Below are 57,671 nucleotides of genomic sequence, written 5' to 3' on the forward strand. Positions count from 1 at the left end.
CGCTGATGTCGGAAACTTGAATATAGATGCCGTGGCCCTACAGACGAACAATGAGACCATTTCAGCCTCGGTGTTGGCGAATGTGTCGGTAGAGATTGATTTTGACAAGGATGATGATGAAATCCCTGCTGAAAACAGAGACTCCTATAACAACTTATTTAAGTGCGTGCAAAATTCTTTTGGAAAGCGAATACTCTACAACTGTTGTTGAAAAGGTGAAACGTGAACTTGCCACGACGAAAAAGGATGGTTGGTCTAATGCATTGAATGGCAATACCGAACTTCTGGATATTGTACGAAGGTCTCGAAAATCCGCATGGGAGCCATATTTACATTGGGCTCAAACATCTTTGTGGTATCAAAATAAGTATTGCTAGAAGCCGCAGAACTGGACGATTTTGCGGAAACTAGTTTGTGCGCATTTTGCGATCGTCTTCCCACGTTTGCATTTTCTGAATGAGAAGTTGCTTGAGTGACTCCATTCCTATATTTTCTTTAGCGCTGATTTGGAGTGCTTCGGGATAATGATTTAAAAGTTCCTGTCTGCGTTCGGGGCTAGCGCTTTCAGCTTTGTTGAACGCGATGATACGCGGAATTTTTGGATCGATCAAATCTTCCAAGATTTTGTGTGTAATTTCTAGGTGCTCCTGGTAATCGTTCGCGGTGGCATCGACGACGTTTAAAATGCAGTTTGCCTTGCTTGCTGCGCCAAGCGTACTTTTGAATGTATCGATTAGATGGTGGGGAAGTTTGCGGATAAAGCCGACCGTATCGGAAAGCAGAATGAACTTGCCGTCTCCCACGTAGAGTTTGCGCATAGTGCTGTCGAGAGTGGCAAAGAGCTGGTCTTTTACATAGACGTTGCTAGACGTTAAACGGTTCGTGAGCGTACTTTTGCCTGCATTTGTGTAACCGACGATGCCGACTTGGAAAGTGTCTTCACGGCGTACGGCTTGACGTTCGCGAGCGTCCTCGATTTTGACGAGTTTCTTTTTGAGTTCCTGAATCTTTTTGTGGATAATGCGACGGTCCGTTTCGAGCTGCGTTTCGCCTGGACCGTTCATGCCGATGCCGCGTCCGCCTGCTTGGCGGGAAAGGTGCGTCCAGGCGTGGGTAAGCCTTGGAACCAAATATTGGAGCTGTGCCACTTCGACCATCAGGCGGCTTTCGGCGGTTACTGCATGCTTTGCGAAAATATCAAGAATAATGCCTGTGCGGTCTAAAACCTTGATTCCGGGCAAGCGCTGTTCCAAATTGCGAACCTGAGAACCGGAAAGGTCGTCGTCAAAAATCACAAGGCTCGCTTCGTCTTCTTCGAGGGCTGTTTTGATTTCGGAAACCTTTCCTTCGCCGATGAGCGTCGCCGGATTGAATGCTTGCACGCGTTGCATAAAAGTGCGGGTGACGATTGCGCCTGCGGTTTCGGCAAGACGTTGAAGTTCGGCGAGATGTTCTTCCGCTATCACCTTTCGGATGCGCGGAGTGATAATGCCCACGAGGATCGCTTTCTCAATAGGATGTTGCATACGCTGAATAATATAAAGAAAAAACGGCTCTTCATCAACATGTGTGGGTGGCTTCGCCACCCTTTTTTTGTTGACTTTCGCCTAAATCAAACAAAAAAAATGGGCTATTTTCTAAAATTTAATCGCCAAAAAAAACAGAAGAAAAAGCCCATGTCAAAATTATACAAATCCATCTTCAATGTCAACGGCTGTTCAGTCGTCAAGCAGGAGCAAACCGACACCACGGTCACCATCACGGTAAGACTCACCAAGGGCAACGCCAGCAGGTGCGGCTGTTGTGGGCGAAAAGGGAAGCTCTACGACAACGGCCGGGAACAGAGGGTATGGCGGACGCTCGATCTCGGCACGAAGATGGGCTTCATCAGGATGGACACCTACAGGGTGAAGTGCAGGAAGTGCGGCGTAAAAACGGTGAAGGTGCCGTGGGCAAGCCACAGGTCAGGCTTCACCGACGCCTTCGAGCAGCAGGTCGCATGGGCCGTATGCAGCATGTCGAAAAAGGCTGTCGCAAAGCAGCTACGCATCGCCTGGAATACCGTGGGAGAAATCGCCGACCGCGTATGGGAACGCCTGGACACAAGGCCTATCAAGGCAGGCTGCATCTTCAGGCGCATAGGCATCGACGAGACCAGCTACAAGAAAGGGCACAAGTACATAACGGTGGTAGTGGATCACGACAGGCGCTGCGTGATCTGGGTCCACGAGGGCTACGGGAAGGAGGTGCTGGACCTCTTCATGAGGGAACTCAGCGAAGAGCAGCGCAAGGGCGTGGAGCTTGTGACTTGTGACGGAGCCAAGTGGATAAGGTCAAGCATCGAGGAGTTCCTGCCCAATGCCGAACGGTGCGTGGACAGCTTCCATGTCGTACAGTGGGCGACAGAAGCCCTGGACAAGGTCCGTGTGGAAGCCTGGAAGGAGGCCCGCAAGGAAAACCGCAATCAGAAACGGGGCCGAGGCAGGCCCACGAAGGATAGCGTCCCGAAGGACCGCACCGCGGAGGGGATAAAGAACTCCAGGTACGCTCTGGGCAAGGCTCCAGAGAACCTTAACGAAAGCCAGCAGAGAAAAATAGAACTCATAGCAAGCCGCTATCCGCGTCTCTACAGGGCATACCAGCTCAAGGAGGAACTGCGCATCATCCTGAAGATGGGCTATGACGATGCCAGGGAAAATCTGGACAGGTGGCTGTGGCGTGCAAGCCACTCACGCATCGGCTCAGTCAAGGATCTGTACGCAAAGATCAAGCGTAACTACGACGGAATCCTCAACACAATCAGGCTGGGCGTGTCAAACGCAAGGATCGAGGCGACGAACAACAAGATAAAGCTACTGATACGGACTGCCTATGGCTTCAGGAACATGAACAACATGCTGTCGCTGATAATGTTGAGCTGTTCCTATGTCGATGTAAAGATAGCCTACGAATGGGAATCGGAATCGAGAGAATCATCTAGCAAGGCAGCCTAAATGCTACCACACATGTTGATGATGCCTCGAAAAAACACGCAACCCAATGTTGCGTGTTTCGAGATTGAACAGAAATGTGCGAGTTGGACTCAGAACTTATTTGTGAATGTTGATGGGCTTTGCTTCGAGGAAGGATCCACAAGAAACCTTGACGATGTAAGTGGTGCTCGGAAGTCCCATCTTATTCAAGTCAAAATTGTACTGATGGTCACCAGCCTTCTTGTATCCAACGATTTCGCTTGCGACCAGTGCACCGTAGGCGGTGAAGAGACTGACCTTGACATTGTCGTTTCGGTCGAGAGTGTAATTCACATGGAGAATTCCCTTGTTATGCGAAAGTTCCAGGTGACTTGCGACACCGTTCAAGCCGTACATTAATGCGGTTGTCATTTCTCCTTCGCCGCTTGAACTTTCGTTGGTCACGGTAATTGTGATTGTGTAAGTGACGAGTTTGTTGTTGTAGCTAAAGCCTTGCGTGAGGGTGTATGAGTTTCCGTTCGAAACGCGGTTCGGGTAATGTCCGATTCTTGCGACTTTAGAAGTCATATCGAATTCCGAATAGATTGTCGCATTTTCGTTTGCGTATTCGACGACTTCACCGTTTGCATTGAACCAATGGCCCGGCGCATTTGCGGTCGAACTTGTATTCAAAGTTCCGTTCGGTTCAAGTGCAAAATAGGTGGCTAATGTGGCGACTTCCGATGCGGAAATGCCAAGTGCCGAGGCGACTTCGGAAAGCTTCAGGTCAAAGGTGACGGCCGCGTAATTATCGTCGATCGGGAGCTTTAGATTGACGTTGTAATTCAAAGCGATTGTTGCTGCGGTAGAGGCTTCGCTTGAACTGGATACTTTGGAGCTCGAACTGTAATTTTCAGAAGAGCTCGAACTGATGGATGTAGAAGAACTCGAATAGGACGGTCCCGAAGAGCTCGAAGACAGGTTTGTCCAGTCGTAATCCAGCTCGAAGTTGCGATAGTAAGCGGTGTTTGCGTTTCCGGCTCCGCTGATGCCTGTTTCAGGCTTTAAGCGATAGTCGTAATGGTAGGTGCGAATATTTTCGTTTCCTGTGTAAGCGTATTCTGTGTTCACGATAATGGCGAAGACCATTTGAGAACCATTCGTTGTCGACGGTATTTTGTCGAGATTCAAAATGGCGGTTCCTTCGCCGGTAATCGGTTCGCTGTAAACCGGCGTGCCGTCCGTGGCGCGGTAGGCGAGAAGAAAGTTCATATTCGTGTTGTTCGAATGGCTGCCGGTCGGATAGAAGGTAACGCTGACTTGCGAGGCTCCGCTAGAAACTTTCAGCGGCACCACATTGGCTCCGGACCAACCCGGAGTCGTTTCGGATGTAGGGATTAGATATCCGCTCGAATCGGTCGTCGATTGGTACGGCGTCATCGTCCACGTGTAACTGTAATTTTTGTTATCCCAATAATCTTGTTCCCAGTAGCTAGTCTGACCAAACTGTTGATTCAAAAGATCGCGAATGGATTCGGACCATTCTTTCATATCGAGCATCGCAAGCTTGGCACGGAATTCCGTAATCAAACGGCGAACCCCTGCATCTCCAAGACCAATGTCTAAACCATAGGATTCAAGCAGGTAAGGCGTTTTGCCGTAAGCGTGACCGTATATCCAACGCACGGAACCTGTACCGAGCCAAGTTCCCATGAAGGTCGGGAAAATATTGCTGTACTGCGCACCTCCCAAGAGATACCTCTGGTTTTTACCGGTAACGCCCTGCGCTCCTGGGCCACCAAACGTGCCATCGATCAGCCAACCGGAATAGCATTCGATCGGCATAAACGGGGCGATTACCGTGGCGGCATTCAAAAAGCCCATTCCGCTGTAAACTTGATTGCGACGACTAAACATGTCCTGCTGAATCCAGGTGTTTCCCGCTTCCTGGAACCAGTGAGCCTCTTTTGCGCCAGGATAACCGTTTGTCATTGAATGGATGCCTTCGTGAACCATCGCGTCCATTTGGGCAACGCGGTCGCTATAAGGGCAGCTGGTATTAAAGCTGTAAAGCGGATAAAAAGAAGCGGCAACAGCGGTGTAGCCCGCTACCCAGGTTTGCCATCCTCCAGTGGTGTCCGAGACTGCGCCACCAGCGCATGTGCCCGAACCGTAATAGTAAATGGCACTGTATTTGCCCTCTTGAGCCTGGGCGTCGGGAGCCCAGCCTAATGAATCATAAAGGTAGCCGAAATCGGTGTCGTATTTTTTGAGAATGCTGTCGATGGTGACGTCGGTAATACGGCTGTCTCGATTCGCGCCCCAGTAAAAAGCCCACCATTTCCCCGCTTTTTTGCCGGTAACGCCATTGCAATCTGTGTTGAATTCCGTCGGCGGATTGATGATGCCGATATTTGCCTTGGTATCGTAATCCAAATCGGAACGATAACTTGGCCAAGTGTAGGAATCCCCGTTAGCCGCGAAGCTCAAAGAAAGCGTTCCGGCGAGAAGAGTGGAAAGAATTTTTTTTTGTTTCATGACCCAACGACCCATTTTTGCTGGAGGAAAATTCCTCCGTTTATTTGTGTGCTGTGTAAAAATAAGTCGTATTTTTAAAATGTGAAGTGCTTAAATGCTAATGTTTTCAAAGAATCCGTGTTAGAAATGTGTAAAAATTTTACGGATTGAAGATAGGGGAATCTTTTGCCCGGCAATCGTCAAAATTTTTGTATGGGCGTCGAATTTTTGAAGGGTTCCTTTCGCGGAAGGGTATGTGCCCATCCCTTTTTCAAGGTTTGGATTTTGCACAAAATAGGTCACATAAACGGAAGGATGTTCTCCGTTTTCGAGCCTTTCCAAAAGTGCGTTTAAGGCTTCGTCGAGTTCTGCCCGAGAGTCTTCGAGCAATTCGTCTTTTTGCACATTTAGATTTTCAAAGCGTTTGTTCGCAATTTCGTCCTCGTATCCGCGGAGCGCGGCGAACGGGCTAAAGATTTTCGCTCGGTCGGTCAGGTTCATGCGCGGATGCCTTTCCCATACCTTCTGGAGGACTTCCGGATATGGTAGATATGCCATTTCTGCATAGGGATTATGCACGGTGGCCTCCGATTTGGGAATTCCTTTCTTTGGCCGTTGCGCCTTCTTCTAGATCCATGCCTTTGAGAATCGCGTTTTTGCCAAAACGTTTTTTAATCAAGAGTTCCGCTTGCAAACGCTTTTTTTCTTTTTCTTCTGCATGGGCGTCGGTGAACAGATCGAATTCTTCGTATTTGGCGTCGAGAATGTTATTGGCTGCCAGGTTCAATCTTTTGACAGTCAAATTCGGCGGAACGAGGCGGTCAAATAGTTCAAGGACCGCTTGCGCAATTTGGGACTGCGAAGACGTGTAATGCCCCATGTTCGCTGTTCCGTGGGCGGGCTTTGGAATTTCTCTTCCGTAGCGGTCGATGACAAGGGGTCCTCGGTACATTCCCTTGGAAACGTTTTCTCGGTCATAGCCCACGTCCAAGGTCAAAGCGTTTGTTACGAGATGCTTGTCGATCAGATCGAGCGTAATGGAATCGACCATTTCTCGGACGACAATACGCGCCTTTTCCCAGCTGTAAGCAGAGGATAGAACCTGCCCTGCACCGAGGCTGTTCGATTTGGGCTTGAACTTTTTGATGTCGGCGATGGTGCAAGGCTCATAGCCCCAGGCATGGTCGATCAAGATTTCCGCATTCACGCCAAAGGTCTTGTACAGCTGCTCGGGAAAGTGAAGACTTGCCCGTGCGACATCTCCCATGGTATAAAGTCCCATGGATTCAAGCCTTTGCGAAAGACCTGCACCGACCTGCCAAAAACTGGTCAAAGGTTTGTGTGTCCAGAGCTTTTCACGAAAGATCTGCTCGTCGATTTCGGCAATGCGGACTCCGTCCTTGTCGGCAGGGATGTGCTTTGCCAAAATGTCCATCGCCGCCTTGCAGAGGAATAGGTTCGGTCCTATGCCCGCGGTCGCTGTGATGCCTGTGGTTTTGAGAACATCCTGGATCATGGAGCGGGCGAGGTCGTGGGCGGATTTTTTGTACAGCGAAAGGTACCGGGAAACATCAAAAAAGCATTCGTCGATCGAATAGACGTGGATGTCGTCGGGGCTGATGTACTTGAGATAGACGTTGTAGATTTGGGCGGAAATATCCATGTACTTCGCCATCTGCGGGGTAGCCGTAATGAAATCGATTTTTTTACCGGTCTTTCGGCGGTAATCTTCGAGCTTTTGGAGGACTTCGAAGAGGCGTGGTCTACCGGGAATGCCGAGCGCTTTGAGGCTCGGGGACACGGCGAGGCAGATCGTTTTTTCGGTACGGCTGGCGTCGGCGACGACGAGGTTTGTAGTCAAAGGGTCTAGACCGCGGAAAGCGCATTCTGCAGAAGCGTAAAATGACTTGAGGTCGATTGCGATATAGGTCCGCTTTTCCACTTTCTCAATTTAAAATTTGCCGAAGGAAATGCAAATCCTAGGTGATATGGAATACGACCCTTCCGATTACCGATCGCGGTTGGATCGATTGCGTTTACGGTGCGTTGATTGCATGGTTGTATGAGAAAAAAACGCAGTAACATCTTTCCATTCGCCAGGCTTTAGGCCATCGAGCCCGAGCTTGTCTATTTGGATGCGGACAAGGCGGAGCGTGGGGAAACCCACCGCCGCTGTCATGTGGCGGACCTGGCGGTTTTTGCCTTCGATCAGTGTCAGTTTGACCCAGGAAGTGGGGATGTTTGCCCGGTAACGGATGGGTGGATTGCGGTTCCAGAGATATTGAGGTTCCGGGACGATTTCCGCTTTGCATTTTCTTGTATGATAGCCTTGGATGACAATGCCATTCATTAATTTCTGAATGGCTTCTTCGGTGATTTGACCTTCGACCTGCGCAAGATAGGTGCGCGGATGCGCCTTTTTGGGGTCGAGAAGGGTTTTAATCAGCTGACCATGATCGGTAAGCAGTAAAGCGCCTTCGCTGTCGTGGTCCAAACGGCCTGCCGCATAAACGCCTTTCGGAAAATGGAATTCATTCAATGCCCGGTGATTCCCTTCGGGGGAAAATTGGCTTAAAACGCCGTAGGGTTTGTTGAAAAGAAGGACCGTCATCGGTTATTTAGAAATTTTAGCGTCTGCTTTAGACTGAAAACGGTCGTTTTGCACGATATAGCGTTCGTGCGTGCCGCCACCGATATGGCCTTTTTCGTCATAGGCGTCGACTTCAAAAACGAGTTTTCTTTCGTCCGTCCCCACGAGTTTTGCGATGCATTCGACCTTCATGCCGATGGGCGTCGGGGCTTCGTGGGTCACGTTCATCAGGGTTCCGACAGTCCCGAATCCTTCTTCAAGGTAAGGTTGTACGGTGGTCCAGGCTGCTTTTTCGAGCATCGCGATCATCGCAGGGGTAGCGAGAACTTCTAACGTACCGCTGCCGATTTCCTTTGCGGTATGTTCGTCGTCGACAATGAATTCGATGCTACCTGTGAGACCCTCTTGTAATCGAGACATTTTCGTCAAAATCCTTGGCTGTGATAATTCCTTATAAACCTAATATAGTTATTTCCTTTTTCTAGCAGAAGGCGAGGCGAAATATCTCGCCTGCGAGCAGGATTCGAAATTTTCGGAAGACCATTTTGTCGTGTGCTGGGATGCGCAGAATCTGGTCGGCGCTTTTCTGCGGTGGATTCTTTTGTGGGCATTCCGCTTCTGTATGTGGTTGTAAAGGCCATTGTGGATGAGAATTTGGGAATTCCGGATGATGGAAAATTTATCTTTGTGAAATTGCCGAAGGGCAGACTTTACGATGGTGTGATGCATAATGGTTGCGGTATACGACAGTGGCCGCTGCGATACTTGGAACCTATGCCATTGTTTCGGAAGTTGTCGGCAGAGAACCCTAAACCAGGAGATTCCCTGTGGAATTATTGGCTGTTTTGATCGCCGCTATTTTGATGATTCTCGTGTGCGCATTCCTCTATGTTTCGTTTCGAGCGAAAAAGGATGCGGCGAGCGTCGAAAAAGAAATTCGACTGCAATCGGACAATGAACATTTGACGGCAGAGATTTTAGCATTAAAAGAAAAGAATCATTCCCTGGAAATCGAAAATTCCGGGCTTGTGCAAAAACTCGCCAAGGCAGAAGCGGACTTGAACGCATCTGAAGTGACATCCCAAAAGATGATTGAGGAACAGCAAAAACGCTTTGATGAAATTTCGCAGAAACTCACCGAGCAGATGAAGAACGCGACGGGAGAAATGCTTAAACAGCGTCAGCAGGAATTTTCCAAATCGAGCGAAATGAACCTGGGACAGATTGTGAAACCGCTCCAGGAATCCATCGAAAACATGAAAAAGTCAATGGAGGAAGCCAAGGTTTCCCAGGCAGGACTTGGCGCTTCTCTTAAAGAGCAATTAAAACATGCGATGGACATGAGCTCTTCTGCAAAGGAAAGCGCCGATGAGCTCGCCCGTGTATTCAAGCATCAGAGCAAGCTGCAGGGCGATTGGGGAGAAACGGTTCTCGCGGAACTTTTGGAAAGTCAGGGTTTGGAAGAAGGCATCCATTTTGAAACACAGGGCGTTCTTCGCGATGAAAACGGGAACCGTGTAGTTACGGAAAATGGGAAAACCTTGCGCCCGGACGTGATGCTCCATTTGGATAAGAATCGCGTTGTCGTCATCGATTCCAAGGTTTCCTTGACCGCTTTTATGGAATATGTGAATGCCGAAGACGAAGTCCGTCGAGAAGCCGCTCTTCAGGCGCATCTGGACAGCATTTTACAGCATGTGAAGGAACTTTCCGAAAAAGATTATTCCTCTTATGTGCGACCGCCTCTTGTGAATGTGGATTATGTAATCATGTTCATTCCGCATACGCCCGCATTTTTGACCGCTTGGCAGAAACGTCCAACCCTTTGGCGCGAAGCGATGGACAAGCACGTTTGCATTGCGAGCGAGCAGACTCTTTACGCTGCGTTGCAGATCATTCGAATGACCTGGCGGCAGATTACGCAGGCGGAAAACCATGAAAAGGTTTATGCGCTTGCAAACGAAATGCTCGATCGCGTGGGACAGTTCATGAAGAAGTACTCCGCGGTTGGAACGGCCTTGGCGAGTGCGCAAAAGGCTTATGAAGAAGGCGAAAAGAAACTTTCGGATTCGGGTCAGAGCATTCCGCAGACCTGTGCAAAGCTCTTAAAGCTCGGAGCAAAGCAGAGCCTTAAGAATCCGATTCCGCAGATTGAAAATGGATGTTGATGGGCGCTGTCCTGTAAAGTCTTACTTGAGCTTTTGCAGCTTGGAAAGGTTCTTGTTGCTGCCGATCAGAATCAAGATGTCGCCTTCTTCCAGGGTAAAGCTCGGGGTGAGTTCTACGCAAAGGCTTTCGTTTCTGCGGATCGCGATGATGTTTAGACCGTATTGAGAACGAACGTTCAATTCCAAAATCGTTTTCCCGGTCCAAGATGGCGGGACCTCGATTTCCATGATGCTGTGGCCTTCGGAAAGCTGTGTAAAATCGACGACGTTATCCGCGGTCAGTTTTTTCGAAAGCTTCATCGCTGCCACATGTTCTGGGACAATGCACATGGACGCGCCCAAGGTTTCGAGAACTTCCTTGTCGGTTTCGTCACGGACTTTGCAGATGATCTTCTGCACTTGAAGCGCCTTCAGGTTCATGGTGATGATCACCGAAGTGGCAAGGTCGTTCGACGTACAAACAATCACGCAGTCGTATTTTTGAATGCCGAGCTGAGAAAGGGCTTCGCGATTCTTAGCATCGACTGTCACCGCTTTGGAAACGCGGTCGGCGATTTTTTCGATGATGTTCTCGTCGTTGTCGATGACGAGAACGTTGTGGCCTTCGTTGAACAGGTCCATGGCAAGTTGCGATCCAAAAAGTCCAAGTCCGATGATGGCAAATGATTTCATAAAAACTTCTTAACCGATAATGAGTTTTGCGGACGGATATTTAATGGACAAGTCCTCTCTTGCCTTGAAAAATCCGAGGGTTAAAGTCAAAAGTCCGACACGGCCTGTGTACATCAGAAGGATGACGATGAGGCTTGAAACGGGAGAAAGCGAAGCAGTGACGCCGAGTGAAAGACCCACGGTCGAAATCGCGGAAATGCTTTCAAAAAAGGCGTGAGCAAAAGGAATATCGGAAGAAAAGGCAATCAAAAATCCACCGGTGATGCTCAGCAGAACAAAGCCTCCGGAAATAGCGAACGCATATTGCAGCTGTTCATGACTCACGGTTCTGTGGAATATCGTCACATTCTTCTTTCCCTGCAAATTAGAAAGGATGGTCATGAAAATAATCAAGAAGGTCGCCGTCTTGATTCCGCCCGCCGTTGAACCGGCAGAGCCTCCGACAATCATCAGCAGGGAAGTCAGGGCGATCGAAGAATCCGAAAGGGAACTTTGATCGATGGAAGCAAAACCCGCTGTACGCGGCGTGACCGCCTGGAAAATGGAATTCACAATCTGGTGTCCAAGATTCATGTTACCGATGGTTTCGGGATTGTGAAACTCCATGAAGAAGAAGGAGCCTGCACCAAACAAAATCAAGAATGCACTGACGGAAATCACGATCTGGGTATAGACGGACCATTTACGAGGATGCCCCGAACTTGCGATGTCGTCCCACACAAGAAAGCCGATTCCGCCAATCACGATTAATGCGGAAAGTGTCAGAAGCACGATGGAATGATTTTGAAAACAGATCATCCCTGCCCCCGGTGAAATAGCTCCCATCAAATCGAAACCCGCATTGCAAAAGGCGGAAATCGCATGGAAAATTCCAAACCATGCCGCTTTTAAAAATCCCATCGAAGGCAGAAAACAGAAAAATAAAATCAATGCGCCCACCGATTCAAAACAAAGAGATCCGATGAGAAGACGCATTTGAATGCGCTTTAAGTTTTGAAAGTTATCGGTTCTAAGGGATTCCGCGCTCAAGGAAAGGCTTTGGATACCTTCCCGGCGATTGAACAGGTGAAAGAAAACGGTGATGATGGACATGAATCCAAGACCGCCAATTTGCAACAACAACAGCAGCACGATTTGCCCAAACAGCGTAAAGTGCGTCCAAATATCGACCTTGGAAAGTCCCGTGACGCAGACAGCCGATGTCGACGTAAAAAGGGCGGTCAAAAATCCGCAACTGTTTCCCGTTTGAGATGCGAATGGAAGCGCTAGGAGAATTGCACCAAAAAGGATTACCAAAATAAAGACGGCAATGGTCTTTTGGTAAAGATTCAAAATAATTCGATGTTGTTTAATCACCATTATCAAAAGTATAGCTTTTTTGAAGGAATGTGTAAATTGAACGCTTTAGGGGTGAAAAGGGAGAAATTTTGAACATTTTTGATGAATTTGAAAATGCGGACGACATTTTTGAATGGATAAAATGCTACGTGAGAGTTTAAAAAGTTGAACTTGAAAATGCTCGAAGTTAGCTTTTTTTTGAGGTGACTTCATGAAAGCATTGATCGGTGTAATGCCCCTGTGGGATGACGAAAAGGAAAGCATCTGGATGTTCCCCGGCTACTTGGAAGGGATTCAAAAAGCGGGCGGAATTCCGATTGTTTTACCGCTCTCTTCCGATGAAGGCGACTTGGAGCATTTGGTAAAAATGTGTGATGAATTTCTGTTCACCGGTGGTCATGATGTTTCTCCGGAGCTATACCAGGAAAAGCTTTTGAACAAATCCGTCGTCTGCTGCAGTCGAAGGGATGCGATGGAAAAGATCGTGCTGCAAAAGGTTTTGGAACTCGACAAGCCTTTGCTCGGCATTTGTCGCGGTATCCAGTTTTTGAATGCCGCTCTCGGGGGAACCTTGTATCAGGACCTGCCGACGGAAAGACCTTCGGTGATGGAACATCACCAACAGGCTCCTTATGACGTTCCTGTGCACCGGGTAAAAATTCTCAAGGATTCGCCTTTGTTCCAATGCTTGGGCGTGGAAGAGCTCTTGGTGAACAGTTATCATCATCAAGCGGTCAGAAGGATGTCGCCTATGTTAAAACCAATGGCCGTTTCGGAAGACGGCTTGGTGGAAGCTCTTTATATGCCTGGACATCGCTTTGTTTGGGCGGTACAGTGGCATCCGGAATTTTCGTACAAGACGGATGTGAGCAGTATTCAAATATTGCAAGCATTTGTAAGGATGAGTGGCAAATAAAAAAGCACAGGGTTCGAAAAAGTTTTTTCCATCCTGCACGCAAAATTGTGACTTAGTCACAGCTGCCTAGAACCTCTTTATGTAATATATAGGTGTAAGAACAATCCACATAAAGAGGTAAAACATGTCTGAACTGACGATCACAAAAGAAAACTTTGAAGCAGAAGTTATGCAGTCCAAGGTCCCGGTGCTCATCGATTTTTGGGCAAGCTGGTGCGGACCTTGCCGCATGCTCTCCCCGATTATTTCCGAAATTGCGGAAGAGAGCGAGGGAAAGTTCAAGGTTGGCAAGGTGAACGTGGACGAACAGGAAGAACTCGCCGCCCAGTTCCGCGTATCGAGCATTCCGACTCTTGTCGTGGTCAAGGACGGCAAGGTCACGAACAGCTCTGTCGGCGTGCGGCCTAAGGCTCAGATTCTCGCCATGATCTAATTCTGTAAGCTACCCATTTTTAGGACTGGTTTAAAGTGAACAGTCCTAATTATGGGGAAGCTTACAAAAATGGGTAGCTGACATATATCTTTGTATTGACATACATCAATACATTTCCTAAAATAGACGCATGGCTCCAAAACGTAAATCGCAAAAACGTAAGCATCCCAAAGGCTTCAAGCTGGTAAAGGATATTTATTCCCCAAGCGAAATCGAAGCCCTGGAAAATGATACGCATGTTAGATTTCCCATGACAATCTCGGGCGGTCATGAATCCGAAACTTTGGAAGAATCGCTTTCGCGAATCAAGCGTGCCATTGCGGAATCCAAGGAAGAAAAAAAGATGTACTCAATCCGTCTCAAAGTCAAGACGGTCGATGCGATCAAGCGCAAGGCTTCTGCCGCCGGCATTCCGTACCAAACCTACATCAACGCCCTCCTCGACAACGCCGCGCTTGCGTAGAGATTGCTTCGTCACTTCGTTCCTCGCAATGACATTCTGAACGTTCCTCGCAATGTCAGTTCCTAAAATGCTATCTTTACTAGCATAGCGTAAAAAAAGGTCTTTATTATGAACATAGCTCTTTTGACAGCGGGTGGAACCGGCAACCGAATGGGACAGGACATCCCGAAACAGTTCATGTGCATTGATAATCAGCCTGTGATCATCTATACGATGCAGGCATTTCAATACAGTAAAGATATTGATGCTATCGCGGTGGTCTGCATCCCTGGATGGGAACCGATCATGCAGGCGTACGCGAACCAGTTCAACATCACCAAGTTGAAGTGGATTTTTCCGGGCGGCGATTCGAATCAAGAGTCTATCTTCAACGGCATCAGCGGGTTGAAGTCCAACGGGTGTGACGATGACGATATTATCCTTGTGCATGATGGCGTGCGGCCTCTTGTGTCGAACGAGATCATTGCGAATAATATTGCCACCTGCAAAGAATTTGGGTATGCTGTTACCGGGCTTACTTGCAAGGAAGCGATCATGGAATTGGTGGATGGGAACGTCCATGAAATCGAGATCCCTCGGGAACGCTTGGTTCGCACGCAAACGCCGCATACCTACCGGCTGAAATCCTTGTTGAAGGCGCACGAAGACGCTAAAAAACAGGGGATTGTCAATACGGTCGCCTCCTGTACGCTGATTGCCGCTACGGGCGTCAAGGATCAGCACCTGGTCGAAGGTTCTGAAAAGAACGGGTTAAAGCTGACTCGTCCGCAGGATGTCGAAATTTTCAAGGCGATGATCCATAGCGAACCTGAACCTTGGATGAAGTAGCATGCCTTACGCGGATGACGTAAAAAGGGCTGCGGAAAGCCTGCTCCCCTGGGAAAAGTTGAGCGGCAAGAACATTTTGATTACGGGCGCTACCGGCATGATCGGTTCCACCTTAATCGATGTCTTAATGTCTCATGCGCCTTTAGATTTTCATGTTTATGCGTCTGGGCGTAATGAGTCCAAAGTGGCGGCGGTCTTTTCTAAATACGCGAGGAATCCCCATTTCCATTTTGTCCGTTATGACGTGAGGGAACCTTTGGAAAGCGATGTTTGCTTTCACTATATGATTGCCGGTGCAGGCGTGGCTTCGCCGCAGCTGTATTCCACGGACCCGGTTTCCGTAATCAAGTCGAACCTTTGGGGGGTCGACAACTTGCTGTCGTACGGGGCTAAAAATGGCCTGGAAAAATTTCTCTACATCTCTTCTGGCGAAATATATGGCGAAGGGGATGGACGTGTCTTTTCAGAAGACTATAGCGGCTATGTGAATTGCGCGACCCTTCGTGCCTGTTATCCGTCTGCAAAACGGGCGACAGAATCTCTTTGCATTGCCTACGGCCACCAGTTCTCGATAGATGTGAGTATTGCAAGGCCGTGCCATGTATATGGCCCCCATTTTACCGACTCCGATAAGCGGGTGTATGCCCAGTTCATTCGAAATGTTCTTCGCAAGGAAGACATTGTGATGAAGAGTACGGGCTCGCAATACCGGTCTTGGTGCTATGCGGTGGATTGTGCAACGGCTTTGCTCTTTATTTTGCTGAAAGGCGAAAATGGGGAAGCGTACAACATCGCCGACGAAAGTTCGAATATAACTATTAAGGAACTGGCGGAGATGGTCGCTGGCATTGGAAACCGAAAAGTGGTAATCGATTTGCCGGACGAAGCGGAAAAGCAGGGCTTTAACATTGTGACGAAATCCCTGTATTCCACAGAAAAGCTTCGCTCCCTGGGTTGGACGTGTAACGGAAGCATGCTCGACAAGATGAAGTCGACGATAGAGGCGTTGCAAGGATGAAAAAAATTGTTGTAATGGGACTATTTACAGACCCGAATCAGGGAGATCCGTTAATTCATAGGACGGTAAAAGAACTTTATACGCGTTGTAGCGAAGAAAAAATAGAATGGAAAGATGTGAATTTCCGCTTTTTCTTTGAAGGTCTCCCGAGGAAATTTGCAATTCATGTCGCGAAAAAATTGTTTTATAAGGTTAAACGATTAGCCGTTCGGTTTAACTCAAAATTTTTATATAATGTTCAAATAAAAATCCTCGCATATTGCATGGCGCAACATTTTAAAGGATGCGATGGCGTTCTTCTTGTGGGCGGTGGAGTTATTCATTATAAATTCCATGATTATTGGATAACTATTTCCGCATCACTTTTAGCTTGTAAAAAATTGAACATTCCGATGCTGATTAATGCGATTGGTATTGAAGGCTTTGATGAAAAGAATCCAAAGTGCCAACTGCTCAGTAAATACATGCGGGTTGGCAGCTTGCGCTTTATTTCGACACGGGACGATGTTACGACTCTGAAGGAAAAGTATTTAAAAGGCGACACTTCGGTCTATGTGACTAAAGTGATTGATCCTGTGATATTCTGTTCTAAATTGTTTGATGTGAAGGTCCAAAAAGAAGGCGTTGTGGGAGTCGGTCTGCTTTGGAAAAACTTTATGAAAAAGTATCGTGAAAAAATCACGGTAGCGGATCTTCGCAAGTATTATATCGATGTTGTTGAAGAATTAGAACGCCGGAATATTCGCTGGGAATTTTTCACAAATGGTTTGGAAACAGATACAGATTTAATTCCCGATTTGGAAGAGCATTTTAAGCGAAAATTTGAGGTCCGTATTCCCCATGATACAGACGAATTCATGTCGATGATCGCTTCTTATAGAGGAATCATTACGGCCCGCATGCATGGATGCATTACGGCTTACTCTTTTGATGTTCCGGCTGTGGCTTATAATTGGGTGGAAAAGGTGGGCTTTTGGTTCCAAAACATTCATCATCCGGAGAGGACGATCCTGTTAGACAATCTGGATGGCTCGATGGCTGTACAACGATTCTTGACTGCCGAAAAAGAAGGCTATGAGGCAGACCTGAGAAAGGAACTGGAAGAAAATCATCTCAAGTCCATAAAAAAAGCTTTGGAATTCATTCGCTAAAATGCCAGAAAAAAACTTAACTCAAAAAACAGTCTCGTCGGTTAAATGGTCCGCCATCGAGAAATTTGGATTGCAGGGAATGCGGTTCGTTCTCGGGTTGATTATGGCCCGCTTGCTATTGCCGTCTGACTACGGTACTGTTGGGTTGATTTCGATTTTTATTGCCATCTCGACGACTTTTGTGGACAGCGGTTTTGGTCGAGCTCTAATCCGAAAGCTGGATCGCACGGAAACCGATTTTTCGACAGTCTTTTATTTTAACATCATCGTCGCTTGCGTTTGTTATGGCATTCTTTTCTTGATCGCACCTTGGATTGCGGAATTTTTTAAGGTTCCTATATTAACATCCATTGTCCGGGTACAGAGTATCACTTTGATCATCAGTGCGCTGATGCAAATTCATGTATCCAAGCTGACGATTGAACTCAATTTTAAGGCCCTTGCCATTCGCTCCATTCTGGCGACTCTCTTGTCTGGTATTTGCGGAATTATCATGGCTTATAACGGCTTTGGCGTTTGGGCCTTGGTCTATCAGACAATCTTGCAGCATGTCATCAATCTGGTTTTCATTTATATCTACTGCAGGTGGCGTCCTTCCCTTGTTTTTTCTTGGAAGTCATTTAAGGAACTGGGCTCGTTTGGCAGCAAACTTTTAGCGTCGAGTCTTTTGCATACGATTTACATGCAAATGAATACACTGGTAATCGGCCGCTTTTTTTCGGCAAAGGACATCGGTTTTTACAATCGAGGCGCCCAGTTTGCCCATTTGCCTGTGGACACAATGAACAGCGTTTTGGGTAAAGTGGCTTTCCCAATTTTTGTCAATTTGCAAAATGACGATACTCGCTTGATCAATGCGTATAGGAAGTATGTCCGGGCACTTTCAATTCCTGTTTCATTTGGGTGTATTTTATTGGCAGCGATTGCAAAGCCGCTGATTCTGCTTTTACTCACAAACCGCTGGGCGGATTCGATTCTTTATTTGCAAATTATCGCGCTCGCGGTAGTCTTTGATCCCATCTGTTCTGTGAATCTGGTTCTGCTTCAGGTGAAGGGTCGGTCGGATCTTTATTTGCGCCTTGAAATTATCAAGAAGACTGTTTCCATGGCGATTCTCTTTGCGGCGATCCCGTTTGGGGTTGTCGGCATTTGTGTGTCGAAGATTATTTATACTCAATTTGCGGTCATTGTAAATACGTATTATACGGGCAAGTTCTTTAATCTTGGCTATTTTGCACAAGTGAAGGATTTTTCCAAGTATTTGTTGATCGCGGTTTTCGCGTGCTTGCCTGCATTTGGCCTTGCGAATGTTCCTTTGACGGAATGGTTGTCTATTCCAGAAAACGCCGCGTATTTTGTAAGCCTAGCCGTGGGATGTATTTCTGCGACGGGCTTGTATTATCTATTTTTGCGGAAAGACGAGTCGTTTCAGTACTTTCTTAAAATATTTGAAAATAAGTTTCCCTTTTTAAAAAAGGTGTTCCGGTAAGCTTTCTTATGAGTCAGGTGAAAAGTTTTTTAAAGTCGGTCGCGAACGCGCTTTATACCATGAAGCGGGTTGTCAAGTTTATGTTGTGGTATCCCGCTGTGGCTCTGATGCCCCGAAATCCGAAAAAGATTCTTTTTGGCGCTTGGTGGGGAAATCAATTTTCCGATAACCCCAAATATTTTTTGAAATATATCCTTTCCTTGAATCAGGGATTTGAATGTTATTGGTTTGGGAATGAGTGCATCCGTTCCAAGGTAGAAGCTTTTCCTGGAGTGACCTTTGTAAAAAAAGGCAGCCTGAAAGCGCGTTGGCATTTATTGACTGCAAAATGGATGGTTACCAATTTAGGCGCGGAATGCGATGTGACAAATCGGTTCCCGACTTACGGCCGCATTAAGCAGCTGACTTTTTGGCATGGTACTGCATACAAGGGTGTCTGTAACCGAGACTATCACGCAGAGCTTTCCAAGAATCCTTTCAAGAGATTTGCACAGTATTTTTTATCGAAGGATTTTAGCATTGCCGCTCCGTTGTGGTCGTGGGCTTCGTTCTCGTTTGAAGAAATGCGTTTTTTGATGCCTTATGAAGTTCCTTGGCAGTTCAAGCCCGAAATGTCCATTGCTGCGGGGACTGCGAGAATCGATTACTTGATTCAAAATAAAGACAATCCAGACGAAATCCGTCGTGTCAAGGCAAACATCGCGTCGATGCTGGGGCTTCCCACGGATAAACGCTGGATCCTTTATATGCCGACATGGCGCAAGGGAATTGGGGTGAATTACTCGTTTATGACGTCTAAGAGGACCGGCGAAATCAACGCGATTCTTGAAAAGAAAAATGCCATTTTGATAGAAAAGCAGCATCCGCAGGTTTTGCAAAAGAACAATATTCAGGGCGGATGGAACGGCTCCATTTACATGATGTCGTCGGATAACGCTTTGACGGATATCGATACTCAGGAATTGTTGCTATCCAGTGATTGCCTGATTACGGATTATTCGTCTTGCCTGTGCGATTTTGAAACGATGGATAGACCCGTGATTCACTATGTGTACGATTACAAGGAATACACATCGACAGAACGGACGGATTATCATGATGTCCATGAATATGCGGCCGGCCCAGTTGCTTTTTCGGAAGATGAATTTATTCAGGCTTTGGCCATGGATGATGCGGCGATGTTGGCTGTGAAGGGCCCCAAGGCTGGAGATTTGGTTGCTGCGGAAAAAGGACATGCCTGTGAAACTTTTGCAAAGTGGGTGGGGCTGATTCCGTGATAGTTGGCAACAAATTATTAGACAAAGCGGATACATATCCTCTGCGCGGGATTTGTATGCTGATGATTTTTTTCATCATGCTTTTAATCGTTATACAAACGTGGAATATACCTCTCTAGGGGAAAATCTTTTAGTTAACCCGCTATATTTATTTGCAACTGTTATGTAGAAAACTATTGGTTACTGGTTCTTTCTTCAATTGTTGTTACGTCTGTATTTGTGTTGGCTTATGGCAAGCTAGATTCTAAAGTATTAAATAAATCTTGACTCTGACGAATTACAAAGTTTCTATACTAATCCCCGTCTATAATGTGTCTAGTTTTATTATTAGATGTTTAAAATCAGTGTCGGCGCAAACATATGATGGTGAATTGGAGTGTATTCTTGTAGATGATTGTGGTTGTAAACAAGTGATTAAGACCATTGTAAAGCTATGACACGGCCTATTGTGACCTAGTCACAGCTGCCTAGAACCTCTTTATGTAATATATAGGAGTAAGAACAATCCACATAAAGAGGTAAAACATGTCTGAACTGACGATCACAAAAGAAAACTTTGAAGCAGAAGTTATGCAGTCCAAGGTCCCTGTGCTCATCGATTTTTGGGCAAGCTGGTGCGGGCCTTGCCGCATGCTCTCCCCGATCATTTCCGAAATTGCGGAAGAGAGCGAGGGAAAGTTCAAGGTTGGCAAGGTGAACGTGGACGAGCAGGAAGAACTCGCCGCCCAGTTCCGCGTATCGAGCATTCCGACTCTGGTCGTGGTCAAGGACGGCAAGGTCACGAACAGCTCTGTCGGCGTGCGGCCTAAGGCTCAGATTCTTGCCATGATCTAATTCGAATTCATTCTCCAAAGCAACGCACCTTTTTTGTATATATTGCAAAGAAGGTGTTTGTTTATGAATACAGCTCCAGTCCGTTTAATTGTGGATAGGCTCCCGTTTTGGAGCAAACTTTCGGCTAGTGAAAAGACGGTGGTTTCGGAACGTTCCGTAATCCAGTATTTTGCGTTTCCACGGCGTCTTGCGTGATTCACCAGCTGACCTTTGAAACGGAAGTCTCGGCGGTCAAGGATACGACGGTGCTCGTCGTTCCCGCTTCCATCTGTGGACAGCTGATGGAGTCGAACATCCACGTGAAGGCTCTAGTCTTTGAAAAAGAAACGGAACGTTTTTCGCAAACGCTCTGGGCTTTGCAGATGATGCTTTTCAAAAAGTTCGATCAGCGCCTGGCTTCTTACTTTGTGGCCGCCTATGAAAAGAGCGGAAAGCTTGAAATTCAAAAGACGCAAGAAGAAATCGCTCGCGATGTAAATTCTGCCCGAGAGGTTGTCGCTCGCATGCTCCGAGAATTTTCCGCGAAGGGCCTTGTAAACGTAAAACGAGGTGCGATTCATTTCCTCGATATAGAAGGCCTAAAAAAGATAGGATCGTCTCCTCGCTCCTCGTTATGACGCTGCGGACTGTCAATGCGAGACGCCCAAAATGTCATTGCGAGCGAAGCCATCAGCAGCTAGCCACGATCTGGTTTTCGATAAGGGTGAAACTAAGCGACTCGTTTGCCCAGACGACGCAGTTCTTGATGTTCACGAATCTGAGCGAACAGTTGTCGCCGAGATCCACGTTCGGTCCTATGGTGCAGTTTTCGAGCTTCACGTTTTTGCCGATGTGGCAGGGCGGAATAATCTTGGTGCCGGGGAAGTGGAAGTTCGCGCTGTTGTCGTTCTTGTTCAGCATAATCGAATTCGTATCGATCAGCGTTTCCGGGAGTCCGCAGTCGAGCCAGCGTTCCACTGGAGCAGTTTTGAATTTGCAACCGGCTTCGATCATCATCTGCAGGGCGTCGGTCAGCTGGATTTCGCCGTTCGAGCGAATGTCTTTTGAAATCATTTTGCGAAGTGCCTTGCGGAGTTCGGCGGTATCCTTGATGTAATAGATACCGACGATGGCTTCGTCGCTTACGTAAGTCTGCGGCTTTTCGACGAGTTCGGTGATTTCGCCCTTTTCGTTCGTAACGGCGACGCCAAAGCGGCGAGGATCCGAAACTTTGTACGTGTAAAGGACATTGTCTTCGGCGAATTCAAGCTGGGCAAGGTCCGCTTCAAAGAGCGTGTCTCCGAGAATGATCAGCAACGGTTCTCCGTCGTTCACATAGGGGAGTCCGCGGGCGATCGCTTCGCCAAGGCCCTGCGGGTTCATTTGCAACACGACACGCGTGTTTCCCCATTCCGGTTTCTTTTCCAGATATTCTTGGATCTTTTCCGCCTTGTATCCGGCAATAAAGATGGTTTCTTTGGGGGTAAGACGATCGGCGTCTTCCACAATCCAATCGATAATCGTTTTACCGCCCACAGGTAACAGGCATTTGGGCAATTCGTTGGTGTAAGGGCGCAGTCTAACGCCTTTACCGGCAATGGGTAGAATAATCTTCATGGATTTTTCTTCAAAATTAGGAAAAACTTACAAATCAAAAGATAACTTTTTCGTAACGATTTGTAAATATAAATAAAAGGGATTTGTACACCCATAGTGATCCCCCACACTCGGAATATGGGGCAAATATTCTTATTTGTTAAACAAATAGGGAAAACCGCATGGGAATAAGGGTATCCTGCAAAAAAAGAAGGCTCGCCAATCGGCGAGCCTTCGCTCATTTCAAACTCTAACTTTTGAAATTAGAAGCTGAATACGGTTTCGAGGCCGAAGCGCAGAGCGGTGTCGTCTTCGTTGTCCTGCATTGCGATGTCAACCATACCGAACGCTGTGATTTCGAGGTTTTCGACCGGGCTGATGTAGAAGCGGCCACCGACATCGAGAGTCGCTTCATCTTCTTTGTCGTCGTCGAGGGTATGCGTGTGATATTCAACCGGGATACCGATCTTGATGAATTCAGCAAATTTGAATGCCGGTTCGCCATAGAGGAAAAAATATTCCTGGAAGTCCTTTTCTGCTTCGATGTGGCCGTCTTCAGCTTCGTCGATGAAGGCATAGAAGGCGGTGGTCTTGATATTGAACATGCCAATTTCGAAGGTCGGTTCGGCCAAGATCGTGTGAGCAGTGGAGGTCATGTCCACATTCTTCTTAACGTCGCCGTCGTCGGCGAGGTAGTCGGCATGGAAGCCGTAAACAGCGCGGAAGCCGAAGCCGCCGATGTTCAAGCCGGCGTCAACACCAGCGTGGAGTTCGTTGTGCTGAGTGGACTGGAAGCTCTTATAGTTGACATACGGACGGAGGTGCTGACCGGCGTAGTCGAATTCGTAAGCTGCGTGAACGCTGTAGTTTTTGCCTTCGCCGTTAGCGCAGAGAGGGTTTTCTTTCTCGCCGTCATCGGCGCAGATGGAGTAGGTGTCATTATCGCCTCGACCGAAGCCCAAACCGAGTTGGAGACCAGCAAGGTCAACTTCGAGACCGCGAATGTCACGTTCGGTCATGCCAGCGGCGTCATCAGTCGGATCATCATAACCGTAGTAAGCCTGGAATGCACCTTCCGAGAAGGTGAGGTCTCCAAGCTTCACCGCGAAGAAGTTGGCTGGCTTGTACTGGATGAATGCGCCATTGTAGATGGAAGCCGGAGAGGTGGTTTCACCGTCCGCTTCAAGACCCACAAATGCAGACCACTTTTCGTTGAACTGAACGTCGACGTTCAGATCGAAGGTAGAAGCATAGGAATGTTCGAGGTCGTCGTCATTGATGACGTCGCCCGTGTAAATATCAAATTCAGCCATGCCGGAGAACTTCACTTCCATCTTTGCTTTGGAAGTGCCTTCGTTCATGCTAGCCTTGAGAATGTCGAGAGCGCTGCCGGCAGCGGCAGAAACTTCGCCCTTTTCTTCAGACTTGTTATCGGCTTTCTTGGCTTCTTCGGCCTTCTTGGCTTCTTCAGTCTTCTTGGCTTCTTCGGCCTTCTTGGCTTCTTCGGCCTTCTTGGCTTCTTCGGCCTTCTTGGCTTCTTCGGCCTTCATGGCTTCTTCGGCCTTCTTGGCTTCTTCGGCCTTCTTGGCTTCTTCGGCCTTCTTGGCTTCTTCAGCCTTCATGGCTTCTTCGGCCTTCTTGGCTTCTTCGGCCTTCTTGGCTTCTTCGGCCTTCTTGGCTTCTTCGGCCTTCTTGGCTTCTTCGGCCTTCATGGCTTCTTCAGCCTTCTTGGCTTCTTCGGCGGCCTTCACGGAATCCGCAACCGGAGCGTCAGCTTCTGCCTTCGGGGCTTCTGCGGTCTGTTCTGTTGCAGGGGCAGCAACCGGAGCAGCTTGAGCAAAGGCGCCGGCGGCAACGAGGCCGAGGACCAATGCGGATGTATAAATTTTGTTCATTCTAAACTCCTATGGTAGCTAAGGTTTATGATTTATTGTATGTTGCAATGAAATGTAGTATTTTCACAAAAAGTTTTACGGTCTAAATCAAGTTCCTTCCATTTTACTTGCGTTTTTGTAATTTAAAGCGTATTTAAGATGAGTGTCCGCAATGATAGCCGGGAGTTTATATTTATGGGCATGAATACTTTCCTTGAATTAGCTCAGAAGCGATACAGTTGCCGCATTTTTATTGAAAAAACGGTTGAAGCCGAAAAATTACAGCTGGTTTTGGAAGCAGGCCGCATTGCGCCGACAGCGACCAACGCTCAGCCGGTCCGAGTCTTCGTTCTCAAGTCCGAGTCCGCCCTCTCGAAGATCCGCAAAGCAACCCCAATGGCTTACAATGCTCCGGTCGTCCTCATGGTCTGCTACGACTCGTCGATCAGCTACAGAGCAAGCAAGTACAACGATCCGCACGACAGCGGCTACGAAGATGGCAGCATCGTGACGACACACATGATGCTCGAAGCCAAAGACCTGGGACTTGATACGCTTTGGGCCCGCGGTTTTAACGCTCAAGACATCGAAAAGGCATTCGACCTTCCTCCGCAGATGAAGCTCGTTTGCCTGTTGGATGTCGGATACGCAGATCCGGAACGTGGCAATCCTAGCCCGCGTCACAGCCAGCGCATTCCGATGGAGGAATTCTCGCAGGAACTTTGATGCCGTTGAATCCAAGCCTAATGAAAGACGTCGAAAAACATCCGCTCAAACCTTTTTTGCCGAAGAATGCCAAGCTTTTGATGCTTGGCAGTTTTCCGCCTCCGCAAAAACGTTGGTGCATGCACTTTTACTATCCGAATTTCATCAACGATATGTGGCGCATTTTGGGGAAGGTTTTTTTTGATGACAGGGATTACTTTGTACTTAAAGAAAAGAAGTCGTTTGACAAAGAAAAGATCATCGACTTTTTGAATACGGCAGGGATTGGAATCTATGATACCGCGATAGAAGTCCGACGCTTAAAGGGGAACGCCTCGGACGCTTTTCTCGAAGTGGTGAAGCCGACCGATGTGAAGGGAATGCTGACAAAACTTTCACAGTGTAAGGCCGTGGTGACGACAGGAACGCTCGCGACAAAGACTTTGTGCGAAATGCTTGGTGCAGAAGAACCTGATGTCGGCGGAAGAAGCCCGTTCAGGCTCGGAAATCGCGAGCTTTTTTTGTACCGCACCCCGAGTTCCAGCCGCGCGTATCCGCTTGCCTTTGAGAAGAAAGTGGAAGCCTACAGGAAGATGTTTTCTGAACTTGGAATGGGACTTTCAAATATGAATTAACCATTCTGCAGTAAAGCTTCCTTTCTGATTTTCTGATCATTGTCCATGGTTTATTGTTTAGAATTGGAAATAGATAAACGGTGGGGAGTCTGCGCTCGAGAACTGGTAGATTACAAAGCACGCGACGACGGCAAAGGCGATCATAGCCCAAACCGGCAGGTGGCAAAAGACCATTCTGTACCAACGCTTGAAATGATTCGGTAACCAGTGAATGGCCATGCCGAGCAAGAACACAAGAATTATCGAAAGATGCGCAAAAGCCTGCTGCGGTACAATCGAAAGATCCCACGGGCTTCCGATCTGGTGAATCATATTGCGAGCGGTTTCCCAGGCGACTTCGTTTGCTTCTGCAGGGTCCAAATTGGAGCCGGCGCGGAAGAAAAGACGCGTAGATGTAATGAACACGAACGTGAGCAGTACATTCCATGCATAACGGAGCTTAGGCAAAGATCTGGTCGCGAAAAGATTGTAAATCATGTTCGCATAAATGCCAAAGAAAATCACGCCGCACCAGACAGCCGCAATGCCAAAGGCAGGTTCAAAGTGATATTTGCAAGCGATGATCGCCGCCGCGGTAATCACGAACATCAAAATGGCGCGGACTTCAATCTTTTGCTTGCTCCACTGCGTGTTTGCAATCATGCCAAGACCATTTAAGCCGCCCCAAATAATAAAGTTCCAACTCGCACCGTGCCAAAGACCGCCCATAAGCTGCGTAATCATCGCATTCATGTGCTTCGAAATCGTTTTGCGGGAATCCGGCTTAAAGTAAGCCCAAAGCCCCAAGGACAGGTACAGTACACCGAGTGCCGACGCCACCCAAACACTTCCCGACAGCATAATCGCAATCGCCGAAATTACCGCAGTCCAGAAGAACGTGCCGAATCCCGATCCGCGGTTACCGCCGAGAGGAATGTAAATGTAGTCGCGGAGCCAGCGGGAAAGCGACATGTGCCAACGGTGCCAGAATTCCGCCGGCTTGTCTGCCTTGTATGGGGAATTAAAGTTTTGCGGCAGGTGGAATCCCATAAGCAGCGCCACACCCGTCGCAATGTCCGTGTAACCGGAGAAGTCGGCGTACACCTGCAACGAATAGGCGAAGAGCGCGAGGAAGTTTTCAAAGCCTGTAAAGAGGAGCGGTGTTTCAAAAACGCGGTCCACGAACTGGGTCGCCAAAAAGTCGCTCATGATAATTTTTTTTGCAAGGCCGTTCAAAATCCAGAACATGGCCATGCCGAATTCATGATGCGAAAGGAAGAATTTGCGGTGCAGCTGCGGAATGAATTTGTCGGCACGGATGATTGGGCCGGCCACAAGCTGTGGGAAGAACGTTAAGTAAAAACCAAAATCAAAAAGGTTCGTGATAGCGGGAACGCTTTTTTTGTAAACGTCCACGCAATAGCTGATCGCTTGGAACGTGAAGAACGAAATGCCCACCGGGAGAATAATCTGGTCCACGAGGGATTGCGTTTTGAAAATGGAATTGCTCGCCGCGGCAAAGAAGTTGTAAACCTTTAGGTTAATGCCGAACAGCTGATGCAAAACATCGAGAAAAAAGTAGGCGTACTTAAAGTATCCGAGCGTTAAAAGATCAATGACGACAAGCGAAACGAGAAGAGCTATCTTGCGCTTGCTCTGCTCCATTTTGTACAACAGGCGTCCGCCGAAAAAATTGACGACAACGCAAAATACAAGCAGAACGAGATAGCTTCCGCTGGTTTTATAATAGAAGAAAAGACTTGCAAAGAAAAGGAACGCATTCCGCAGCATCACCTTGCTGTGTAAAAAAGTGAACAGCGCAAAGATGACCGCGAAGAACGCCCAAAAATAGAACTGCGTAAAGATCAGCGGCTTCGACGGGTCAAATAGGAAAATGCTTTGAAGAAGGCTCGTGATATCGGTCATTTTTTTGCCTTCCGTTTAGGGGATTTTTTAGCCGGTTGAGTCGTCAGATTTTTCGCAGGCAAATTCTTCGGTATCACGGTCACCTTGGGTGCTTCCGGGCGAAGAACTTCTTGCAGGGCGTCGTAAAAGAGATCGCCTAATAGTTCATAGCCTGCATTCTTAAAATGGACGTGATCTTTTTTCGCATAATCGGCGATGTACCACTTTTCCATCGATTTGAATCCACCCATTACCCCAAACATGTCCCAGAAGCCGCCCTTGTATTTTTTGGCGAGCTGTTTGCACGCTTCGACGACGAGAAGACCGTTCAAATTCGGCTTGTTCGTCTTTGTGTAAAAGTTGTCGTTGTTTGACATAAAGAGGAATGCCGCTTTGGGAGAAACCTTTCGAATGCGGCTAATCAATGTGTCGTACCGCGCCTTGAAAAGTTCCGGGTCAAAGTTCTCGACATTTGCATCGTTCACGCCGATGGCGAAAATCACAAGGTCCGGGCGTGAAAAGAGCAGGTCGTTTTCAAAATGTTCAAGCGAAAGATACGCTTCGAGGTCTGCGCCGTTCACCCCGATCGAATTGTACGTGAGCCCTGGAACGGTATCCGAAAGCAGAATCCCGGTGAGCGTAAAGGCTGGCTGCGTCTTCAAGAAGCTCGTGTCTGCAAAGAGCGAATCCTGACCGAGGGAATCGAGCGTCGACAGTGTATCGCGCAGCTTTTTTTCGGCGAGGGAATCTTTCCAGGGGAATGTGAGAATTAAAGAATCCGCGCGGCGGGGAAGCGTGAATGCGTAGCTGTTCGACAGCGTATCGTGCTTTCCGAAGTAATGCGTGCCGTTCGAATCGAGCTGTAAAACCGGTTCAATGGAATCGTTCGAAGTTCCAAAGACGCGGACATGGGTAAAGTACCAGAATTTTTGATCCGGTATGCGGCTGTCGAGCACGATGCGCACTTCGGCGTCGGGGTCGATTGTGGTGATTTCAAAGCCCATCGCTCCGAGTTTGACTTTGCGCTCCTTGTAAACGCTGCGGAGCCATTTGAAGTGGCCCTTGCGGCGCGAGGCGTAGCTTACGGGCGTGTTGGTGCGCGCCGCCGTGTACGGAAAAACAAAACCTCTGCTGGCTGCGGGGAGTTTTAGGTCTTGAAGCAAATGGACGCGGACTCGGTTCGAAATCACATCCGCCTGAATGTGGGATCCGCCCAGATGTAAAATATTGATGTTTCCCTTTCCTGTATAAACGAGCGAGTCGAGCTTGCGCAAGAAAGGAACATAGGAAATATTCCCACCCGGGAATTCGATGTGATTCTTGGACGTGTCAATCGGCAGATTCACCGTTGGAATCGTGTCTGCAAAAAGAGACGCGCTCAGAGCGAGAAGGCAGAGAAGCGCGCGGATCATCATTCGGCAGCTCCAAAGTCGTCATCTTCCGGAGCGTCTTCGATCGGCGTCAAAACGAGTGTGTCGTTTTGCTTGACCAGGGTGTCGCTTTTTTTGATGAGCGTGTCGGCTTCATTTTTAGAGCTGTCGGCAAAGGCGTGGATTTCGTTCAGCTTGCTCGAATCGATTCCGTGCTTTTCGCGGAACAGGTAATAGTCGTAGTGCAACTTGAGAGCGTTGTACAAGAGGTTGCCCATGTGAGAGGCACCGTTCCGTGTAAAGTGAATGTAGTCCGGACCGCCGAGCTTTTGCTTGACCCACGAAATCATCGCATTGTGGCTTCCCATGACGCGGTACATGTCCCAATAGGCGCAGCCGTTTCGCAGAGCGATTTCGCGGATCTTATCGATCGTCATCGTGAGAGCGGGGAAGCTCGTCCACTCGCCGTTGATTTTTTTTGACATGTCCGCAGGGCCGATGAAGAGAATGTCGGCATCCGGTGCAACGGCCTGGAGAGCCTTGATCTGCTTTTCGAGAACGCGTTCGACCCAGTCGAGGTTCGACTTGTTGACGCTCGGTACAAGGTTTCCACCGTATTCCATGATGATGAGCTTAGCGTTCATCGCTTCGAGGGACGCGCCTAAAAGTTCACCGTTCATCTTGGTGAAGATGGTGCCCGAGCTGCCGCGCATGGCGACGTTATCAACGGCGACACCGCTTTCACCGTCTAATGAAATCGTGTACAGGTCCGCGTTTCCGCGCACGGTCAGGTTCACCGATTCCGTCACATGCTGAAGGTCCCACGTGTAAACGGAAAGCCCGGGGAACGTTTCCACGGCCGGTTCGAGCGCAAGGAACTTTTGGGAACGTTCTTTGTACTCATCGGGCAAGGAATCTTGGCGGATCGTGTCGATGACGGTTGCACTATAGATGAGTTTGGTTTTGAGGTTTGCCTTGTTCGCGAGCAAGCGGACCTTTTGGAATTTTCCGGCGAGCGGATAACCCTTTTGATGCAAGCTCTTTTTAAAGGTGAACGTGGCAGAGCCCCGCAGTTCCGTGACCTGGGCTAGCGGGCCGTATTTGTTGTGGCGTGCGTGTTCTTCGACAGGCCCAAAAATGCGGTGACGGGAAAGGTTCCCGATGCTGTGACTGTTCAGAACGTAAGAAGGGATGTCCGCGAGGGGAGAAACCATGCCGGGGCCTGAACCGCCCCAAAGAGCCTGCAAAGGTTCGCGGACAGCCGCCGTGATGCGGTCACCTTCGAGTTGCGAATCTCCGTAGTGCACAATGTGAATGACCTTGCCCGAATCCTTCGCTTCTTGGAGACGCTTAAAGAAACGGTCAAACCAGGATGGGTCGTTGGCGGGGAAGTCAAAGCGTGTCGGCCCTTGGCGGAAGAACTCTTCGTAAAAGTTCAGGGAGTCCGCGTATTTGGTGAATTCCCGTGCGCGCGTTTCGGCGAGCATTTTGCGAATCTGTTCTTCGGGGTCGATTTGGGCTGTATCCGTTTTATCCGATCGGAATTCTTGAAGGGCTTCAAGAATCGAAGGAAAGCGGAGTGTAGAGTTACCGATTTGAACGCCGTCCCTCGGAAAAACGAGAGACAGCAGGCCTAGTAACAGGAAAACGGCGGCTATCGAGAGGAACGTGCGACGAGGCGACATTCGACTTTAAGCCTTGATTTGGGCGATCTCTTCGAGAGAGCCTGCGCCTGGAGTTCCTGTGGTAAGGATCTTGTATTCGAAGCCGCCAGCCGGAGCCTTGTCGCCGTCCACATAGACGACTATCTTGGCGCCCTGGGCGTTCGCCTGTTCCATCTGTTTGCCGAGCTTTGCCGGTGCGAGCGGATGGCTCACGTTGAAGCCACGGCTGCGCAGTTCACTTGCGACCTGGAAAACCTTGTCCATGTCGTTTGCGAAGCTTGCGACAAAGAAGTCAAGAGACTGCTTGGAAGACGGCAAAAGCCCGCGTTCTTCGAGGAGATTTGCAAGTACGACATCACCCATGCCAAAGCCCACGCCTGGAACCTTCTGGCCGCCGAGCTTTTCGGTGAGGCTGTCGTAACGTCCACCGCCTGCAATCGCGCGCATGGATTTGCCCTTGTCGTAAACTTCAAAGACAATGCCCGTGTAATAGGCGAGACCGCGCACAATCGAAAGGTCGAGCGCTACGGATTCTGCAACGCCAGCGGCTTCAAGAGTCTTGAACAGATGACGGATTTCGTCGAGGGCTGCCTTCGATTCTTCGCTCGAAATCTTGGATGCGACTTCGTCGATGCCCTTGGAATCCATGAAGTCGTCGAGTTTTTTCGTCTGTTCCGCAGAAAGACCTGCAGCGGCGAGTTCCGCATAAAAATCGTCCTTGCCGATCTTCAAACGGCGGTCGAGAACCGGGTAAACCTTGGAAGTGTCGGCAACGCCGATTTCAGCGAGAAAGACGTTCAAAAGTTTGCGGCTCGAAACGCCAATGCAGAAGTCGTCAGCCTTGAGACCGAAGTCCTTGAGCATGGATGCGATTGCGGAAAGAAGGTCCGCTTCGGCGTAAATGCTTTCCGTTCCGATGATGTCCAGGTTCAACTGAAAGAATTCGCGGAGACGGCCCTTCTGCGCCTTTTCGTAGCGGAAGAGTCTCGGGAGGCTGAACCACTTGAACGGTTTGCGGAGGGAGTTGCCTTTTTGAATCACGAGGCGGGCGAGCGTCGGCGTCATTTCCGGGCGGAGTGCAATGTGGCGGTCGCCTTTGTCCATGAAGTCGTAAAGCTGGCTTACGATTTCGTCACCGGATTTGCCGGTGTAAAGTTCGAGATGTTCGAACATCGGGCCTTCGTATTCTTCGTATCCGAAACGGAGAGCCGCCTTGCGCCAGGTGTCAAAGATGTAGTTCTGAATCCGCATGGATTCCGGATAAAAATCACGGGTTCCCTTTGGCAGGGGAGGAGTTTGCATTTTAGAGTTACTCATACGCCCGCAAAGGTAGTAAAATGGGCTCCAAAAACGCTTATAATTTTCTATCTTTTGGGTCAAATGACGGGACAATCTAAACCAGAAATTTTGCTTGTGAACGATGACGGATTTGAAAGTCCGTTTCTCGTGCACTTGGCGACAGCCCTTTCGGAACTGGCAAACGTCCATGTTGTCGCTCCTGCGACGGAACAGAGCGGTGTTTCGCATTCGTTTCAGGGCTTTCACGGTCATGAGCTGAAAAAGGTTCCTGGCGATTTTCCGTTTGAATTCCACACGCTCACAGGCACGCCTTCGGACTGTACCAAGTTCGCTCTCACGTACCTGTACCGCGATCTTCCGATCGAATGCGTCTTTTCGGGCCCGAACAAGGGCGAAAATGCGGGGGTTTCTTCCCTGTATTCGGGAACGGTCGCTGGCGCCCGTGAAGCGGCGCTCTGGGGTTTTCCGAGCCTTGCGCTTTCGCTCTGCTACGATGCGACGGAAACGATGGAAAAGGAACTGCTCCGTTTTGCCGTGGAAGTCGTGGACAAAAAGCTTTATTCCCGGATTCCGGCGCATACATTCTGGAATGTGAACTTTCCGGACGAAAATCAGTCGAAGTTCAAGGGCTTTAAGGCGGCGGGTCAGGGCATTTCCATGTTCACCGACCATTATGAACTGAAAGATGGCAGGTATTATCTTTCGGGAGCGAAGGTTCCGGAACGTTTTGCGGTGAATTCGGACGATTTGCTCCTTTCGCAGGGCTATGCGACTATCTCCCCGATGACTATCGACCAGACTCTCCAAAGCGGGCTCGTTCCAGTACAGCAGGTCGTCAACAAGTTTTTTATTCGATAAACAACTAAGGAAAATAAATGGCTGAAGATAACATCAAATTAACCCCGGGCACACATTACGAGTCCCTCATCGAACGGGATATGCAGGACTGCTATCTGCGTTACTCGATGAGCGTGATTGTGGCTCGCGCTCTCCCGGACGTGCGTGACGGTATGAAACCCGTTCACCGCCGCGTTCTGTACGCGATGCACAAGCTCGGTCTGACATCGGACAAGGCGACGATGAAGTCGGCTCGTATCGTGGGTGAAGTCATCGGTAAATACCATCCGCATGGCGATGCTGCTGCTTACGATACGCTTGTTCGTATGGCTCAGGACTTCTCGCTCCGCTATCCTCTCGTCCGCGGCCAGGGTAACTTCGGTTCCGTCGACGGCGACAGCGCAGCTGCAATGCGTTATACGGAAGCCAAGATGAGCCGTTTTGGCGAAATGATGCTCGAAGACCTCGAAAAGGAAACGGTCGATATGGGCAAGAACTACGATGAAACTCTCGATGAGCCTCTCGTACTTCCTGCTGCATTCCCGAACCTTCTCGTGAACGGTTCCTCGGGTATTGCCGTCGGTATGGCGACGAACATTCCGCCGCACAACCTGGGTGAAGTCGTTCAGGCAATCCACGCCTACTGTGCAAACAATGATATCACTGGTGAAGAACTTTTGAATTACGTGGCAGGCCCGGACTTCCCGACAGGTGGAATCATCTGCGGTAAGGCTGGCATCCGTGAAGCTTATCTCACGGGCCACGGCAAGATCCGCGTGCGTGCCCGCGTCGATATCGAAAAGGATGCGAAGGGACGTGAACGTTTAATCATCAGCGAAATCCCGTACATGGTGAACAAGGCGATGCTCGTGAAGAACATGGCCGACCTTGTCCGCGACAAGAGAATCGACGGTATCAGCGATATCCGCGATGAATCTGACCGTGACGGTATGCGTGTTGTCGTCGATATCAAGCGCGATTTCCAGGGCGATATTGTTCTGAACAATTTGTACAAGTACACGCAGCTCCAGGATACGTTCAGCATCTACAACCTAGCTCTCGTGAACCGCACGCAGCCGACGCTCCTTACTCTCAAGGACATGATTCGCCACTATGTGGATCACCGCTTGGAAGTGGTTTTGCGCCGCACCCAGTTTGAACTCCGCAAGGCTCAGGCCCGTATGCACATTTTGGAAGCGCTTCGCATCGCTTGCAACAATGTGGACGAAGTCGTCGCCATCATCCGCGGATCGAACAGCACTGACGAAGCGAAGCAGAAACTCTGCGCCCGCTTCTCGTTCGACGACATTCAGGCTCAGGCCATCGTGGATATGCAGCTCAAGCGTCTCACCGGCCTCGAAATCGAAAAACTCGAAGCCGAATACCATCAGCTTGTGGAAACGGTCAAGGACTTGGAAGACATCATCGCTCGCAAGGAGCGTCGTGTTCAGATCGTTCTCGATTCCCTCGATGCGATTTCAGCGAAGTACGGTGACAAGCGTCGTACCTCGATCGAGGCAGCCGTCGCCGATTACGATTCCGAAGATTTGATCCCGGAAGAAGAACAGGTGATTACGCTCAGCCGCGAAGGTTACATTAAGCGCCTTCCGATCGATACGTTCAAGGCTCAGAACCGCGGCGGTAAGGGCATTATCGGTGCAGGCCTCAAGGATCAGGATAACATCCAGTCGATCTTTACGTCGAGCACGCACAGCTTCCTGCTTGTGTTTACGAACAAGGGCCGTGCTTACTGGACAAAGGTTTACCATCTGCCGGAAGGTACTCGCAACGGTAAGGGCCGTCCGATTGTGAACTTTGTAAACCTCTCGAACGGCGAAAAGGTTTCGGCGATTGTGCCGGTGCGCAAGTTCGGCGGTTACAACTGCCTCATGTTCGTCACCAAGAACGGTGTCGTGAACAAGATGGACTTGAAGCTCTTTGCAAACCCGCGTCGTTCCGGAGTGAATGCGATTACTCTCGATGAAGATGACGAACTCGTAAAGGTCGTTCTCGTCGGTGTAACCGCGGAACAGATGGAAGCTGCGGCCCGTGGCGAAGAAGTCGAAGTCGAAACCGCAGAAAATGCAGAAGCTCCGGAAACGGAAGAAACAGACGTCGATGGCTCCGACGAACCGGTCGACAGCTCGAATATGGCGAAGGACTTGATGATGATCGCGACAAAGAAGGGTCAGGCTTTGACCTTCCCGATTACCGGTCTCCGCACGATGGGACGTGGCACTCACGGTGTCCGCGGAATCCGTCTTGCCGAAGGCGATGAAGTCATTGGCATGTTCTGGCTCAAGAGCGATCGCAAGGTTTTGACCGTGAGCGAAAACGGTTATGCCAAGCGTTCCGAACCGGCTGCTTACCGTATTACGCGCCGTGGCGGTAAGGGCGTTCGCAACTTGAACATTACCGATAAGACGGGTGAAGTTGTCTATGTGGACAGCGTCGTCGACGATTACGATTTGATCATCACCAGCCGCGAAGGCCAGGTAATCCGTATCCCGGTCGACAGTATCCGTTTGACGGGTCGTGTTTCCCAGGGCGTAAAGGCGATTACGCTCGCCGAAAAGGATAAGGTCCAGGACGCAACCGCTCTGCCGAGCGATGACGATTTGGAACAGGAAAGTATCGAAGGCCAGTCCGAAGCGGCTGAAACCGAAGGTACACTCCCGGAAGAACCTTCCGAAGAATCTGAAGCTCAGGAAAACTCCGAAGCCCAGAACAATTCGGAAGACGCTCCGCAGAACTAATCCTTTTGAAAAGCTCAGGAAAAAGCTCGCAGCGATGCGGGCTTTTTTCGTTGTAGGGGAATTTTGGTTGAGAACGAAAGGCTTTGCTGCGAAAAATTTGCCGGCGTTGCAGTGAGCTGTTGTAAAATTTGACAACGGCAATTTCTGCACAAATATCCTTTTGAAAATCGCCCAATTTATTTTATTCCAAAATGGAATCACAAAGGGGTCTTATGAAAAAGAATCTTGGTTTTGGAATGGTTGCGGGCATTGCTCTCGCCTTTGGGCTTTCAAACAGTTTCGCTGCGGATGCGTGCACAGATGCAATGGGGCATTCGGGAAACGGAACCACGGTCACGAAGAACCAAACGGGATCGATCAGCGATAGCCCTTGGGGGTATGAACTCTGGGCGGATGGCGGTTCCAATTCGATGACCTATTATCCAAATGGAACGTTTTCGGCAGAATGGTCGAATAGTAACGACTTTTTGGCACGTGTGGGTTACCGCTATGGCGATAACGGGGAGGGCGTCGATCACAAGACGAAACATTACACGGTAGATTATAAATATACGAAGAATGGACACGGTTCTTACGGCTACATCGGCGTGTACGGCTGGACGGTGAATCCAGAGGTTGAATATTATATTGTTGACGACTGGTACAGTCAGCCGAATGAAAATTATATCGGTGCAAAGTTCGGTGAAATTACGGTAGACGGTGAGACATATACGATTCACGCTTTCCTTCGCCAGCAAGAACCTTCCAAATCGGGAACGTCGACTTTTTTGCAAATCTTCAGTGTCCGTAAAACGCCACGTCAATGCGGTCACATCGACATCTCGGCGCATTTCAACAAGTGGGATGAACTCTTCACCGGTCAAAAGGCAACTTTGAAAGGCTCGAAGGGCGGTGGATCGACGACTCTCAAGTTTGGTCGCGTAACCGAAGTGATGCTCATGAATGAAGCCGGCGGAAATTCAAGCGGAACCGTGGACTATACGTATTTTAATATGAGCGATAACGGTCAAGGCTCTGTAGTTCAAGAACCGGATCCGATCACGCGCGCCCCGTTCGGCGGAACCGCCATCGCCATCCCGGGTACGATAGAGGCCGAAAACTTTGACAACGGAAACGAAGGAGATTCTTACGGTGGAACGAACACGCCAGCCGATGCCGAATACGATGCCGAATACCGCGGCTCGGATTATTCCGTAGCCATTGTGGATGGAGGAACAGGAAAGGCTGTGGGCTATACCGCCGCAGGTGAATGGCTTGAATACGCCGTGAATGTTGCACAGGCGGGCGAATATAATATTCAGGCTTCGGTCTCGAACGGTTCCGGGGCTGGCAGCATAAAGCTTTCCATCGACGGAACGGAAATCGGATCGCTCCCGTTCACTGGAACTTCGAACGATTGGAACACATACGAAACCACAACAGGAAGCGCCACGCTCCAAGCAGGCGAGCATGTTCTCCGCATCACCATTGAAGATGCGAATACAAACGTGGACTATGTTTCGTTCAGCTCGGTTGGTTCAACAGCCCTGTCGGATCGCATCCATTTGAACGTCTCTTCCGCAAACTATGCCGTCTTCGACTTGCAAGGGCGCTCCCTTGGGCACGTCAAGGTTCCTGCCGGGGCTAACATTTCGGAAATCCTTTCCGCCCAGTTTAAAAGCGCTGGAGTCTACATGGTGAAGCAGGGAAGTCGTCTGCAAAAGATTCGCATTTCCCATTAAAACAAGAACCTCTCTAAAACGAAAAACGCCCGCTTTTCCGCGAGCGTTTTTTTACCCCTCTGCCCCCCTGAAAATCCGAAGGCCTCCCAGGAACCATCCGCGGAGGCCTTTCATGTAATTGACGTGAAAAGTGGACACTCAAGCAATAATTCGCAGGGAATCGAAGAACGCGGTGAAGGACCGACTGAGGACCTATGGCGTAGGGCTTCTGCCTGTGGAGCTCGTATTCATTCTTTCGAGCCTTTAGAACATTTCCGTGTGTAAAAAAGGCCCCCGCTAAAGCGGGAGCCTTCTTGAATTCATGCGAACTCGCGATTATTCGATCGTGATGAGCGTAATGGTGCGCTTGCCGACCTTGATCGGCTTAGACACGTCAACACCCTTCTTGGCCTTCTTGGACGGATCGTTTGCCCAACCTTCCTTGAGCTTTTCGGAGCTCTTGTCAAGAGTCTGGACCGTAGCCTTGCCCTTGAAGCCCGGAATGTTCAGGTTGAGTTCGTAATCGCTGTACGGGCTCTTGTTGATCACGAGGAGCGACTTCTTCTTGCCGTTTTCGGTGTAGTAAGTCGTGATGAGCGATTCCTTGTCACCGGTGATTTCGGTCTTCAGAAGCTTGCCGCGGAGAGCGTCGGAAGCCATCTGGAATGCCCAGTAGCTCGGACGCGGGCAGTTCATGCATTCTTCTGCAGAACGGGTCAGGTAACCGTAGTCACCGCCTTCCGGAGTGATATCGTTGTGGATATCCCAGTACTGTGCGTTGTCCACATTTTCAGTGGCGAGCATAGCGAGGTAGTCAGCAACGAACAGACCGTTTTCGAGAGCGATGGTCTGCGGACCCGGGTTGAAGTCCACGGAGTTCCATTCGGTGAGCCAGAGTTCGATCTTTTTGTCCTTCTTGAAGTGGCTTGTCCACTTGTCCACAACCTTATGGAGACGGCTGTAGATCGGAACGAGGTCCTGTGGAGCAGAGAGCATGGCGAAGTCGTTTTCTTCACCGAAGTGCTGCGGATAGTGGTGAACAATGAGACCGTCGGCAATGTCGCCGGTTTCCTTGAGCACGTTGTCGTTCCACTGGCCATCGAGCACGCCGAGGACAGCGACCTTGATCGTCGGGTCAACCTTCTTCATGGCTTCGATGAACTTACGGGCGCGCTTACCATAAATGGTACCGCCGTCCTTACCGTACTTTTCGTAATACGGGTGCCAGTTACCATAGACTTCGTTACCGATTTCCCAGTAAACGATGCCGGCCTTCTTGTCGATGTTCGTGTGCTTCACCCAAGCAGCAGCTTCTTCTTCTGTGCCGGAACCGAAGTTCACCGTGAACATGGCGTTGGAACCGGTCTTCTTGAGCCAGGCGAGGAATTCGTCGGTATCGACCATCCAGTCCTTATTGTCAAGAATTTCCTTCCAGTGGTCGTCATCAGCGCGGAGACCACCCGGGTAACGGATGATGCCGTGGTTGATGCGCTTAGCATATTCTGCAGTCTGGACCTTGAACTTCTTGTTGTCGAGCATGTCGCCGTCCCAGAGGGCTGCGTTGATGCCGAAGAGGCCGCCGGAGATGTTCGGGTTGAGCACTTCGTTCGTGCCCTTCACGTTCACCTTCACGAGAGCCGGACGTTCGGCCTGCTTCACTTCCTTCAGGTTCGTGAGCTTGATGTTATCGATTTCGAAGGAACCGTTAGAACCTTCTCCACCCGGTTTGAAGTCGAGGGAAACGACGCCCTTGAGGTCGAACTGGCCGTTTTCCTTTGCGTTAGGCGGCTGATAGTACGGGAACTTGGAGAAGTTGCGGAACGGAACGATCACCGTGGTGCGACCGCGAGGTACACCGGTGTTTGCTACGAAAAGTTCGTTGCCTGCGTCACCGATCTGGACTGTGATGGATTGCCATGCACGTTCCGAGTAAACGTCGAACATGATGCCCCAGTGCTGAGTCCAGTCGCGGAGCTTTGCACCGTGGTTGGCCGGGTTCTTGGTGAAGTCGAGAACGACGTCAACCCAGTCAGACATTTCGAAGTGCTTCACGTTCAAGCTGTTGCCGTCGAGTTTCGAGGACTTGTACGGCATTTCTACTTCCACCTTGGACTTCGGGCCCTTAGACGGTTCCCATTTGTCCTGTGCAAACTTGCCTTCGAAGTCGGAAATCACGAGGTCCGGAGTCTTGTTCTTCCAGTTGTCCCACTTGATATCCGGGTCAACCCAGTCGATCGTTTCTGTGAAGGTGATTTGGTCGACGAAAATCGTCACAGGAGCCGGCTTGCCCGGTTCGCCCTGGTTTTCGCCCTTGCCCACAGAGAAGCGGATTTCCTGGATTTTATTCCACTTCACGTCCTTAGCGACTTCGGCCTGCTTGTTTGCGTCCCAAGCCTTACCCTTGTCGTTGAATTTCTTGAGAGGAATCTTCACGAGCTTCCAGTCGGTGCCGACCTTGGAGCCTTCGATCCAGTCGTTTAGGCTGATCTTCGTCTGGCTCTTGATGTCGTTGCCTTGGTTGTCGAGGATACCGACGTACACCTTTTCGCCACCGAGCTTACCCTTGATCCAGAAGTAGAGACCGCCCTTGTTGCGGACCTTGGAAAGGTCAATGAACTTGCCTTCACCGAGCGAGTAGGTCACACCGGACCAGTCGTTGTTGTCGATGTACATGGCGAGCACATTCGGGTTGCCCTGGGTCTTCGAGTCAGCTTCACGCTGAGCGGTGAGACCGCCGTAAACGTAAGAGAAGCCCTTGAGCTGGTTATCATAGAATGTTCCGCCAGAAACCGGCTTGACCTTGCCGTCAAGCTTTTCCGGGTTCTTCGGACCGTCGATCACGTCGTTGTTTTCGTCCCAGTAAACAATCTTCGGCTTTGGTTTGGCCTTCTTGTTGCCCTTGACGATTTCGATATTGTCGATTAAAACTTCGAACTCGGGGTTCACGCCCTTGTCGATCGAGAAACGGACTTCTGCGATCTTGTCCCAGTCGATGCGAGCCGGGAATTCGGACTTACGGGTGTTATCCCAGTAAAGGCCACGATCCGGGAAATCGACGAGAGGAATGGAAACCTTCTTCCAGTCCTTCGTCACGACGCCGCCTTGGATGTACTTGGCCATTGGGAGCGCGACTTGAGTCTTCTTGCCATCGCCCACTTCGTCGTCGAGGAGGCCGATCTTGAGCTGCTCGCCACCGTTCTTGCCCTTGATCATGAATTCGAGCTTGGAGTCAAGGATGTACTTGCTCAAGTCGAAAAATTCGTTGTAAAGGCAGATCGAAGCGCCGGAGTAATCCGTCGGGTCGAGCTTGATGTCGAGAGCTGACTTGGACTTGTAGCCACCTTCCTTCGTGACAGTCACTGTTCCGCCCTTACCACCGTAGGTGTAGTCGAAACCACCCTGGCGATACTGGTCGTCGAACATCTTATATACGACGATGCGCGGAGGTCTCTGCGCCATCGCAGCTGTCGTCGCAAGCCCCAAGAAGAGCATGGACGAAGCTTTCAAGAATTGATGCTTCATTCGGTATTCCCTCTGTTTAGTTAGGTGTTAGTCAATTCAATTAATCGATTACTTCTTCTGTTCCTTAGCTTCTTTCAACAGCTTTTCGACGAGATCCGGGCTAAAGCGGTCTTGACGCTTGCCGTTGATATAGAAGTTCGGGGTGCCCTGGACGCCTACCTTGACACCGAGCTGGAAGTCTTCATTGATACGAGCCTGTTTGGCAGAGTCGAGAGCCATGCTCTTTTCGAACTTTGCCATGTCGAGGCCGATTTCCTTTGCGACTTTCTTAAACGTTTCTGGATTGAGTTCGCGGTTCTTGTCGGCAAGCGCATAGCGGTATTCCCAGAACTTGCCCTGTTCCTGAGCGGCCATGGTGGCGGCTGCTGCACCCGGAGCGTCCTTGTGGAAGCTGAGCGGGAAGTGCTTGAATACGAACTTGATTTCGTCCTTGTGCTTATTCATCAAGTCGTGGATCGTCGGAGCGATACGGGCGCAGTACGGGCATTGGAATTCAGAAAATTCGACGATCGTGAGGAGAGGATCCTTGGTGTTGCCGAAGACCGGGCTTGTGCCGACCGGGATGTCCCATACCTTGTTATCGGCTTCCATTTCGGCTTTCATCTGTTCAATGGAAAGACCACGCTTTTCGAGACCATACTTAAGAATTTCGAATTCTTCGTGCATGGTCTTGACTTCGGCGGCAAGACTGTCGAGCTTTGTACCCTTCGAACCGTCTGTTTTGCCACTTGCCGAAGCTTCGTTGCATGCGGAAAGGGAAATAAGCAGAGCTGCACTGAGTGCCAACGAGAAAGATTTCATGAAATGATCCTTTTTAAAATTTCGTTTTTAAAATATATAAAAGGCGGTCTGTCGGTACCCGATTTTTGAATATTCGGTTGCCGAATGAACCGTCTTAGAAAAAGAAAATTTACACAACAATCCGGATTACTTTGCACTCGCCACGTAAGCCTTGATTGCGTCGCGAATCTTCGTGAATACGAGACGGAGTTCGTCTTCATCTTCTTCGAGGAGCGTGATGCGGAAGCCTTCGAGTTCGCTGCAGAAGCTGCTGATCGGAACGACACAGACGCCGGTCGTCGCAAGCAGGTAGTACACAAAGCGGTAGTCTTCGCTCTTGACGTTTGCCGTCCACTGATTCACAAGCGACTTGATCTTCGGATCTTCGATCGGAAGGGACTGGCGAGAGTTCAAAACGCCCGGCTTGAAGACGATTGTATTGTAGAATGCGCCGTAGGTCGGGTTGAAGTAAAGTTCCGGAACGTCGGAAAGAATTTCATTGATGACCGCGCTACGGCGTCCAATGCGTTCGTTCAGAGCCTGACGGTGCGCCGAATAGCGGGAGTCGCCGAGAATCTTTGGAATTGTGAGCTGCGGAATCGTCGTCGAGCAGACTTCGATCATTTTCGCGTTGTCGATCGCACGGCAGAACGCATCGAACTCAGGGTCCTTGTCGCGGTTGTAGTATTCGACCCAGCCGCAACGAGCGCCCGGCCACGGATACTGCTTGGAAATGCCGTTCATGGAAATTCCCGGGACGTCGCCGATGTAAGTAGCGAGCGGATACGCATGGGCTCCGTTGTACGTGATCTTGCTGTAGATTTCGTCGCAGATGATGCAGAGTTTATAGTCCTTTGCGATCTTCACCATCTTTTCGAGGTATTCAAGAGGATAGACCATGCCGGTCGGATTGTCCGGGTTCAAAATCAAAATGCCGGCCACGTTCGGGTTGTACTTGACCTTGTTCTCCAGTTCTTCGAGGTCCGGGAGCCAATGGTTTTCTGGACGGAGGTGGTACACGAGCGGGGAAGAGTGCGCATGGGCTGCTTCCGCGGAACTGTGGGTGCTGTAAGCTGGGGACGGTCCAATGATGCGGGTCGTCATCGACAGCTGGCTGTAGATGGTCGAAATGGCGTCACCGAGGCCGTTGAAGAAGAGGATGTCTTCCGGCGTGATCTGCACGCCGCCGAGCTTGTTCGTTTCGTTCGCAATGAATTCGCGGGTGGAAAGAAGTCCCTTGGACGGGCAGTAGGCGTAGCTGTTGTTTTCCTTGGCGAGGTCGCTGACGATTTCTTTGATCCATTCCGGGATCTGGCAATGCTTTTGAATCGGGTCGCCGATGTTTTCCCAGTGGATCTTGAGACCGAGTGCCTTTAACTGATTGGCCTTCTTGACAATCTCACGGATTTCGTACGAGAGCTCTTTTGCACCTTCAGTTAAAAGTCGTTTACGCATAATTTGTGTCTCCGATAAATTTCGAATTGAATAGACGATTGTAAATCTAATTAAAAGAAATTTTGGTTGTTTGTTTGTTGGGGGTAAAGTGAATATTTTTCCACTGGCATGGAGGGGTTACCGTGGCACGGGCGGCTCGCATGCTCGGCGGGAATCAAGGTAAGGGCCCATTCAGAGTTGCGAACTCCTTCCTCGCATCCAACCCCGTGGCCATGCTATAGTCCGGGCGTTTGGGCGGTGCGCCTTTTGCCTGTGTGGATGAAAAATGTTTGTGTTTTGCTGTGGAAGAAATCATGGAACCTCGGTGGATGAAAAAGCTTAAAATGAAAAAAGGACAGTCAAAATCGACTGTCCTCAAAACTTGGATTCTAAATTCGCACTAGGCGGATTGGAGTCTCATTTCTGTGGACGGTCGAACACTAGCTCGGGCTGCTGCCGCGCTTGTTGCAATGGCTGCTGCTATGATGTTCTGTCCAAAAGAATGATTCATACGTTTTTAATTTAGTACAAGTTCTTAGAGATTGCAAGGGCTTTCTTCGCCGAAAATTTCGATGCGCTTGTACTGCTTGATCTTCTTGTCTTCGGTGATGCCGTTCTCGGCGAGGTACTTGTTCAGCGCTTGTAAGATGAGGTCCTGCGTGTGTTTGGGCACGGGCTTCTTGCCGAGGCGCGCCTTTTGCACCATCTTGTGGTTTAGGTTGAGGGGGAGCATTTCAACCAAGGCGTGGTTCGGTGCGTTCAGGGATTGGAGAATTTCGTCGAGTTTGGTCATGATAGTCTTGCCTGTTGAGCGTTTTGCGAAGCAAATTTAGTTTCTATATTGAGACCATGCAAAAATTGGATTCTCTTTTTCAGCGCTATCCGCTGTTCCGCTTTATTCCTGCTGTACTGTTGCTCGCGATGATATTTCGCACCTCTTCGATCGATGGGGATGGCATGGACTGGCTTGTGCCACCGTTCGATAAATTTTTGCATGCCGGAACATTCGGCGCGTTGGCGATCTTTTTTGGACTGTGGTTCACGAATGCCCGTTGGGAAAAGAACCGTCTGATCGTGGCGCTTTATTGCGTCGGGCTTTGTCTTTTGGCAGGTGTCCTTGACGAATACCATCAGAGCTTTGTGCCCGGACGGAGCGTTTCTGTTGGCGACATCATCGCGGACGTATTCGGCGGCACTTGTGGAATCACGCTTTACGCTTTGGTAAAACCTTGGAAGCGTTTACGCATTTTTCGGGAAGATTCCAAGCTGCTGGAATAGATTATCCGTGGCAGAAGAGAATCATGCAAACAACAAGGATCAGGATGATGATGGGGAGAATCTTCAGGAGTAATGTGATTGCGCAAGCATCCTCAATTCTTCCCGATCCGAAAATCATGACCAGGGCAAGTACAATTAGAAACGTTACTAGCATGAATTAATAATGTTCCGGCTTCATGACGATGAGGATTGCATCGACGATGATTCCCACACCGAGAAGCCCGCCCGTGCACAGCCAAAGAATTCCCGTCCAGATTTTACCTTCGTAAAAACGGTGCAGTCCCAGATAGCCGAGCAGAATGCAGAGGGCGAGGGCTATCCACTTATTATGTTCTCCTTCACGAGGCATAGATTCTCCTTTTTTCCTAAATCTACAAAGTTTTGGTCGTTTTGCCTTTTAAGGATGGCTCTGTATAAATTTAGATTGGATTCAAGAATGCTGAAAGATGAGGTTTATCGGTATTTAACGAGGATTCCCCACGGGAAGGTGGTGACGTATGGTCAGATCGCCGATTCCTTGGGAAATAAAAAACTCGCACGGGCGGTGGGAAACGTTTTGCACAATAATCCGGACCCGGTGAAATATCCTTGTTACAAAGTTGTGAATGCAACAGGAGTACTTTCAAGACATTTTGCTTTCGGCGGAATCGAAGGCCAAAAGGTGCGTCTCCAAGAAGACGGCGTGGAAGTCATCGGAGACCGAGTCGATCTTTTGAAGTTTCAGTTTCGCGAATAAAATAATAAAGCCCTTCATAACGAAGGACTTGATTTTTGTCTTCTATAAAAATGATTAAGGTGCGATCTTTCCAAGCATCACGACTTCGCGTTCCAGTTTGAACTTGTGGCCACTGTTTTCGTAAACGCGCTGGATCACGAGTTCGGTCAAATCGTAAACGTCCTTGGCCGTTGCGTTGCCTGTGTTCACGATAAAGCCAGCGTGCTTGGTCGAAACCTGAGCACCGCCGACGCTCGTGCCCTTGAGGCCTGCTTCATCGATGAGGGTACCAGCGTATCCGCCGACCGGACGCTTGAACATGGAACCCGCGTTCGGGAGGTCGAGCGGCTGTTTCGTCTTGCGGGATTCCATTACCTTCTTCTGGGCTTCGACGAGTTCGTCTGCGTTGGCCGGAGTCAGCTTGAAGGTCGCTTCGAGAATGATCTTTTTCGTATTCTGGAATACGGACTTGCGGTAGCCGAACTGGCATTCTTCGAAGGAGTAATCCTTAATGGAACCGTCTTCTTCAAGAACCTTGATGGAGACGATATGCTGACCGGTTTCCTGGTCGTAGGCGCCTGCGTTCATGTAAAGAGCACCGCCGAGGGTAGCCGGGATGCCCGCGAGCAAGTGGATGCCTGCAAGTCCAAGCGTTGCGCTCTTGCGAGCGAGGAGTGTCAGCGGGGCGCCAGCCTTGGCAACCAGAGTATCGTTTTCAAACTTGAAATCGCTGAAACCCTTACCGAGCTTGATGATGAGTCCGTCGTAACCTTCGTCCGAAGCGAGGATGTTCGATCCGCAACCGATGACAAAATATGGAAGATTCTTTTCGGCTGCGAACTTTTTTGCGGCGACGAGGTCTTCGAAGGTGTCCGGTTTGTAGAAATAACGGGCTGTACCACCGATTCGGAAGGTAGTAAGCTTTTTCAATTCAACATTTTCGAGTATATTGTTTAGTAATCCCATATTTTAAAAATACATAATATGATATGACGGCGGAACGTATCGATTTAGAGGCTTTAAAAAGCACAATTTCTATCACCCAGGTGGCTGAACGCTTGGGTCATTCGGTCGTACGAGGCAAAATTCGCTGTCCGTATGCGATGCGACATGCCCATGGGGACCGTACCCCCAGCGTTTCGATTTCGGAATCCAAGGGGCTTTTTAATTGTTGGGTATGCCCGGATGTGCGTGGCGACGTCATCAAATTGGTGGAAATTTCCAAAAATTTGGACTTTAAGGGCGCCATCAGCTGGCTGCAGAATGAGTTCGGCATGCCGACGGGGAATTCGAACGAAGCCTTACCCATGCCGATGATCAAAGTTGTTCACAAGGCTCCTGAACCGGAAATCGATCCGATCCTTCGGGCAAAAATCATCCTCGCTTTTTTTGAAAAGCTCTCGCCGGTGGAAGGTTCTCCTGCGGCGCCTTGGCTTATAAAGCGCCGAATTTTCAAAAAAACCTGGGAAAAGATGCGCTTGCGCGTGATTACCGACTACGACCGGGTGAACCGTTCCTTGCTCGATCAGTTCGGACTTGAAGTTTTGCAGAAAGCGGGCCTTTTTAATGATAAGGGAAACCTGCGCTATTATAAACATCGTCTGCTTTTTCCGTATCTCGATACGAAGGTGATTCCGCGTTTTTTTCAGGCGCGGTCCATTGAACCGGATACGCAGCCGAAGGAATTAAACTTGCGCGGTCAGGTGCCGTTCCCGTTTCACGTTTCGTTGCTCGATGGTGAACCTGGGTGGATTTACCTGTGCGAAGGCTGCGTGGATACGCTCACGATGATCGATCGCGGGTTCCCGGCTGTGGGAATTCCGGGGGTCAAATCCTTTAAGCCAGAATGGGCTAACCTCTTTAAAAACAAGAACGTTATTGTATGCTTGGACCAGGACGAGGCTGGCAGGGCTATGACTCGTGTCGTGGTGGATGTTTTGCAAAAGGCGGGCATCAAGGCGTCTCCGCTTGGCGAAGGCATCACGGTCGAAAGTTTTAAAATGGCGGAAGGGCAGGACATCAATTCCTGGTTCGGCGGAAAAAAGTAATCCGCCCTTTACTATATTCGTGCCTGTGAAGCCTTCTCAATTAAAACAAAAAATAGTCGACTTCTGGAAGTCGCTTCCGCAGGGTTTGCGGACGGCTCTTTCGGTCATCGCTTGCGCTTTGAAATGGATTTACCGTATTGTGGACCGTTTGGTGCGGATCGCGCTGCTCGGTTTGATGTTGTATGCGATTGCATTTACTGTGGTGATGTCCGTCCTTTTGTATAAAGGTTTCGTTTACTGCTACGACATTTACGATAATGTGAAGCAGCTCGAATTTACGAACCCGGAAATGAGCCGTTACATGGAGGCTCTGGTCGATTCGAATCCGGCAACGCAGATCAAGCATCGCTTTGTGCCTCTCGACAGCATTAGCCCGTATTTGCGGAAGGCGGTGATCGCAAGCGAAGACGCGGGCTTCTACTATCATCCGGGCTTCGATGTGCGTGCGATTGCGGAAGCTCTCGATGCGAACCGCTATTATGGCAAGACCAAGTTCGGCGCTAGTACGATTACCCAACAGCTTGCAAAGAACCTTTTCCTTTCGAGCGAACGTTCGTGGGAACGCAAGTTCAAGGAGCTCGCCTATGCGCTTCTCATGGAAAAGATTCTCGGCAAGGATCGCATTCTTGAACTGTATTTGAATTACGCCCAATGGGGCCCGAATATTTTTGGCTGCGAAATGGCGAGCCAGGCATATTTTAAAAAGAGCGCTTACAAGTTGAACCTTGACCAGTCAATCAATATGGCTGCGGTCCTTGCAAGCCCCGGAAAACATAATCCGAATGGACGTTACAGCCGCTTTATGGCGAGTCGCCGTTCGGTGATTTACCAGAATATGTTCCCCCGACGCGACAGCTTGAAGGTGGACAGCTTGAAGGCTTTGAACACACCGCCAGATTCGTCGGCAGCAAGTGGGGAAACAAGCGTTTCGAACTGATTTTGCGTGAAATCAATCACGTTTAGTAACCCCATGGCTTGGCGATTATGTAGTGCCGTCGTTCTATGCCTTGTATAACTCCGTTCTGCTGCGGTGGATTTTGATTTTCTATATTTATTCTGTAAATCAACAAAGGATTTTATATGCGCAATGAGTTCGAAAGCCCGCTGATCAAGCGTTATGCCTCCAAGGAAATGAGTTTCATCTTCAGTCCGCAGTACAAGTTCGAGACTTGGCGTAAGCTGTGGATCTATCTCGCCGAATCCGAAATGGAACTTGGTCTTCCGATTACACAGGAACAGGTGGACGAACTCAAGTCACACGCAACGGACATCAACTTTGACGTGGCGGAAGCGGAAGAAAAGCGTCGCCGTCATGACGTGATGAGCCACGTTTACGCTTACGGTGTTCAGTGCCCGAAGGCTAAGGGCATTATTCACCTTGGTGCGACGTCCGCATTCGTCGGTGACAATACCGATTTGATCCAGATGAAGCAGGGCCTTATCCTTGTGCGCAAGCGCCTTTGCCGTGTGATGGACAAGCTTTCCAAGTTTGCGATGGAATACAAGGACATGCCGCAGCTCGGTGCAACGCACTTCCAAGCGGCACAACTCACGACTGTGGGCAAGCGCGCTTGCCTTTGGCTGCAGGACATGCTGATTGACCTCGAAGAATTGAATTTCCTCATTAAGGTCCTTCCGTTCCGCGGCGTGAAGGGTACGACCGGTACGCAGGCAAGCTTCATGGACCTCTTCAACGGCGACGAAGAAAAGATCATGGAACTCGACCGTCGTGTGACTGAAAAGGCTGGCTTCGAACGCGTTCTCACCATCACCGGCCAGACCTACACCCGCAAGTGGGATAACCGCGTAAACCAGGTGCTCAGTTCCATCGCTCAGTCTCTGCACAAGTTCGCCACCGACATGCGCCTGATGCAGGGCGTGAAGGAAGTGGAAGAACCGTTCGAAAAGACGCAGATCGGCTCCAGCGCCATGGCTTACAAGCGTAACCCGATGAGGAGCGAACGCATTTGCTCCCTCGCTCGTTTCGTGATGGCTCAAGTGAACAGCACCGCCTTCACCCAGGCAACGCAGTGGTTCGAACGCACCCTCGACGATAGCGCAAACAAGCGTCTCGCCATTCCGGAAGCGTTCCTCGCCATGGATGCCATGCTCATCATCGCCGAGAACGTCACCAACGGCCTCGTCGTTTACCCGAAGGTCATCGAAAAGCGCATCATGGCCGAACTTCCGTTCATGGCTACCGAAAACATCATCATGGAAGGAGTCAAGAACGGTGGCGACCGTCAGGAACTCCACGAAGAAATCCGCGTGATGAGTATGGAAGCGGGCAAGGTCGTGAAGGAACAGGGCAAGGATAACGATCTCCTTGAACGCGTTCTCAAAAATGAAAAGTTCCAGAAGCTCGGTATCACTGAAGCGAAGCTCAAGGAAATCCTCGACCTCCGCAAGTTCGTGGGCCGCGCTCCGGGGCAGGTGGTGAAGTTTGTCGGCGACGAAGTTCTTCCGGCGATTGAAGCCGTTCCTGATTGGAATGTTTTGGATGCCGGTGAACTGAAGGTCTAAGCCATTTTCCCTATAACACGTCGCGATTCGTCGTTGCTCGGGCTTTTACATACGGAAAGTACGCTGCAATCCTTCGTGCCTTGTCTTGCTCGGTTCTAAAAATAGAGTAAGGCTCAGTTTTAAGGAAATGTGAAAACGGTGGAATGCAAGTTTCGCCGTTTTTTGTTTGGGTGGAATTAGCGTTTGCCGATTTCGCGTGGGTGGAAGGTGCGGTGTTCTTCCTGAATCATCTGGTCGCTGATGTGCGTATAGATCTGCGTGGTGGTCACGTTTGCGTGTCCGAGCAGTTCCTGTAAAACGCGCAGGTCCATACCGGCTTCAAGACAGTGCGTCGCGAAGCTGTGGCGGAATGTGTGCGGCGTAACATGCTTGTTCAAGTGCGCGGTGTATTTTTGAATCAGCTTCCACGCTCCCATGCGGGTCATTTTGCCGCCGCGGGAATTTAAGATGATGGTATCGGATTTAGGAGAAAGTGCAAGTCGCGGCCCCTGCATCCAGGCCTTTAAATTTTCTTTCGCCTTTTCGCCGAGCGGGACGAGCCTTTGCTTGTTTCCCTTGCCGATCGGTGTAATCCATTCGTTTTCGAAGTCAATGTCTTGAATGCGAATGGAAAGCGCTTCTGCAATGCGGAGCCCTTCTGAATAAAGTAATTCAAGAAGCGCCGTGTCGCGTTCCGGAGCCTTGGAAAGTTCCTGAATTTTTTCAAAGATGCTATCGACTTCTTCTCGGGTCAGGCACTGTGGCAGGTAATGGCCGATGCGCGGGGTCGCGAGCAGGCTGTCGGTGGAGTAGGGGAATACCTTTTCACGCAAAAGGAATTTGAGGAATCCGCGAAGGCTCGAAAAGTGCCTTGCCACGGAAGTCGGACTGTAGTCTTCTCTGCCGGCGATTTGCGTCAAAAATTCGTCTAGGTTTTCGGGCTTGAGATCGCTGATTTTGGACTCGCGTTCGTCTGCCCAGTACACAAAATGGCGCAGGTCTTCTTCGTAGCTCTGGATTGTAGCTTGGGACAGATTACGTTCTACGCCCAAGAACGAGAGATAAGAATCTAACCATTCACCATTTTCCATGATTTCCAAAATATATTTAACTCTGAATAAGAAAAAATTTGATTATTTCTTGCAAATTCCCCTTGCCACTCGTTTTTGCTTTTTTTATAATTGTGCGCGTCGATGACGACATGGATGATTAGCTCAGTTGGTAGAGCAGCTGACTCTTAATCAGCGGGTCGCAGGTTCGACCCCTGCATCATCCACGAAACAAATACCAACGTTCGCGTAAGCACCGTCCTTTAGGCTTTGGCTGCAGCGGACACGGACGATTAGCTCAGTTGGTAGAGCAGCTGACTCTTAATCAGCGGGTCGCAGGTTCGACCCCTGCATCGTCCATAAAGCCCCTTTTTGAACAGAAAAGGGGCTTTTTCTTTGCGTTCAGAAAAATCGGCAGGGACGGAACGAAGTCCGGAAACGGTAATTTTTAGAATCTGCAAAGTCGGGCTCCGGAGAATGGGACGGCAAGGAACGGATTCTCTTTTTCACCATTAAAAAATTTGATGTAAGCCAGAGTAAGCTTCATTTATGCAATAGAAATATTAAACGTTTTTCATGGACGGTCGCCCGTTCGACTTTTACACGGGTTTCAAGGCTTCGTATTCGAAACCTAGAGCCTGGAAAGCGGTGAACGCCTCGTCCACGAAGCAGTCGAGCACGGATGTATAACCGGCTCCGTCCATTCCATTGAACCGCTCGAGTTCGAGATCGAGTACGTCGAGAAGAACAAGAAGTATACCACCAGGGAAGTAGCGAAGAAGGCGTACGAGAAGGCGCTCGCGGGCGTCAAGTTCCAGAAGGGCGTTCGACAAGGCCGAAAAGCGTGCCGCAGAGGTAAACAGTCCCTCGGAACTGTTGGGTAGAGATTCTTTGTTATTTATAACTAATGGTAACGGTCCATTCCAAATCGCAATCTTCTGCTTCGCTGTCGTTTTGCATAATGGGTGTATCGATCTTGTTACCAGCGTCATGAATGATGTAGGAATAGCCCGAAGAATGAATCACATTTGCTTCAATAACGTTGCGTTCAAATACAATTGGGCAAATGTAAATCTTATTCACGCCGCCAGAAAAAACTTTTGTGAAATATTGGTGCCCGGTCCATTTGCCAACATCTTCTCCGATTTTGAACACGTCGGTCTGTACGGAGTCTACCAGTTTGTCGTCTGCATAAGTTTTGATTTGGAATTTAACGCCAGGATCGCCATCTGAATAATTTCCTTTGTGAGAGTTGTATTCTTCCCAGTTGTCGGAAACCTGTTTGAATAAGGTGAGATCAATTTCTACTGTAAATTCCTTGTACAAGAAAGACTCTTTTTCATCCTTGTATTCGGTTTCCATGGACGAACTATAGTAAACAGTTTGGTCAATCACTGAACTACTTGAGTAAACAGTTTGGTCAATCACTGAACTACTGGAGGATTTTACAGCGCTCACCCATGTGTAGTTGCCGTTTTTATTGCTACAGGTGTAATCTTCGCCTTCTTCAGAAACGTATAATGTTTCGTTTTTGTTTTTGCTAGAACATTCGCCAAGTTCATAAACTGTTTTAACGCTTGTTCTTTCGGCGCTAGAACTGCTTTCTTCGTAGCTTGTTTCTGCGTTTGTTGAGGAACTGCTGTCATTGCCGCAAGCGGCAATGAACGATAATACGAGAATGCTCGCAAAGCCTGAGATGAATTTTGCTTTCATATTGTCTCCGTTTTGAAAAATTCAACTGCGGAGTCCGTCTTGTTCAAGGATGCTGTCCAAACAAAAAAAGTGTGGAATCGCAGGTGCCCTAAACAGCTGAGGTAACGACCAAGTAAACCTTATCGTCTAATAGGCACAAACGACCCACACCACGAGGTGTGAGTAATCGGCCTTATTCCTAGACGATGAATTTGTGGTCGTTTTTCAGCTGTCCGAATAAGAGCGAACTCTAAACTATGTCAATGCAAATATAATAAAAAAATGTCGATTTCCAATTTTTGAGAACACTTAAGTGTTGACATCCGCATGACGACCCGGCGATCATTCCGTTGCTGAAAATGTCAAGGGCCGTCCGTTAGGCGGAAAGACTTTACGAGCAGCGGATAATGCGTCCGATGCGCAGAATGGACTTTTTGCCAAGGCCGTTCAGTTTGCGAAGACGGCTAACGGTCGTATGGTACTTGCGGGCGATCTTTCCGAGCGTATCGCCTCGGCGCACCTTGTGGTAACGGTGTTTGCTCGCTTCTTTTTGCAGAGCGGCGTATTCGCCTTCAAAAACGACCGACGGCAGTTTGATCTTTTCTTGCACGAACGTGTGATTGGCAAAATCGAAATAGTCGTTCGGGTTTAAAGGAGTATCCCCGACGCGCATTTCAAAATGCAGGTGTGGACCCGTGGAACGACCCGTGCTGCCGCCGAGACCGATGACTTCGCCCGCTTTGACTATTTGACCAACCTTGACATACTGCTTGGAAAGGTGTGCGTAGACGGTGCGTGTGACACCGCAGCCCGTATGATCCAGTACAATGTAACGGCCATAGCCGCGGCGTTCGTAACGGACCCGTGCAACGCGTCCCGGAAATGAGGCTCGAATGGTATCGCCGCGGCGAAGTCCAATGTCGATGCCCTTGTGGATGCGGTAATGTCTAAATCCGAAGGGAGAAGTGATACGGGTGCTTTCAAGCGGAAGGGCTGCCTGCGTCATATCGATTTCGACCGTGTCAATCTGCGTCGCTTCGGCGATGGAATCGATCATGTTGTCGATGGCGGAGGCTTCGTCCAAAAATTCGTCCGGTTCGCTGCCTTCCGGTCCCGCGTTGAATCCGGGAAGGAATGGTGCGAATGCGTTCGAGTCAGAATCTTCTACAGGGGATTCGTCTTCGTGAAGAATGAAGCTTACGGACGGGCTGTACGAGACGATTTCTTCACTCGGATAAGTTCCCGCAGCAAAGGCACTTGCGGCAAAAAAGGCTGTGATAACAGAAATCGTTTTTCTCATAGGTAGGTGCAAAATAAAAATTTTAATTGGAATGTAAAGTTTACTGGGAGTCCTCGTTTCGAAAAGCGTTGCCATTAGACGCCGTTTTCTTGCTATATTTGGAAAAAGTCAGGGCCTATCATCCAGGTAGGTTCCTAGTCGCGCCTAAAAAAAGGCTCTAAAAGGATTATATCATGGCAAAGAAAGTCCAGGATGCTCTTAAGGACATCATTTCCCTCTGTAAACGCCGCGGATTCATTTTCCCGGGTTCCGAAATTTATGACGGCCTCGCCAATACTTGGGACTACGGTCCGTATGGCGTGGAACTCAAGCGTAACATCAAGAACCTTTGGTGGAAGAAGTTTGTCACCAGCCGTAAAGACGTGCTGGGTCTCGACAGTTCCATTCTTTTGAACCCCCGCGTATGGAAGGCTTCGGGCCACGTGGGCAACTTCTCTGACCCGCTCGTGGACTGCCTTGCTTGCCACGAACGTTTCCGCGCTGACCAACTTTTGGAAGACAAGCTCGGCGAAGGCTGCTGCGCCGGTAAGAACTTTGACGAAGTCCACCAGATGATGATGGACAACAAGATCGAATGCCCGACCTGCGGCAAGACCGACTGGACCAAGCCCCGCGCATTCAACCTGATGTTCCAGACCGAAATCGGCGTCATCGAAGGCGAAGGCAACAAGGTATACCTGCGTCCGGAAACCGCCCAAGGTATCTTTGTCGACTTCAAGAACATTGTCGACAACGTCCGCCCGAAGATCCCGTTCGGCGTGGGCCAGATCGGTAAGAGCTTCCGTAATGAAATCACTCCGGGTAACTTTATCTTCCGTACCCGTGAATTCGAACAGATGGAACTGGAATTCTTCTGCGAACCGGGTACCGAACTGGAATGGTACAACTTCTGGCGCAAGTACTGCTTCGACTGGCTCGTGAACGACCTCGGCGTGAACAAGGAAAAGCTCCGCCTCCGCGAACATGCCAAGGAAGAACTTTCTCACTACAGTAACGGCACCACCGACGTGGAATACGAATTCCCGTTCGGCTGGGGCGAACTTTGGGGCATTGCAAGCCGCACGAATTACGACTTGACGCAGCACCAGAACGAATCCAAGGTCAAGCAGGAATACATCGACCCGGTGCAGAACAAGCGCTACATCCCGTACGTGGTGGAACCGTCCCTCGGTGTGGAACGTCTTCTCCTCGTGCTCCTCTGCGACGCTTACGAAGTTGAAAAGCTCGAAAACGACGAACGTATCGTGCTCCACTTTGACCCGAAGATCGCTCCGGTGAAGGTGGCTGTTCTCCCGCTCGTCAAGAAGGGCAAGGTCAAGGAAAAGGCTGAAGAAATTTACCAGAAGCTTTTGAACCACTGGAATGTGGAATACGACGAAACCCAGTCCATCGGTAAGCGTTACCGCCGTCAGGACGAACTGGGAACTCCGTTCTGCGTGACGGTCGACTTCGACACCGTGGGCGAAGGCGAATCCGACCCGGCAAAGCTCGGCTACGTGACAGTCCGTGAACGCGACTCCATGAAGCAGGAACTGGTGAAGATTGACGAACTCGAAAGCTGGATCGCGGCTCACTTGATTTAATCAAGTGAACAAGAGGAGGGTTGCAATGGAAAAGATCCGCATGGCAAAACAGAAGGTTCAGGACTTTCGCGAAAAGATCCAGGATCTTTCCAAGCCGAAGAAACTGCTGCTCATTATCCTTGTGCTCGCGGTTCCTGCGGGGATCGCCATTGCAACTGCACTTCTCGTAATTTGGAAGGGTAAAAAGAAGTAATGCGTCTTTCCAAAAGACTTCCGGAGGATCTTTCAGATTCTCCTTTTTTTTCGCAACTTTCGAAGTTAAAACGCTCGGTGCAAGGCTATACGGACTTGACGGTTTCAAGCCCTCTCCGTACAGGGCAAGCCTTTGACCTGGATGCTGTTTTACCGCAGACCTTGAAAAAGTTTTCCACCTGGAATCCGGATGCCTGTGGCTGGGAAGAAGCCCGCAAGGCGGTTTCTAAATACTATGCCGACCGCGGCGGAAATTTTGATGCGGAAGATATCCAGCTGACCGCAAGCACGAGCGAAGCCTATTCGATTCTTTTCAAGACGCTTTGCAATTCGGGCGATTCGATTTTAACACCGCTACCGGGTTATCCGCTTTTGGATTCTTTGGCGGCTCTCGAATTTTTGAAGACAGCACCGTATTTTACGGAACTCGACAGTGGAAATTGGAAGCTCGATTCCAATTCGCTTTATGCGTTCCCGCCGAACACCAAGATTTTACTCATCGTTTCCCCGAACAATCCTACGGGCCATGTCCTTTCGAAAAAGGAATGGGCAGAGACTGTGGAATTTGCGTCCCGTGAAGATTTGGCGATTGTCGTGGACGAAGTCTTTAGCGACTTTATTTATGACGGTTCGGAACGTCCGTGGAACTGGGACTCAAAAGATGTTCCTGTGTTCTTTCTCGGAGGATTTTCCAAGTCAGTCGGTTCGCCACAGCTGAAGCTTGGCTGGATCGCTTACCGCGCGGGACGATTGGGAAACGCTTTGAAGCCTGCGCTCGAATATGTGGCAGACGCCTACCTGAGCGTCGCTTCGTCTGCATTTTCGCTAGCCGCTCCGATGCTTGAAAAGTCTCTCGCTTACGAGATGGCGATCGAAGAGCGCATCCGGAAAAATTTGGAAATTCTCCGCACGCGTTTTCCGTCGACGGACGTGATGCCGAATGTGCAGGGCGGCTGGTATGCAGCCTTGCATTTCGAAGACGCGGATGACGAAGAACTCACGCTTAGACTTTTGGAAAAGGCGAAGGTCCTTGTGCAACCCGGATTCTTCTTTGACTTTGATGAAGACGGCTGGATCGTGGTGAGCCTGCTTTCGGAAAACGAAACATTTGCCGCTGCGGTAGAACGCCTTTATTTGGAAGTCGCGGAGTAGATTCCATCCCAGATTTCACCGGCGGCGACGGGCGGATTCTGCTTATATTCCTTGCAACGTTTGATGAAAACTTCCGACGGGGTTGGACGTGCGCCCGGATCTTTGATCTGCAGGTGCGGCTCGAGAAGCTTGGATTCTTCAAAGGAGTTTATCGCTTCGTCCCATTTTTGGGCGTAGTAAAGCTGTTGTGCTTTTGCCCAAAGCGAAACGAGCAGATTCAGCTGTCCCGCATTCGGTTCCGATTTTAATCCTAGGACTTCATAAATCTGCACGGCTTCGCTCTTGCCCACAACTTTTAATCGGTCAATCGGACGGGTGATGAACTCGTTGCGGTAATCCGTTTTATCTTGCGGGTCGTTCGTTCCGGTGAGTGTTTCTTCTGAGACGAGAATGTAGGTGCCGTATTGCTTTCCGATGCTTTCAAGGCGTGAGGCGAGGTTCACGGCGTCGCCCATGATCGTGTAATTCTTGCGAGTTTCGGATCCCATGTTGCCGACGAGGATTTCGCCCGAGTTGATGCCGACACGCGTGTGCATGTGGTAAACGCTTTCGGGGAAGCTGACGTCTTTTGGCAAGTCCCGGTTTTTGTGATTCTTGTGTCGCTTCCAGTTTTCGCGCAGGTGTTCCTGCATCCGCTGCATGGATATAGCACTCATCAAAGCGTGACGGCGTTGGCGTTCAATCGGCGTCGGGGCTCCGAAGAAGGCGATGATCGCATCTCCTTCGTACTTGTCGAGGGTTCCCTGGTTCTGATCCTTGATGATGTCTGTCATCGCGGTCAGGTAATCGTTTAAAAGGTCCACGAGTTTTTTCGGGTCGCCGATCTGTTCCGAGAAAGTGGAGAAACTTTGAATGTCCGTGAAGAAGGCGCTCAGGTATTTTTTTTCACCGCCGAGCTCAGGCTCTTTTTCGTTCGTCAGCATTTCGTCAATCAAATCGTCGGAAATATACTGCTTGAAGGATTTGTCGAGGAAGTTCTTGTCTCGGGATTCAAAATAGAAGCGCACCAAGAATGAACCGAGGAATGCGAGAACGCCTTCGATGATGTACGTGGTACAGCCGATATAAAAGCCGTGCGAGAAAAAGTTGTACGCCGTAAATATATCGAAGAGGAACAAAACGATCAAGAAGAGTAGCGCCACATACTGCGAAGTGAAAAGTCCAATCGTAATCGCCACAATCGCCGTGATTAAGAAAAGAATCGGGTTCGGGAAGGCTTCGCGCATGTAGTCGTCATTTAAAATGTTGTCCACGATCGTCGCCTGCGTAATCACAGCGGGGAAGTGATCTTCATGCGGTGCTGCATAAAAGTCGAACATCGCAGGGGCAGCGCTTCCCAAAATAAAGATTTTACCCTGGAAGCTTTCCTTGGGTATTCGCCCTTCGGCGACATCGTAATAGGAAATGTGCTGGAAGGCTCTCTGATTCGGCGGAATGTTGTAGGCGCTTTTGAAGGTGATCAAAAAATCGCCGTGTTCAT

52 protein-coding genes and 2 tRNA genes (1 of these 54 only partly in view) are annotated in these 57,671 nt (G+C 49.5%); 29 read left to right on the forward strand and 25 right to left on the reverse strand.

What is annotated here, in order from left to right; translation table 11 throughout:
• Positions 1-407: 407 nt before the first annotated feature.
• Positions 408-1,526 (reverse strand): GTPase HflX, encoded by a 1,119-nt coding sequence (gene hflX / locus BGX16_RS12820; RefSeq protein WP_100426402.1) that lies wholly within the window; start codon positions 1,524-1,526, stop codon positions 408-410.
• 150 nt (positions 1,527-1,676) lie between these two features.
• Here hflX and BGX16_RS12825 point away from each other — a divergent pair, with 150 nt between their 5' ends.
• Positions 1,677-2,993 (forward strand): ISL3 family transposase, encoded by a 1,317-nt coding sequence (locus tag BGX16_RS12825; RefSeq protein WP_157798050.1) that lies wholly within the window; start codon positions 1,677-1,679, stop codon positions 2,991-2,993.
• Positions 2,994-3,089: 96 nt separating this feature from the next.
• Here the strand turns inward: BGX16_RS12825 and BGX16_RS12830 are convergent, their stop codons facing one another.
• The 5 genes from BGX16_RS12830 to BGX16_RS12850 form a co-directional block, all read right to left on the reverse strand.
• Positions 3,090-5,489 carry a DUF4859 domain-containing protein gene (locus tag BGX16_RS12830; RefSeq protein WP_100426404.1) on the reverse strand — a complete coding sequence of 800 codons (2,400 nt, stop codon included), beginning with the start codon at positions 5,487-5,489 and terminating at the stop codon, positions 3,090-3,092.
• Between the two features lie 120 nt (positions 5,490-5,609).
• Complete coding sequence (locus BGX16_RS12835) at positions 5,610-6,026, reverse strand: hypothetical protein (protein WP_157798051.1); 417 nt, start codon at positions 6,024-6,026, stop codon at positions 5,610-5,612.
• A 13-nt stretch (positions 6,027-6,039) separates the two neighbouring features.
• Positions 6,040-7,410, reverse strand: coding sequence for a Y-family DNA polymerase (locus tag BGX16_RS12840; protein WP_100426406.1), 1,371 nt, complete (start codon positions 7,408-7,410; stop codon positions 6,040-6,042).
• A gap of 66 nt (positions 7,411-7,476) precedes the next feature.
• Complete coding sequence (locus BGX16_RS12845) at positions 7,477-8,079, reverse strand: pseudouridine synthase (RefSeq protein ID WP_100426407.1); 603 nt, start codon at positions 8,077-8,079, stop codon at positions 7,477-7,479.
• A gap of 3 nt (positions 8,080-8,082) precedes the next feature.
• Positions 8,083-8,478 carry a thioesterase family protein gene (locus BGX16_RS12850; RefSeq protein ID WP_100426408.1) on the reverse strand — a complete coding sequence of 132 codons (396 nt, stop codon included), beginning with the start codon at positions 8,476-8,478 and terminating at the stop codon, positions 8,083-8,085.
• Between the two features lie 407 nt (positions 8,479-8,885).
• Between BGX16_RS12850 and rmuC the strand changes: the two genes are divergently transcribed.
• On the forward strand, positions 8,886-10,226 hold the full coding sequence (gene rmuC, locus BGX16_RS12860) for a DNA recombination protein RmuC (protein ID WP_198514928.1): 1,341 nt from the start codon (positions 8,886-8,888) through the stop codon (positions 10,224-10,226).
• Between the two features lie 21 nt (positions 10,227-10,247).
• Here the strand turns inward: rmuC and BGX16_RS12865 are convergent, their stop codons facing one another.
• Both BGX16_RS12865 and BGX16_RS12870 read right to left on the reverse strand, forming a co-directional pair.
• Positions 10,248-10,898 (reverse strand): potassium channel family protein, encoded by a 651-nt coding sequence (locus tag BGX16_RS12865; protein ID WP_100426410.1) that lies wholly within the window; start codon positions 10,896-10,898, stop codon positions 10,248-10,250.
• 9 nt (positions 10,899-10,907) lie between these two features.
• Positions 10,908-12,257: a TrkH family potassium uptake protein gene (locus tag BGX16_RS12870; RefSeq protein ID WP_100426411.1), complete on the reverse strand. Its 1,350-nt coding sequence runs from the start codon at positions 12,255-12,257 to the stop codon at positions 10,908-10,910.
• Positions 12,258-12,447: 190 nt separating this feature from the next.
• On the opposite strand from BGX16_RS12870, the gene BGX16_RS12875 reads away from it, so the two are divergent.
• The 12 genes from BGX16_RS12875 to BGX16_RS12925 all read left to right on the forward strand — a co-directional run bounded on the left by BGX16_RS12875 (position 12,448) and on the right by BGX16_RS12925 (position 21,262).
• Positions 12,448-13,152, forward strand: coding sequence for a gamma-glutamyl-gamma-aminobutyrate hydrolase family protein (locus tag BGX16_RS12875; protein ID WP_100426412.1), 705 nt, complete (start codon positions 12,448-12,450; stop codon positions 13,150-13,152).
• A gap of 124 nt (positions 13,153-13,276) precedes the next feature.
• Positions 13,277-13,585: a thioredoxin gene (gene trxA / locus BGX16_RS12880; RefSeq protein ID WP_100426413.1), complete on the forward strand. Its 309-nt coding sequence runs from the start codon at positions 13,277-13,279 to the stop codon at positions 13,583-13,585.
• A gap of 130 nt (positions 13,586-13,715) precedes the next feature.
• Positions 13,716-14,048: a CopG family antitoxin gene (locus BGX16_RS12885; protein ID WP_100426414.1), complete on the forward strand. Its 333-nt coding sequence runs from the start codon at positions 13,716-13,718 to the stop codon at positions 14,046-14,048.
• A 108-nt stretch (positions 14,049-14,156) separates the two neighbouring features.
• Positions 14,157-14,876: an IspD/TarI family cytidylyltransferase gene (locus tag BGX16_RS12890; protein WP_100426415.1), complete on the forward strand. Its 720-nt coding sequence runs from the start codon at positions 14,157-14,159 to the stop codon at positions 14,874-14,876.
• Between the two features lies 1 nt (position 14,877).
• The gene (locus BGX16_RS12895; protein ID WP_100426416.1) at positions 14,878-15,894 is read left to right on the forward strand and encodes an NAD-dependent epimerase/dehydratase family protein; all 1,017 of its coding nucleotides are present in this window, start codon (positions 14,878-14,880) and stop codon (positions 15,892-15,894) included.
• Complete coding sequence (locus tag BGX16_RS12900; RefSeq protein WP_100426417.1) at positions 15,891-17,045, forward strand: polysaccharide pyruvyl transferase family protein; 1,155 nt, start codon at positions 15,891-15,893, stop codon at positions 17,043-17,045. The genes BGX16_RS12895 and BGX16_RS12900 overlap by 4 nt, the downstream gene beginning before the upstream one ends.
• A gap of 1 nt (position 17,046) precedes the next feature.
• Positions 17,047-18,534, forward strand: a complete 1,488-nt coding sequence (locus BGX16_RS12905) for a lipopolysaccharide biosynthesis protein (protein ID WP_100426418.1) — start codon at positions 17,047-17,049, stop codon at positions 18,532-18,534.
• Between the two features lie 107 nt (positions 18,535-18,641).
• Positions 18,642-19,811 carry a CDP-glycerol glycerophosphotransferase family protein gene (locus BGX16_RS12910; RefSeq protein WP_241899589.1) on the forward strand — a complete coding sequence of 390 codons (1,170 nt, stop codon included), beginning with the start codon at positions 18,642-18,644 and terminating at the stop codon, positions 19,809-19,811.
• A 263-nt stretch (positions 19,812-20,074) separates the two neighbouring features.
• A complete protein-coding gene (locus BGX16_RS15305; RefSeq protein ID WP_353846815.1) occupies positions 20,075-20,248 on the forward strand; it encodes a glycosyltransferase in 174 nt (57 codons plus the stop codon).
• A gap of 88 nt (positions 20,249-20,336) precedes the next feature.
• Positions 20,337-20,645: a thioredoxin gene (trxA, locus tag BGX16_RS12920; protein ID WP_100426413.1), complete on the forward strand. Its 309-nt coding sequence runs from the start codon at positions 20,337-20,339 to the stop codon at positions 20,643-20,645.
• A 63-nt stretch (positions 20,646-20,708) separates the two neighbouring features.
• Positions 20,709-20,840, forward strand: coding sequence for a hypothetical protein (locus BGX16_RS15120; RefSeq protein ID WP_277352372.1), 132 nt, complete (start codon positions 20,709-20,711; stop codon positions 20,838-20,840).
• Complete coding sequence (locus tag BGX16_RS12925) at positions 20,837-21,262, forward strand: Crp/Fnr family transcriptional regulator (RefSeq protein WP_241899560.1); 426 nt, start codon at positions 20,837-20,839, stop codon at positions 21,260-21,262. Before BGX16_RS15120 ends, BGX16_RS12925 begins: the two co-directional genes overlap by 4 nt.
• 52 nt (positions 21,263-21,314) lie before the next feature.
• Here BGX16_RS12925 and BGX16_RS12930 read toward each other — a convergent pair whose 3' ends face one another.
• Both BGX16_RS12930 and BGX16_RS14900 read right to left on the reverse strand, forming a co-directional pair.
• The gene (locus BGX16_RS12930; RefSeq protein ID WP_100426420.1) at positions 21,315-22,241 is read right to left on the reverse strand and encodes a sugar phosphate nucleotidyltransferase; all 927 of its coding nucleotides are present in this window, start codon (positions 22,239-22,241) and stop codon (positions 21,315-21,317) included.
• A 242-nt stretch (positions 22,242-22,483) separates the two neighbouring features.
• Positions 22,484-24,115: a hypothetical protein gene (locus BGX16_RS14900; protein ID WP_198514930.1), complete on the reverse strand. Its 1,632-nt coding sequence runs from the start codon at positions 24,113-24,115 to the stop codon at positions 22,484-22,486.
• 180 nt (positions 24,116-24,295) lie between these two features.
• Between BGX16_RS14900 and BGX16_RS12945 the strand changes: the two genes are divergently transcribed.
• A complete protein-coding gene (locus tag BGX16_RS12945) occupies positions 24,296-24,820 on the forward strand; it encodes a nitroreductase family protein (protein WP_100426863.1) in 525 nt (174 codons plus the stop codon).
• Positions 24,821-24,840: 20 nt separating this feature from the next.
• Positions 24,841-25,434 carry a uracil-DNA glycosylase family protein gene (locus BGX16_RS12950; protein WP_100426864.1) on the forward strand — a complete coding sequence of 198 codons (594 nt, stop codon included), beginning with the start codon at positions 24,841-24,843 and terminating at the stop codon, positions 25,432-25,434.
• Between the two features lie 57 nt (positions 25,435-25,491).
• Here the strand turns inward: BGX16_RS12950 and BGX16_RS12955 are convergent, their stop codons facing one another.
• From BGX16_RS12955 to hisS, 4 genes are read right to left on the reverse strand one after another with little or no spacing between them, the layout of a single operon-like run.
• Positions 25,492-27,339 (reverse strand): MBOAT family O-acyltransferase, encoded by a 1,848-nt coding sequence (locus tag BGX16_RS12955; protein WP_100426422.1) that lies wholly within the window; start codon positions 27,337-27,339, stop codon positions 25,492-25,494.
• Positions 27,336-28,733 (reverse strand): GDSL-type esterase/lipase family protein, encoded by a 1,398-nt coding sequence (locus BGX16_RS12960; protein ID WP_100426423.1) that lies wholly within the window; start codon positions 28,731-28,733, stop codon positions 27,336-27,338. Before BGX16_RS12960 ends, BGX16_RS12955 begins: the two co-directional genes overlap by 4 nt.
• Complete coding sequence (locus BGX16_RS12965; protein ID WP_100426424.1) at positions 28,730-30,373, reverse strand: SGNH/GDSL hydrolase family protein; 1,644 nt, start codon at positions 30,371-30,373, stop codon at positions 28,730-28,732. The genes BGX16_RS12960 and BGX16_RS12965 overlap by 4 nt, the downstream gene beginning before the upstream one ends.
• 6 nt (positions 30,374-30,379) lie before the next feature.
• On the reverse strand, positions 30,380-31,669 hold the full coding sequence (gene hisS / locus BGX16_RS12970) for a histidine--tRNA ligase (RefSeq protein ID WP_241899561.1): 1,290 nt from the start codon (positions 31,667-31,669) through the stop codon (positions 30,380-30,382).
• A 63-nt stretch (positions 31,670-31,732) separates the two neighbouring features.
• Between hisS and surE the strand changes: the two genes are divergently transcribed.
• From surE to BGX16_RS12985, 3 genes are all read left to right on the forward strand, one after another.
• Entirely contained in the window at positions 31,733-32,509 is a 777-nt protein-coding gene (surE, locus tag BGX16_RS12975) for a 5'/3'-nucleotidase SurE (RefSeq protein ID WP_100426426.1), read from the forward strand.
• Positions 32,510-32,526: 17 nt separating this feature from the next.
• Positions 32,527-35,244 (forward strand): DNA gyrase subunit A, encoded by a 2,718-nt coding sequence (gene gyrA, locus BGX16_RS12980; protein ID WP_100426427.1) that lies wholly within the window; start codon positions 32,527-32,529, stop codon positions 35,242-35,244.
• A 212-nt stretch (positions 35,245-35,456) separates the two neighbouring features.
• A complete protein-coding gene (locus BGX16_RS12985; protein ID WP_198514931.1) occupies positions 35,457-36,965 on the forward strand; it encodes a glycoside hydrolase family 11 protein in 1,509 nt (502 codons plus the stop codon).
• A gap of 315 nt (positions 36,966-37,280) precedes the next feature.
• Here BGX16_RS12985 and BGX16_RS12990 read toward each other — a convergent pair whose 3' ends face one another.
• The 4 genes from BGX16_RS12990 to BGX16_RS13005 form a co-directional block, all read right to left on the reverse strand.
• Complete coding sequence (locus BGX16_RS12990; protein ID WP_100426429.1) at positions 37,281-40,466, reverse strand: carbohydrate binding domain-containing protein; 3,186 nt, start codon at positions 40,464-40,466, stop codon at positions 37,281-37,283.
• 48 nt (positions 40,467-40,514) lie between these two features.
• On the reverse strand, positions 40,515-41,267 hold the full coding sequence (locus tag BGX16_RS12995) for a DsbA family protein (protein WP_100426430.1): 753 nt from the start codon (positions 41,265-41,267) through the stop codon (positions 40,515-40,517).
• Between the two features lie 126 nt (positions 41,268-41,393).
• Entirely contained in the window at positions 41,394-42,701 is a 1,308-nt protein-coding gene (locus tag BGX16_RS13000) for a pyridoxal phosphate-dependent aminotransferase (RefSeq protein WP_100426431.1), read from the reverse strand.
• Positions 42,702-43,215: 514 nt separating this feature from the next.
• A complete protein-coding gene (locus BGX16_RS13005) occupies positions 43,216-43,473 on the reverse strand; it encodes a hypothetical protein (RefSeq protein WP_100426432.1) in 258 nt (85 codons plus the stop codon).
• A 23-nt stretch (positions 43,474-43,496) separates the two neighbouring features.
• On the opposite strand from BGX16_RS13005, the gene BGX16_RS13010 reads away from it, so the two are divergent.
• Positions 43,497-43,958 carry a VanZ family protein gene (locus tag BGX16_RS13010; RefSeq protein ID WP_477190190.1) on the forward strand — a complete coding sequence of 154 codons (462 nt, stop codon included), beginning with the start codon at positions 43,497-43,499 and terminating at the stop codon, positions 43,956-43,958.
• A gap of 157 nt (positions 43,959-44,115) precedes the next feature.
• On the opposite strand, the gene BGX16_RS13015 is transcribed toward BGX16_RS13010, so the two are convergent.
• Positions 44,116-44,307: a TM2 domain-containing protein gene (locus BGX16_RS13015; protein ID WP_100426434.1), complete on the reverse strand. Its 192-nt coding sequence runs from the start codon at positions 44,305-44,307 to the stop codon at positions 44,116-44,118.
• 87 nt (positions 44,308-44,394) lie between these two features.
• Here BGX16_RS13015 and BGX16_RS14740 point away from each other — a divergent pair, with 87 nt between their 5' ends.
• The gene (locus BGX16_RS14740; RefSeq protein ID WP_157798054.1) at positions 44,395-44,694 is read left to right on the forward strand and encodes an MGMT family protein; all 300 of its coding nucleotides are present in this window, start codon (positions 44,395-44,397) and stop codon (positions 44,692-44,694) included.
• A gap of 54 nt (positions 44,695-44,748) precedes the next feature.
• Here the strand turns inward: BGX16_RS14740 and murB are convergent, their stop codons facing one another.
• Entirely contained in the window at positions 44,749-45,639 is an 891-nt protein-coding gene (murB, locus tag BGX16_RS13025; protein WP_100426436.1) for a UDP-N-acetylmuramate dehydrogenase, read from the reverse strand.
• Positions 45,640-45,662: 23 nt separating this feature from the next.
• Between murB and BGX16_RS13030 the strand changes: the two genes are divergently transcribed.
• From BGX16_RS13030 to purB, 3 genes are all read left to right on the forward strand, one after another.
• Positions 45,663-46,721: a toprim domain-containing protein gene (locus tag BGX16_RS13030; protein ID WP_100426437.1), complete on the forward strand. Its 1,059-nt coding sequence runs from the start codon at positions 45,663-45,665 to the stop codon at positions 46,719-46,721.
• 25 nt (positions 46,722-46,746) lie between these two features.
• The gene (gene mtgA, locus BGX16_RS13035; RefSeq protein ID WP_157798056.1) at positions 46,747-47,658 is read left to right on the forward strand and encodes a monofunctional biosynthetic peptidoglycan transglycosylase; all 912 of its coding nucleotides are present in this window, start codon (positions 46,747-46,749) and stop codon (positions 47,656-47,658) included.
• Between the two features lie 143 nt (positions 47,659-47,801).
• Positions 47,802-49,244 carry an adenylosuccinate lyase gene (gene purB / locus BGX16_RS13040; protein ID WP_100426438.1) on the forward strand — a complete coding sequence of 481 codons (1,443 nt, stop codon included), beginning with the start codon at positions 47,802-47,804 and terminating at the stop codon, positions 49,242-49,244.
• A 176-nt stretch (positions 49,245-49,420) separates the two neighbouring features.
• Here purB and BGX16_RS13045 read toward each other — a convergent pair whose 3' ends face one another.
• Positions 49,421-50,314: a tyrosine recombinase gene (locus BGX16_RS13045; protein WP_100426439.1), complete on the reverse strand. Its 894-nt coding sequence runs from the start codon at positions 50,312-50,314 to the stop codon at positions 49,421-49,423.
• A gap of 112 nt (positions 50,315-50,426) precedes the next feature.
• Between BGX16_RS13045 and BGX16_RS13050 the strand changes: the two genes are divergently transcribed.
• Together BGX16_RS13050 and BGX16_RS13055 are read left to right on the forward strand one after the other, a co-directional pair.
• A tRNA-Lys gene (locus BGX16_RS13050) sits at positions 50,427-50,499 on the forward strand.
• A gap of 60 nt (positions 50,500-50,559) precedes the next feature.
• Positions 50,560-50,632, forward strand: a tRNA-Lys gene (locus BGX16_RS13055).
• Positions 50,633-50,871: 239 nt separating this feature from the next.
• On the opposite strand, the gene BGX16_RS13060 is transcribed toward BGX16_RS13055, so the two are convergent.
• The 3 genes from BGX16_RS13060 to BGX16_RS15125 all read right to left on the reverse strand — a co-directional run bounded on the left by BGX16_RS13060 (position 50,872) and on the right by BGX16_RS15125 (position 53,264).
• Positions 50,872-51,105: a hypothetical protein gene (locus tag BGX16_RS13060; RefSeq protein ID WP_100426440.1), complete on the reverse strand. Its 234-nt coding sequence runs from the start codon at positions 51,103-51,105 to the stop codon at positions 50,872-50,874.
• A gap of 61 nt (positions 51,106-51,166) precedes the next feature.
• On the reverse strand, positions 51,167-51,985 hold the full coding sequence (locus tag BGX16_RS13065) for a hypothetical protein (RefSeq protein WP_100426441.1): 819 nt from the start codon (positions 51,983-51,985) through the stop codon (positions 51,167-51,169).
• A 370-nt stretch (positions 51,986-52,355) separates the two neighbouring features.
• Positions 52,356-53,264, reverse strand: a complete 909-nt coding sequence (locus tag BGX16_RS15125; RefSeq protein WP_277352373.1) for a M23 family metallopeptidase — start codon at positions 53,262-53,264, stop codon at positions 52,356-52,358.
• Between the two features lie 173 nt (positions 53,265-53,437).
• On the opposite strand from BGX16_RS15125, the gene BGX16_RS13075 reads away from it, so the two are divergent.
• From BGX16_RS13075 to BGX16_RS13080, 3 genes are read left to right on the forward strand one after another with little or no spacing between them, the layout of a single operon-like run.
• On the forward strand, positions 53,438-54,847 hold the full coding sequence (locus BGX16_RS13075; protein ID WP_100426443.1) for a glycine--tRNA ligase: 1,410 nt from the start codon (positions 53,438-53,440) through the stop codon (positions 54,845-54,847).
• Between the two features lie 25 nt (positions 54,848-54,872).
• Positions 54,873-55,040: a hypothetical protein gene (locus tag BGX16_RS14745; protein WP_157798057.1), complete on the forward strand. Its 168-nt coding sequence runs from the start codon at positions 54,873-54,875 to the stop codon at positions 55,038-55,040.
• A complete protein-coding gene (locus BGX16_RS13080) occupies positions 55,040-56,191 on the forward strand; it encodes a pyridoxal phosphate-dependent aminotransferase (RefSeq protein ID WP_100426444.1) in 1,152 nt (383 codons plus the stop codon). Before BGX16_RS14745 ends, BGX16_RS13080 begins: the two co-directional genes overlap by 1 nt.
• On the opposite strand, the gene BGX16_RS13085 is transcribed toward BGX16_RS13080, so the two are convergent.
• Positions 56,170-57,671, reverse strand: the 3' portion of a protein-coding gene (locus tag BGX16_RS13085) for an adenylate/guanylate cyclase domain-containing protein (protein WP_100426445.1). Its footprint extends 1,336 nt past the window's final position; 1,502 of the gene's 2,838 nt are visible here — the last part of the coding sequence; its start codon lies beyond the right edge, outside the window; its stop codon occupies positions 56,170-56,172. The genes BGX16_RS13080 and BGX16_RS13085 overlap by 22 nt on opposite strands.

The sequence above is a fragment of the Hallerella succinigenes genome, assembly GCF_002797675.1.
GTDB lineage: Bacteria > Fibrobacterota > Fibrobacteria > Fibrobacterales > Fibrobacteraceae > Hallerella > Hallerella succinigenes.

Coding starts and splice junctions, on each gene's coding strand:
- BGX16_RS12900 (WP_100426417.1), top strand. CDS start 15,891: ATGAAAAAAATTGTTGTAATGGGACTATTTACAGACCCGAATCAGGGA.
- hisS (WP_241899561.1), bottom strand. CDS start 31,669: ATGAGTAACTCTAAAATGCAAACTCCTCCCCTGCCAAAGGGAACCCGT.
- BGX16_RS12875 (WP_100426412.1), top strand. CDS start 12,448: ATGAAAGCATTGATCGGTGTAATGCCCCTGTGGGATGACGAAAAGGAA.
- BGX16_RS12990 (WP_100426429.1), bottom strand. CDS start 40,466: ATGAAGCATCAATTCTTGAAAGCTTCGTCCATGCTCTTCTTGGGGCTT.
- BGX16_RS13045 (WP_100426439.1), bottom strand. CDS start 50,314: ATGGAAAATGGTGAATGGTTAGATTCTTATCTCTCGTTCTTGGGCGTA.
- BGX16_RS12930 (WP_100426420.1), bottom strand. CDS start 22,241: ATGAAGATTATTCTACCCATTGCCGGTAAAGGCGTTAGACTGCGCCCT.
- BGX16_RS13000 (WP_100426431.1), bottom strand. CDS start 42,701: ATGCGTAAACGACTTTTAACTGAAGGTGCAAAAGAGCTCTCGTACGAA.
- BGX16_RS12825 (WP_157798050.1), top strand. CDS start 1,677: ATGTCAAAATTATACAAATCCATCTTCAATGTCAACGGCTGTTCAGTC.
- trxA (WP_100426413.1), top strand. CDS start 20,337: ATGTCTGAACTGACGATCACAAAAGAAAACTTTGAAGCAGAAGTTATG.
- BGX16_RS13030 (WP_100426437.1), top strand. CDS start 45,663: ATGACGGCGGAACGTATCGATTTAGAGGCTTTAAAAAGCACAATTTCT.
- BGX16_RS12960 (WP_100426423.1), bottom strand. CDS start 28,733: ATGATGATCCGCGCGCTTCTCTGCCTTCTCGCTCTGAGCGCGTCTCTT.
- BGX16_RS12950 (WP_100426864.1), top strand. CDS start 24,841: ATGAAAGACGTCGAAAAACATCCGCTCAAACCTTTTTTGCCGAAGAAT.
- BGX16_RS12905 (WP_100426418.1), top strand. CDS start 17,047: ATGCCAGAAAAAAACTTAACTCAAAAAACAGTCTCGTCGGTTAAATGG.
- BGX16_RS12895 (WP_100426416.1), top strand. CDS start 14,878: ATGCCTTACGCGGATGACGTAAAAAGGGCTGCGGAAAGCCTGCTCCCC.
- BGX16_RS12890 (WP_100426415.1), top strand. CDS start 14,157: ATGAACATAGCTCTTTTGACAGCGGGTGGAACCGGCAACCGAATGGGA.
- BGX16_RS12845 (WP_100426407.1), bottom strand. CDS start 8,079: ATGACGGTCCTTCTTTTCAACAAACCCTACGGCGTTTTAAGCCAATTT.
- BGX16_RS12870 (WP_100426411.1), bottom strand. CDS start 12,257: ATGGTGATTAAACAACATCGAATTATTTTGAATCTTTACCAAAAGACC.
- BGX16_RS13075 (WP_100426443.1), top strand. CDS start 53,438: ATGGCAAAGAAAGTCCAGGATGCTCTTAAGGACATCATTTCCCTCTGT.
- BGX16_RS15120 (WP_277352372.1), top strand. CDS start 20,709: ATGAATACAGCTCCAGTCCGTTTAATTGTGGATAGGCTCCCGTTTTGG.
- BGX16_RS12965 (WP_100426424.1), bottom strand. CDS start 30,373: ATGTCGCCTCGTCGCACGTTCCTCTCGATAGCCGCCGTTTTCCTGTTA.
- trxA (WP_100426413.1), top strand. CDS start 13,277: ATGTCTGAACTGACGATCACAAAAGAAAACTTTGAAGCAGAAGTTATG.
- BGX16_RS12865 (WP_100426410.1), bottom strand. CDS start 10,898: ATGAAATCATTTGCCATCATCGGACTTGGACTTTTTGGATCGCAACTT.
- purB (WP_100426438.1), top strand. CDS start 47,802: ATGCGCAATGAGTTCGAAAGCCCGCTGATCAAGCGTTATGCCTCCAAG.
- BGX16_RS14740 (WP_157798054.1), top strand. CDS start 44,395: ATGCTGAAAGATGAGGTTTATCGGTATTTAACGAGGATTCCCCACGGG.
- BGX16_RS14745 (WP_157798057.1), top strand. CDS start 54,873: ATGGAAAAGATCCGCATGGCAAAACAGAAGGTTCAGGACTTTCGCGAA.
- BGX16_RS12885 (WP_100426414.1), top strand. CDS start 13,716: ATGGCTCCAAAACGTAAATCGCAAAAACGTAAGCATCCCAAAGGCTTC.
- BGX16_RS12830 (WP_100426404.1), bottom strand. CDS start 5,489: ATGAAACAAAAAAAAATTCTTTCCACTCTTCTCGCCGGAACGCTTTCT.
- BGX16_RS12910 (WP_241899589.1), top strand. CDS start 18,642: ATGCCCCGAAATCCGAAAAAGATTCTTTTTGGCGCTTGGTGGGGAAAT.
- BGX16_RS15125 (WP_277352373.1), bottom strand. CDS start 53,264: ATGAGAAAAACGATTTCTGTTATCACAGCCTTTTTTGCCGCAAGTGCC.
- BGX16_RS12945 (WP_100426863.1), top strand. CDS start 24,296: ATGAATACTTTCCTTGAATTAGCTCAGAAGCGATACAGTTGCCGCATT.
- BGX16_RS13005 (WP_100426432.1), bottom strand. CDS start 43,473: ATGACCAAACTCGACGAAATTCTCCAATCCCTGAACGCACCGAACCAC.
- gyrA (WP_100426427.1), top strand. CDS start 32,527: ATGGCTGAAGATAACATCAAATTAACCCCGGGCACACATTACGAGTCC.
- surE (WP_100426426.1), top strand. CDS start 31,733: ATGACGGGACAATCTAAACCAGAAATTTTGCTTGTGAACGATGACGGA.
- BGX16_RS13080 (WP_100426444.1), top strand. CDS start 55,040: ATGCGTCTTTCCAAAAGACTTCCGGAGGATCTTTCAGATTCTCCTTTT.
- BGX16_RS12955 (WP_100426422.1), bottom strand. CDS start 27,339: ATGACCGATATCACGAGCCTTCTTCAAAGCATTTTCCTATTTGACCCG.
- BGX16_RS12995 (WP_100426430.1), bottom strand. CDS start 41,267: ATGAAATCTTTCTCGTTGGCACTCAGTGCAGCTCTGCTTATTTCCCTT.
- BGX16_RS12850 (WP_100426408.1), bottom strand. CDS start 8,478: ATGTCTCGATTACAAGAGGGTCTCACAGGTAGCATCGAATTCATTGTC.
- hflX (WP_100426402.1), bottom strand. CDS start 1,526: ATGCAACATCCTATTGAGAAAGCGATCCTCGTGGGCATTATCACTCCG.
- murB (WP_100426436.1), bottom strand. CDS start 45,639: ATGGGATTACTAAACAATATACTCGAAAATGTTGAATTGAAAAAGCTT.
- BGX16_RS14900 (WP_198514930.1), bottom strand. CDS start 24,115: ATGAACAAAATTTATACATCCGCATTGGTCCTCGGCCTCGTTGCCGCC.
- BGX16_RS13015 (WP_100426434.1), bottom strand. CDS start 44,307: ATGCCTCGTGAAGGAGAACATAATAAGTGGATAGCCCTCGCCCTCTGC.
- BGX16_RS12835 (WP_157798051.1), bottom strand. CDS start 6,026: ATGGCATATCTACCATATCCGGAAGTCCTCCAGAAGGTATGGGAAAGG.
- BGX16_RS13065 (WP_100426441.1), bottom strand. CDS start 51,985: ATGAAAGCAAAATTCATCTCAGGCTTTGCGAGCATTCTCGTATTATCG.
- BGX16_RS12985 (WP_198514931.1), top strand. CDS start 35,457: ATGAAAAAGAATCTTGGTTTTGGAATGGTTGCGGGCATTGCTCTCGCC.